This is a genomic window from Finegoldia sp. P3-F-LR (genome assembly GCF_052932165.1).
The window spans coordinates 57,672-115,342 of sequence record NZ_JBRFJE010000001.1 but is presented as its reverse complement, the minus strand read 5'-3'; the positions used below and the strand labels follow the sequence as shown (position 1 = coordinate 115,342).

Genomic DNA, 57,671 nt, shown 5'->3' with positions numbered 1-57,671 from the left:
TCTTCTGGGTAATTAGAATGGTATTCTCTTCACTTTATAATTTGGGGGAAGTTCCTTTCAAAGATGTTTACTTGACAGGATTAGTTAAAGACTCTCAAGGAAGAAAAATGTCAAAATCTTTGGGAAATGGTATTGATCCGATAGAAGTTATAGATCAATATGGAGCTGATGCTTTAAGATTTGCATTAATTACTGGTAATACTCCAGGAAATGATTCAAGATTCTACATGGAAAAAGTTGAAGCTAATAGAAATTTCTGTAATAAATTATGGAACGCATCTCGATTTGTTTTCATGAATGTAGAAGATGATGTAAAAAATATAGATGATGTTGAATTACAAATTGAAGATAAGTGGATTATATCTAGTTTAAATGATGTAATTGATGAAGTATCTACTAATTTAAATAAATACGAAATTGGTATAGCAGCTGAAAAAATATATGATTTTACTTGGAATGTATTCTGCGATTGGTACATTGAACTAGTTAAACCAAGACTTTATGGGGACGATTCTATTTTAAAAGAATCTGCAATCTCAGTTTTGATTTATACATTGACTAATGTAATAAAATTATTACATCCATTTATGCCATATATCACAGAAGAAATTTATAGCTATCTTCCAAATAAAAATGATATGTTAATTAATGAAACATGGCCAAAATATTCTGAAACAAAATCATATAAAAACGAAGAACAAATTATTGACAAGTTAGTTGAATCTGTAATTAGTATTAGAAATTCTAGACAAGAAATGAATATTGCACCTAAAAAACAATCTGATATATATATATTGACATCTGATAAGAGTTTGGAAGACGATTTTAAACAACTAGAGTCACTATTTAGATCAAGTGTTTCTATTAACGAATATAAGGTTAACGAAGATATATCAGAAGATAATAATATAGTAATTGTTAAAGATTCCTATAAGATTATCATTCCTTTGAATGATTTAATCGATTATTCTAAAGAATTAGAAAGACTAGAAAAAGAATTAAATACTGCTAAATCGGAATTAAAGAGAGCAGAATCAAAACTAAAAAATGAAGGATTCTTAAAAGGTGCTCCTGAAGCCCTTGTAGAAAAAGAAAAAGAAAAAGTCGAAAAATATTCACATTTAATCGACGATATTAATAATTCTATTAGTTCTATTAAGGAAAATATGTAATGAAATTCGAAATCATATTTGATTTTGTTTTGATTATGGTGTTGGTCAGCGTACAATATACTTTAAATAAAATTTTATTATCATTAAAGAAGATTGAAAAAAAGATAGATGAGAATATAATTAATACAAATACAGGGGTGAATAATGAAAGAAGAAATATTATTAAGTGAACAACAAATTAAAGAAAAAGTTAAAGAATTAGGTGCTCAAATTACCAAAGATTACAAAGATAAAAATTTATGTGTAGTATCTCTTCTTAGAGGAAGTTTTATGTTCATGTCTGATTTGGTTAGACAGATAGATATGCCAATTTGTATTGATTTTATGACTACATCTTCTTATGAAGACGCTGAAAAATCAACAGGTAAAGTAAAAATTCTTACTGATGTAAGAGAAAATTTAGAAAACTATGATGTGTTAATAGTTGATGACATTATTGATTCTGGAAATACAATCGTAAATACTTTGGAATATATTAAACAAAAAAATCCAAAAAGTGTTAAAACATGTGTATTGCTCGATAAACCAAGCAGAAGACAAGTTGAGTATAACGCTGATTACGTTGGTTTTGAAATTGATGATGTTTTTATAGTTGGTTATGGTTTGAACTATAAATCATCATATCGAAATATACCTTACATTTTCATTTGGAATCAAGATGTATAAAGAATTTGCGTATATTTATGATAAATTAACTTTTGATATTGATTATGAAGAGTATTCTGAAGTTATCAAAAAAGAATTAAAAAAATTAGACATAAAACCAAAATCTATTCTTGAGTTAGGAATCGGTAGTGGAAATATGACAAAATACTTCTATAACGCCTCAATTAATTATACTGGAGTGGATCTTAGTAAAGAAATGTTGAAAATTTGTGCAGATAAATTTCCTAATATCAGTATTATTAATGAGGATTTATGTCAATTAGAATTAACAAAAAATTATGATTTTATTTTTTCTACTTTAGATACAATAAACTATATACTAGACTCAGAAAAACTACAGAATTTGTTCTCAAATATTAATGTAAATTGTACAGGAGTGTTTATGTTTGATGTAAACACTCCTTATAAGCTAATAGAAGTAATGGGTAACAATCACTTTGTGTATGAATATGATGATATTTTTTATACTTGGGTTAATCAATATTATGAAGAAGATAATTTGATAGATTTTTATATTGACTTTTTTTTGAAAAATCAGGATAATTCTTATCAAAGGATTAGAGAAACTCAAACAGAAAAAGTTTATAGTTTGGATGCACTAAGATTTATGTTGTACAATAGTGGATTTAATACTGTTAAAATAATAGATTTTGATACAGGTAAAACTCTTAATAATTGTACCCAACGTGCATTATTTATATGTTATTAAGTAACGATAATTATTTCGTTGTATATTTTTATTGTGTATGTTATATTAGTATAGTAAATGAAAACTACGTTAAATATTGGAGGAAATATGACAAAAGGAACTGTAAAATGGTTTAATGCTACAAAAGGATTCGGATTTATCTCAACAGAAGATCATGGAGATATATTTGTGCATTATACTGCATTGGAAGATAACGGAGAATATAGAAAACTAGAAGAAAATCAAGAAGTTGAATTCGATATCGCCGATGGACCTAGAGGTCTTCAAGCTTGTAATGTAAAAAAATTATAATAAAATATTATTAATATGCCCCTTTTTAGGGGGTTTTTTATTTGGAGGTTATATGATAAATAAATTATATATTGCTACCGATTCTACAGAATCATTTAGATTTATAATTGTAGATTCTACGGAGTTAGTACAATCAGTAAAAAATATTCATAATACATCAGCAACAGCATCCGCTGCGTTGGGAAGATTAAGTACAATGGCTTCAATTATGAGTCACGAATTAAAAAATGACAAACACAATATTACATTAAATTTACAAGGAAACGGACCAGGTGGAATGTTAATTTCTACAGTTAACGGTAGAGGAGAGGTAAAGAGTTATGTAAGTCATCCAGAAGTTGATTTGCCATCAAAATCTAATAAAAAATTGGATGTTGGTAATTTTGTAGGAAATGATGGTCTACTTACTGTTATAAAAGATTTTAAATTAAAGGAACCTTATATAGGTCAAACTAGTTTAGTTAGTGGTGAAATAGCTGAAGATTTAAGTAATTACTTCTATCAATCTGATCAAAGACCAACAGTTGTGGCTTTAGGTGTCTTGGTAGATACTGATTTATCGATAAAAAGCGCTGGAGGATTATTTATTCAAGCATTGCCAGGATATGATGAATCATTAATTGATAAATTGGAAAAAGATATTAATAATTTCCCACCAATTTCTTCTCTATTTGTAAATCATGAAAATCCTTTTGACGTTTTAAATCAATTTTTTGCAGACTTTGATTTAAAATTATTGGGTGAAAAAGAAGTAAAATATTTATGTGATTGCAATAGAGATAGAGTTGAAAAATCTTTGATTTCATTGGGAAAGGAAACGTTAAATGAATTGATTGAAGAGGATGGAAAGGCTGAATTAGTATGTGATTTTTGCCATGAAAAATACAATTTTACTAAAGAAGACTTGATAAAATTAAGGGATAATATATAAAGGATGGTGTTAATTGAAAACTAGAAATCTTACTGAAGGTAATATTTATAAGGAATTAATAAGCTTATCATTACCGATTATGGCAACATCTTTTATACAGATGAGTTATAATCTGATGGACTTATTTTGGTTGGGAAGATTGTCTATAGAAGCAGTAGCTGCGGCTGGAACTGTAGGGTTTTTTGGATGGTTGAGTTATGCGATATGTATGATGCTAAGCGTAGGTGTACAAATATCTGTAGCAGATTGCATTGGTAAAAAGGATATGGATTCTGTACAAAAATACATATCTAATGCGATAAAATTTGCCTTAATAGTTGGATTTGTATTTATTTTATTAATGGTTTTATTTAAAGTACAAATAATACATTTCTTTAATCTGGATGAATCGGTCACAAAACTAGCTTTTGAATATTACGGATTCTTTGTAGCTTCAATATTTTTCAACTTTATAAATCCAGTTCTAACTGGAATTTTAAATGGACAAGGTGAAAGTAAAATTCCTTTTATAATAAACACAATTGCTTTGGGAATTAATATAGTGTTAGACCCTGTTTTGATATTTGGATTTGGATTTATAAAACCAATGGGAATAAAAGGGGCTGCTCTTGCAACTTTCATAGCTCAAATGTCCGCATGTATCATGTTTATGATAGTTAGATTTGAATATTTTAAATATTTGAAGGAAAAAATGCATTTAATTTATGCAAAGAGACTTTTTGATTTAGGATTTCCTATAGCCCTCCAAGAATGCCTTTTTGCGACGTTTTCTATAATAATGGCTGCTATTATAGCTCATTGGGGAAAAGAAGCTATAGCTGCACAAAAAATAGGCAATCAAATAGAATCTATTACATGGTTAACTGTAGGTGGATTCAGTGTTGCATTATCTACCTTTATTGCTCAAAATAATGGAGCGAAAAACTATTCCAGAGTAATGGAAGGTTATAAAAAAGGAATGAAAATATGTGTAGGTATAGGAATATTCACAACTATATTCTTATTCACTTTTGCTCCTCAATTATTTAAGCTATTTATTCCAGATGATCCTGATACTTTAAATATAGGGGTAGTGTATTTAAGAATATTATCAATTTCTGAAATATTTATGTGTGTAGAAATAGCTACTACTGGATTTTTGAATGGAATTTCATTAACTAAGTATCCTTCTATAAACGGAATTATATTTAATTTCATCAGAATTCCATTGTCCCTTTTGGTTATGTATAATAACTTGAGAATTGAATGGATATGGGTAATTATATCTTCACTTGTTATATGTAAGGGAATTAGCTTGTTTATTGTATTTTACAGAAAAGTGTACAAAAATAAATTAAAATATCTATTGGATTAAAAAAACTAGGATTGATTATTATATCAATCCTAGTTTTATATTATCTGTGATTTAAAGCGAACTCAAATAATTTATTGATAAATTTATTAAATACTATGTCAAACTCTCCAATTGTAGCTAGCATTTCGGTGCCAAATCTTTTCTTAAATTCATATAGTCCGGCTTCATGGTCTACTACATTATCTTCTGGAGTATAACCTGATACTCCTCCGAAATCATACGATGTGCATCCTTTTTCTATAGCTCTTTTCATCATAGTCCATTGCATTAAATAATTTGGACTTAAATCTCTAAAATCATTTGAAGATGCTCCGTAAAGATAGTATGATTTTTTGCCACAAAAAGTTAGTAATGCTCCTGATAATACAATTTCATCAACACCATTTTCGATGTATCCATTCATTTGCTCGATTAAATCTTTACATCTTTTTCTTCTATTATCTAATACATCTAGTTCCTTTAAAAAATTATTCTTTTTCTCTTCTGTTATATCCTTTTCTAATTTATTTTTAGTTTTGAGTTCTTGTTTATCTATTTGATCCAATTCATCTTCATTGGATTTCTTTACACTTGAAGGTATAAGTTTAGTTAGATACAGTTCACAATCATTATCTGGAGCTAAAACATCATATAAATTCTCGAAATATTCATGACTTCTGTGATTGAATTCATCTCTTTTAGCTGTAATTTCCATTAATTTTGAAAACTTAAATAATTCATTCTTGTCGCATCTTTTACATACAAGTCCATTTTTTAAAGATTTTTTTACAACACTTTTAGTTCTAGATTGAAAAGAATTCATAACTTCTTTTTCAGATTTATCTATATCAGTTATCATATAATATCTAGGTTGATTATATTCTAACCCTTTTTTTAAACCATGATGATAACATCCAAGTTCTTTTAAGTAGTCAATTAATCCATCAATTTCCACAGAAACTTGAGGGTCAAATTTCAAAGAAAAAACATTGTTTTGTTTGCAAAAATCCTTTAAAATTTGGATTGTTGATTTTAAATCATCTTTATTTTCATAGTCAATCACAGGTCCTTTTGGAGCATAAGCAAAATAATAGGGAAGAACCGGGAGTCTTCTCAATAAAATTAAACAGGCACCAACAAGTTTGCCATCTTTTTTTATTCCAATATTTTTTCCAATCCATCCTTTTTTTACAAATTGCCATTTATATATTTGATTTAATTCTCCATATTTATGGTTTTTAACAAAATTATCATGTTCTTCACTACTAAGTGTAATCATTTCGTAAGCCATTTTATCACTTCCTTAACTTCATACATTATACCATAAATTGTTCCCATAATAAGTTATTAGAAATCAAAAAAAGATAGAGTAAACATAGTTACTCTATCTAATAAAACTAATTATTTTAATTTTTCTCTTGCTGCTGCTTGAGCTGCTGCTAATCTTGCGATTGGAACTCTGTATGGGGAACAAGATACATAATCTAATCCAATTCTGTGACAGAATTCAACACTTTCAGGATCTCCACCATGTTCACCGCAAATACCTACGTGTAAATCAGGATTTGAAGATTTACCTCTTTCAATAGCAATTTTGATTAGCTGACCAACACCTTCTTGGTCTAATCTTTCAAATGGACTTCTTGAATAGATTTTCTTTTCTTTATATTCTGATAAGAACTTACCAGCATCATCTCTTGAGAAACCGAATGACATTTGAGTTAAGTCATTTGTACCAAAACTGAAGAAGTCAGCTTCTTCGGCAATTTCATCAGCCATTAAACAAGCTCTTGGTATTTCAATCATAGTACCAATTTCATAATCTAATTTTTGATTTGTTTCTTCAAATACTTGATTGATTTCTTCAATTATTTGATCCTTAACGTATTTTAATTCTCTCTTTTCTCCAACAAGCGGAATCATAATTTGAGGAACTATTTCATGTGAAGTTTCTTCTTTAACTTTTAGAGCAGCGCTAATAATTGCTCTTGCTTGCATTCTATAAATTTCTGGATAAGTTACAGCTAGTCTACAACCTCTGTGTCCAAGCATTGGGTTTACTTCGTGAAGTTCTAAAATAATATCATTTACTTCATCATAAGTTAAATCCATTTCTTTCGCTAATTCTTCAATATCATGTTTTTCTTTTGGTAAGAATTCATGAAGTGGTGGATCTAAAAGTCTAATAGTAACTGATAAATCTCCCATTTCTTTGTAAATGTTGTAAAAGTCTTCTTCTTGGAAAGGTCTTAATTTATCAAGAGCTTTTTGTCTTCTTTCGGTAGTGTTTGAGAGAATCATTTGTCTAACGATTGGAATTCTTTCTTCGTTGAAGAACATGTGCTCAGTTCTTGTTAATCCAATTCCTTCAGCACCAAATTCTTTTGCTTGATGTGCATCTTTTGGAGTATCTGCATTAGTTTTTACACCTAATCTTTTAATTTCATCAACCCATTGCATAAATTGGGCAAAGTTACCAGTAAGTTCTGGACTTACCTTAGAAATTTCTCCTTTATAAACATATCCAGTGCTACCATCTAATGAAATCAAATCTCCTTCTTTGATTTCGATGTTTTTACCTCTGATTACTTTGTTTTCTTCGTCTACTCTTATTTCACTAGCACCTGCTACACAACATGCACCCATTCCACGTGCAACTACTGCAGCGTGAGATGTCATACCTCCTCTGGCAGTTAATATACCTTCAGCTTTAATCATACCTTCAATATCTTCAGGAGATGTTTCTTGACGAACTAATATTGATTTAATGCCTTTAGATGCAGCTGTTTTACAATCTTCAGCACTAAAATAAACGTGACCACTAGCAGCTCCAGGTGAAGCAGCTAAACCTTTTGTAATAACTTCAGCATTTTCTAATTCTTTTTGATCAAAAGTAGGGTGTAGGAGTTGATTTAAACTATTTGGTTCGATTCTTAAAATAGCTTCTTCTTTTGAAATTAAACCTTCATTTACTTGATCTACTGCGACATTTAGTGCGCTGATAGCCGTTCTTTTTCCGTTTCTAGTTTGAAGTAAATATAATTTAGAATTTTCAATTGTGAATTCCAAATCTTGCATATCTCTGTAGTGTTCTTCTAATCTTTTAGTTATAGAATGGAATTGTTCATACACTTCAGGCATAACGTCTTGTAATTGACTGATTGGTTGAGGAGTTCTTATACCAGCAACAACATCTTCACCTTGTGCATTCATTAAGAATTCACCAAATAATTTGTTTTCACCTGTTGCAGGGTTTCTTGAGAATGCAACACCTGTTCCAGATGTATTTCCCATGTTACCGAATACCATTGATTGAATGTTTACTGCAGTACCTAATTTATCATCGATGCCGTTTAATTGTCTATAAATTTTGGCTCTAGGATTATTCCAAGATCTAAAAACTGCTTCTATTGCATATCTCAATTGATCGATAGGGTCTTGTGGAAAATCTTCGCCCATTTCTTCTTTGTAGATTTGTTTGAATTTTTCAACAATTTTCTTTAAATCTTCGCTATCAAGATCTGTATCATCTGTAACGTTTTTTTCTTCTTTCACTTTATCTAATTCGTTTTCAAATAATACTTTAGGAATTTCTCTTGCAACATCTGAAAACATTTGAATAAATCTTCTATAAGAATCATAAGCAAATCTTTCGTTATTAGTTGATTTGGCTAAACCGATAACAGATTTATCATTTAAACCTAGGTTTAAGATTGTGTCCATCATACCTGGCATAGATATTACAGCGCCAGAACGAACAGAAAATAGTAGAGGATTTTCTTCATCGGAAAATTTCTTGTTTAATTCTTTTTCTGTTTCTTCAATATGAGATTTGATTTCTTCAAATAATCCATCCCATAATTTTTCATCTTCTTGATAAAATTTGTTACAAGCTTCAGTAGTAATAGTAAATCCTGTTGGAACAGGTATATCCATATTAGTCATTTCGGCTAAGTTGGCACCTTTTCCACCAAGAAGGCTTCGCATGTCTTTATTACCTTCTTTAAAACTGTAAACATATTTTTCTGTCATTTAAAAAACTCCTTTTTAATCATTCATTTTTTTTAGATGTCTGATAATAACTTCTGCCGTTTCTTCAATTGCTCTGTCAGAAACGTTTATAATAGGACATCCGATTTTCTTCATTACCTTCTCAGCATAATCTAATTCGTCAAGTATTCTACCCAAATCAGAGTATGTACTTTCAGTTGGCAATCCCATAGATTTTAGTCTTTCTTTTCTGATTTTGTTTAGCTTATCAGGAGAGTTAGTAAGACCGATGACTCTTTTTGGTTCGATTTCAAAAAGTTCCTTTGGGACTGGTGACTCTGGTACAAGTGGAATGTTGCAAACTTTGTAATGCTTATTTGCAAGATACATAGATAATGGTGTTTTCGAAGTTCTAGAAACACCAATAATTGTTATATCAGCTCTAGCGACTCCTCTTGGATCTTTTCCATCATCATATCTTACAGCAAATTCAATTGCATCAATTCTTCTAAAATAATGTTCGTCAAGTTTACGTAATGCACCTGGATTTGTTGCCGGAGATCGTTTGGTTAGCCTTTGGATGGCTACAATTGATGGAGTTAAAATATCTACCGATATGAGATTATTCATATCACAAAATTTCTTTAAACTATCAATTAAACTTTCTTCAACTAAACTATAATATATGATAATATTATCCATTTCTAAGCATTTTTGTAATGTAGAATTAAGATGCTCGATAGATCGGATATGTCCAAATAAGTGAAATTTAGCATTTTCACAAGTAATATCAAATTGAGCTAAAGCGGCTCTTGCTATTTGATCACCTGTGTCCCCGGTAGAATCGGATAAAACTACCAGATTAATATTTTCCATAATTCACCCCTTTATTTGTATCATCAATTTAATTATACATCATTTTTTACAATTTTAAAGCAAATCTTTGTTATTTTATTTAAAATTATCACAAATTTAATTAAGTATAGATTATAGAAAAAGTATAATTTAATATAAATGTTTACTAGTGTTGTGTATTTATGATATCATTCTAGGTACAGAAATAATTAATAGAAGGTGATAAATTGAAAGATGATTTACAAAAAGATGAAGACAATAAAACTAGTCAAGTAAATAATGAGTCTTCAAAAAATAATAGTATTTATAAACTGAAAGAATCACAAAAATCACACTCATGGATTTGGGTTGTATCAATTCTTTTAGGTATTTATATATTGGTTTCAATATTTTTTAGCTTCATGACTTATCCTAACGCGAAAATTAATGGTGAAAATTTAGGTGTAAGAAAAATTTCTGATGTTAAAAATATTTTTGATGAACAAACCACATCAATTATCGGAAGAGATAATAAAACTGTTGAATTGAATAATTCACAAGCTGGTTTAAAACAAGTTGCTTTGGAAAATCAAACCTATGTGCAACATGGTTTTTTGTGGCCAGTAGAACTTATAAAAGGAATAGAAACAGATGTAAAAGTTAAGAAAAGTGTAGATTCTGATAAATTAAAAGAAACCTTAAAAAATAGTGAGTTATTTAAAAATATCAAAGAACCTAAAAACGCCCAATTGATTTTTGAAAACAAAAAAGCAATAATCAAACCTGAAGAATTAGGTAATAAGCTTGATTTGGATAAAGTTTGTGAATCCGTAATAAAAGGATTTAATGAACACAAGGATGAAATCAAATTATCTTCAGAATATATTAATCCTCAAGTTACAAAAAAATCATTGGAGCCAAACAAAAAAGAACTTGAAAATATTGCAAAAGCTTCTATTACCTTAAAATTGCCAAACGGAGAATCACAAAAAATAGAAGATAATTCTATATTTTTAGATGAGAATTATAAGTTTGAAGATAAAAAGGTTAGAATTTTTGTAGATGATTTAAAAGAAAAATTTGAAGTTGTTGGAAAAGATTTTGATTTTACAACTCATAATGGTAAATCTATTAAAGTTAAAGCAAAAGTTTTTGGAAATGAAATTAACAAAAAACAAACTGTAGCTTTAATTACTGATGCTTTGAAAAATGGGAAAACTATAGATAGTGATTTAGTTTATAGTAGAAGAAGTCGTAATAATGGAGTTTTAGGAAAGAGTTATATTGAAATAAGCTTGGGATCACAACATCTGTGGTATTTTAAAGATGGTAAACTAGTATTAGACACACCTGTTGTTACAGGAGATCCATCAATTGACCACGAAACACCAACAGGATTATTTGAAATTTGGTCAAAAGAAACTGATAGATTTTTAAGAGGATTTAATCCAGACGGATCAAAATATAAAGTTCATGTAGATTATTGGATGCAAATTGACTATACTGGTGTAGGAATTCACGATACAAAGGGAAGGGCCGCCTACGGTGGACAAATCTTTAATGGTGCTGGAAGTCATGGTTGTATAAATACTCCTATAAATCATGTTCGTACAATTTTCAATTCGGCTGAAAATGGAATGCCAGTTGTAATCTATTAAAAATTAGTCGATTATTTTATAATAGTCGACTTTTTTTATTGTAAAAAAATAAATATTAATGGTATTCTATATGTAAAGAAAAGGGGTAAATTATGGATTCAGATTTATTATTATTTTTGAGTAGTTTAAACACGAATTATAATTGGATAGGTCCAATTATTGAAAACTATAATACACTAGATGATATTATCTACGATAATGCAAAAAAACTTTTAGAAGTAGATCCTAAAATTTACGAATTTATTCTAAAAAATATGAAAAATTTCGATATAAATTTGTACAAAGAAAAATTATGGAAAAATAGTATAAAATTTACTACATATGGTGATTCAAAATATCCGAAAAAATTACTTGAAATAGATGATGCACCATATACTTTGTACTATAAAGGTGATTTGACTGGAGATTTCGATAATTGTGTTTCATTTGTAGGAGCTAGAAAATGTAGTCAATATGGATCTTATGCATGTAAAAAATTTGTATCTGAAATATCACAATATAAAATACCAGTTGTTAGTGGATTGGCTCTTGGTATAGACAAAATTTCTCATCAAACTTCTCTTGAAAATAATAATAAAACAATTGGAGTTTTAGGGTGTGGAATAGATCAAGTTTATCCAAGGAGTAATTATAGAGTGTTTCAAGATATGATTTCTTCACATAACGGAGTAATTATGAGTGAATATCCTTTTGGAATAGCACCATTGCCATATAATTTTCCATTTAGAAATAGAATTATTTCTGGTTTATCACTTGCCACTGTCGTTATTGAAGCAAAAGAGAAGAGCGGTACATTAATTACATCATCTTATGCCTTGTCTCAAGGTAGAGATATATTTGCAGTTCCCGGAAATATTAATTCAGTATATTCAACTGGAACTAATCAATTAATAAAAGATGGAGCTTACATATTAACCGACGTTTTGGATATTATAACTCAAATCCCTGAATTTCAAAATAAATATATAGAAAAGCCACAATTAAGTTTTGATTTGAATGATTTAGAACGTAAAATATATAATTTATTGAAAATTGACGCCAATTCACCAGATGAAATTTCTATAAAATTAAATGAAGATATATCTGATGTATTGATGAGTTTAACAAAAATGGAATTGTTGGGAATTGTTGTGGATATTGGAAGCAAATACTCATTAAAGTAGATTAAATAATGTGATATAATAACATTGGAATTTTATAGAGGAGAATGATATGGACAAAAAACAATTAGCTATTAATACTATTAGATTATTATCTGTAGAAATGATTCAAAAAGCGAATTCAGGCCACCCTGGACTTCCTTTAGGTGCAAGCCCTATGACATTTACATTATTTAATGACATAATGCATTTTTCACCGAAACACAGCGATTGGATAAATAGGGACAGATTTATTTTATCAGCTGGACATGGGTCTGCAATGTTATATTCGCTTTTACATTTATTTGGATTTGGAATAACCGTTGATGATTTAAAAGAATTTAGACAATACAACAGCTTAACACCAGGACATCCAGAATATTTGCATACAAAAGGAATTGATGCTACGACTGGTCCTTTAGGACAAGGATTGAGCATGGCTGTTGGTATGGCAATTGCTCAAGAATATATGGCTAGCCAATTTAATACTGAAAACCACAAAATTTTTGACAACTATACTTACACAATTGTTGGTGACGGTTGTCTTCAAGAAGGAATTACTAATGAAGCTAGTTCAATAGCTGGATCATTAAAACTTTCAAAATTGATTTGTTTATATGATTCTAACAATATAACAATTGAAGGCGATACAAAAAATATTTTCTCGGAAAATGTCAGAGCTAGATATGAAGCGTTAGGCTGGGATACTTATTTTGTAGAAGATGGAAATGATATAGAAAAAATAAGAGAAACTATAGAACTTGCGAAAACAACAGATAAACCATCATTTATTGAAATAAAAACAAAAATAGGTTATGGAAGTGTTGTTGAAGGAACTGCAAAAGCGCATGGAGCTCCAATTGGTGCAGAAAACATTCCAAGTTTAAAAGAAAAATTAGGATTGGACTTTACAGAAGAATTCTATATTCCTCAAGAAGTTAAGGAACTTTTTGCGCAATCAACTTCAGAAAAGGAAAAATATTATTCTGAATGGGAAAGTATGTTTGAAGACTACAAACACACTCACAAAGACCTTTATGATAAATTAATGAAATTCTTATCTAAAGAAATTGATGAAGAATATTTAACATCTAAAGAGTTTACTAGCTTCGAAAAAGATGATGCTACAAGATCATACTCACATGTTTTATTAAATAGATTAAAAGATAAACAATTAAATATTGTTGGAGGATCTGCGGATTTAGCTCCATCTAATAAAACATTTATGGATGGTTTAGATGTATTTACGCAAACAAATAGATCCGGAAGGAACATACAATTCGGTGTTAGAGAACACGCAATGGCTGCTATCACGAATGGTATAAGTTTATATGGTGGATTAATTCCTTATTGCGCTACATTTATGATTTTTTCAGATTATTTAAAACCAGCGATGAGATTGTCATCTTTAATGAAGAGACAAGTACTATATATATTGACTCATGATTCAATTGGTGTTGGAGAAGACGGACCTACTCATGAACCAATAGAACAATTAGCAATGCTTAGAACTATTCCAAATCTTAATACTATTAGACCTGCTGATGGCTTTGAAACATCAATGGCATACAAGATAGCATTAGAAAATAAAGAAACACCAACAGCTTTAGTATTGTCTAGACAAAAATTAGTTAATTTAAAAGAAACTAACGAACAAGCCTTAAAAGGAGGATATATTCTAAAAAAACAAGAGTCTCCTGATTTAGTAATAATAGCAACAGGTTCTGAAGTTAAACTTGCATTAGATGCAAGTGAAGCTCTTGAAAAAGAAGGAGTTAAGGCTCAAGTTGTATCAATGATGTGTCAAGAAATTTTTGACAAACAAGATCAAGAATACAAAGATTCTGTTATTCCGAAAAATGTTGAAAAAAGAGTTAGCATTGAATGTTTGTCAACTTATGGATGGCAAAAATATACTGGACTTAGTGGATTAAATATCGGAATAGATGAGTTCGGAATGAGCGCTCCAGGTAGTAAAATAATGGATCACTTTGGATTTACAACAGAAAAAATAGTTGAAAAAATAAAACAATATTTATAATCGACAGACCGTCAATAATTTTGTGTTGATGGTCTTTTTGTTTTAAAATTTTAATCGTTTTTAAAATTGAAATACTATTTCTTTTATGGTATATTTTTTATGGGAATATTAAAATATAGTTAAAGAATCGTAAAGAGGTGGATATGATAAATATTGTTCTTTTAGAACCTGAGAAACCTTCTAATACAGGAAATATAGGAAGAACTTGTGTTCTAACTAATTCTAGATTACATTTAGTTAGACCTTTTAGCTTTAGACTAGATGACAAATTATTAAAGAGGTCCGGCATGGATTATTGGGATAAAGTTGATTTAGTTATTCATGATGATATGAATGAATTTTTAGAATACATTAAAGGAAATGATAGAGTTTTTTATGTTGAAACTTTTGCAACAAATTATTATCATGAGCTTGAATATCAAGATGGTGATTTTTTCGTGTTCGGAAAGGAATCTTCAGGAATAAATAAAGATTTGGTAGCTAAGCACAATGATCATTCTATAAAGATTCCAATGAATATGGAAATTGATAGATCATTAAATTTAGCAAATTCGTGCAATATAGTTTTATTTGAAGCATTGAGACAGATAGATTTTCCAGGATTAAAGTAGGAGGTATTATGGATATTATAACTCCGGTTTTAGGTGGGTTGGCACTTTTCTTGTTCGGAATGACAATAATGGGTGAAGGTCTCCAAAAATCGTCAGGTAATAAATTAAAAAGGATAGTAGGTTCTTTAACTAGGAATAAATACATAGGTGTGTTACTAGGTATAGTAGTAACGATGGTAATACAATCATCTTCTGCAGCGACAGTAATGGTTGTGGGTTTTGTTAATGCAGGTTTAATGCCTTTGAATCAAGCTGTTGGTGTGATTATAGGGGCGAACGTCGGAACTACTATCACTGCACAAATAATCGCTTTTGACATTGCCAAATATGCACCATTAATTGTAGCTTTTGGTGTGCTTTTATATATGAGTGCAAAAGATGATAGGAAAAAAAATCTAGGCGAAGTTTTTGTTGGTCTAGGTTTAATTTTCATAGGAATGAATACTATGGGAGATGGATTGAATCCACTATCAAAAGAATTGTGGTTTAAAAATGCTTTATTAAAATTAAACTCACCGATAATTGGAGTTTTTGTAGGATTTTTCTTAACTACTGCAGTACAATCATCTTCGGCCTCTATTGGTTTAATACAAGCTTTGGGAAAACAGGGATTATTAACAATCAATCAAGCAGCTCCTCTTTTATTAGGGGGTAATATTGGTACTACTACTACTGCTTTACTTTCATCAGTAGGAGCAGGGAAAAATGCTAAAAGAGCAGCAATAATACATTTATTATTTAACGCAATTGGAACGATAATTGTACTATTATTTTTAAATAAATTGATGCAAAACATAGTATCTATGTTAACTCCATTAAATGTTTCAAGACAAATAGCAAATTATCATACTTTATTCAATATAATAAACGTTGCAATTCAACTTCCGGTTTCAAACTTTTTAGTTAAAGCTGCTATGAAAATTGTTCCAGGTGAAGAACACGCAAAAGACTTACAATATTTAGATGACAGAATTTTGGAAACTCCTTCTATTGCGGTTGAACAAGCTAGACTTGAAGTTATTAGAATGAGTGACATTGTATATCAAAATTTTAAAAATGTTGATGAATACTTTATGACAGGTAACAAAAAACTAAGATCAAAAATATTAGCAGAAGAAAAAAGAATTAATAATTTGGAAAAACATATCGTTGAGTATCTTGTAAAATTATCTAATAAATCTATTTCAGATGAAGAACATACACAAATTTTTATTATGCAAGATATGCTTAATGATCTCGAGAGAATAGGAGATCATGTTGAAAATATATGTGGAATTGTAACTCTTGTTTATGACGAAGAAAAAGAATTTAGCAAAGTAGCTATCGATGAATATAAAGATTTATATTCAAATGTAGAAAATGCAATTATAGATTCAACTATGGCATTTAAAAATAATGATCAATCATTGGCTTCTAAAGTCGCAAATATTGAAAATAATGTAGACTTTTTAGAAAAAAAATATAGACATAATCATATCAAACGAATTAACAACAATGAATGTGATTCTACAGTTGGAGTTAATTTCTTAGATATTCTATCGAATTTGGAAAGAATATCTGACCATTGCACAAATATATCCAATTATACTCTTCATATTGAGGTTTAAAATTTGATTAATAAGATTATATATCGGGTATATAATAAAAGTATGTATTATGAAATATTTCAAGGAGGATTAAATGAAAGTAGCAATTAGTGGATTTGGAAGAATAGGTAGAGATGTAACAAGAATTTTAATTCAAAAAAATGACCCTGATCTTGAATTAGTGGCATTGAATATTACAAGTGACCTTAAAACAAATGCACATCTTTTAAAGTATGACTCAATTTATCGTACTTTTGAAAAAGACGTTGAAGTATTAGCGGATGACAAGATTAAAATTGGTGATAGGGAAATAACTGTTGTAAATAACAGAAATCCAGAAGAATTACCTTGGAAAGAATTAGGTGTTGATCTAGTTATCGATTCAACGGGTGCTTTTAAAGACAAAGAAGGTTTATCAAAACATATTAAAGCTGGTGCAAAGAAAGTATTATTAACTGCTCCAGGTAAATCAGATGTTAAAATGATCGTAGTTGGAGTAAATGACAAAGAATATGACCCAGAAAATGATGAGATTATTTCCAATGCATCATGTACAACTAACTGTTTAGCTCCAGTAGCTAAAGTTTTAGATGATGAATTTGGAATTGAAAAAGGGTTAATGACAACAATTCACGCTTATACTAATGATCAAAACATTCAAGACGCTCACCACAAGGATTTAAGACGTGCAAGAGCAGCTGCTTTAAGTATGATTCCTACAACTACAGGTGCTGCTAAAGCTGTTGGTAAAGTTCTACCACAATTAGAAGGTAAAATGACAGGACTTGCAGTTCGTGTACCAACACCTACTGGATCTATTACTGATTTAACAGTTCTTTTAGGTAAGGAAGTTACAAAAGAAGATATCAATAATGCTATGAAAAAAGCTAGTGAAGGCGAATTAAAAGGAATCTTAGGATATTCTGAAGATCAATTAGTATCTTCAGACATCATTGGAGATGAAAGAAGTTCAATATTTGATGCTGATATGACTTATGCTTTAGGAAATATGGTAAAAATTGCTTCTTGGTATGATAACGAATGGGGTTATAGTTCAAGAGTATTTGATTTAGCAAAGATTATAGCTACAAGATAATAAAACTATTTAGAGTCGATGGTAAAATATTTTTGCAATCGACTCTTTTCAAAGAAAGGTTAATCTATGAATAAAAAAACACTAAAAGATTTAAATGTTGAAAATAAAAGAGTATTAGTTAGAGTAGACTTTAATGTTCCAATTAAAGATGGTATTATTACTGATACGAATAGAATAGAAGCATCTATCGCAACAATAAAGTATTTAATAGATAATAATGCTAAAGTTATTTTAATGAGTCACCTAGGTAGACCAAAAGGTGAACCAAAACCTGAATTCACATTAAAGCCGGTTGCAGAAAAGCTTTCTGAAATTATTGGTCAAGAAGTAAACTTTGTTGATAATGATAAAGTTGTGGATAATTCTGTTATTGAGCAAAGTAAACAATTACAACCCAAAGAAATTATGTTAATTCAAAACACAAGATATAGAAAAGAAGAAGAAAAAAATGATGAAGAATTTTCTAAAGAATTATCACAATTAGCTGATTTATATGTAAACGATGCTTTTGGAACCAGTCATAGAGCTCACGCATCAAACGTTGGAGTGTCTAAGTTTTTACCGAGTGCTGTAGGATTTTTAGTCCAAAAAGAAATAGAAATCATGGGAAAAGCTCTTGATGATCCGCAAAGACCTTTTACAGCAATATTAGGTGGTGCAAAAGTTTCTGATAAAATTGGAGTTATAGAAAACTTATTGGATAAAGTTGATACTATACTAATAGGTGGGGCTATGGCATTTACATTCATTAAGTCACAAGGAAAAAATGTCGGTAAATCCTTAATTGAAGAAGATAAATTAGATTTAGCAAAATCATTATTAGAAAAAGCTCAAGAAAAAGGAGTTAAAATATTCTTGCCAGTTGATTTTATCGCAGCTAAAGAAATGACAGAAGAATCTGATTCAAAAGTAATTGGTATAGATGAGTTTACAGACGATATTGCAGGATTTGATATTGGAACTAAAACAATAAAGATTTTTGACGAAGAAATACAAAAATCCAAGACTATTGTATGGAATGGGCCAATGGGTGTATTTGAAATTAAACAATTTAGTAAAGGTACTTTTGAAGTTGCAAATTCTTTAGTAAAATCTGATGCTACAACTATTGTTGGTGGCGGAGATAGTGCTTCAGCAATTGCAAAATCTGGAAATAAAGACAAAGTAACACATGTTTCAACAGGCGGCGGAGCTTCTTTGGAATTTTTAGAAGGCAAAGTCTTACCTGGTATTGATTGTATTGATGAGAGATAATAATATGAGAAAACCATTAATTGCAGGAAACTGGAAAATGAATATGACAGATGGAGAGACTAAGCATTTCTTAAATGATTTAAAGAATCTGAGAGTTGCTGATAATGTCGAAGCTTGCATTATATCTCCATTCACATCACTAAAAACTCTTACAGAAGCCTTAAAACATACAAATATTTCTACTGGAGCACAAAATATGTATTTCGAAGATAGCGGTGCTTTTACAGGAGAAATTTCTCCAAATATGCTTAAAGATTTGGGAGTGGAATATGTTATAATTGGTCATTCTGAAAGAAGAACTATATTTAAAGAAGATGATGAACTATTAAATAAGAAAATAATATCAGCTTTAACTCATAAACTTAAACCAATACTTTGCTGCGGAGAAAACTTAGAACAAAGAGAATCTAACAATCATGAAAAAATTGTGGAATCACAAATAAAATCAGACTTAAAAGGAATAAGTGAAGAAGAATTAAGATCTAAACTAGTAATCGCTTACGAGCCAATATGGGCTATTGGAACCGGTAAAACAGCTTCAAGTGACGATGCACAATCAATGTGTAAATTTATAAGAAATTTATTGGAAGAAATGTATAGCAAAGATCTGGCTGATTCAATTAGAATACAATATGGCGGAAGTGTAAAACCTGAAAATGTAACTGATATTATGTCAAAAGAAGACATTGATGGAGCTTTAGTAGGGGGTGCAAGTTTAGAAGCAGAAAGTTTTTCTAAACTAATTAATTATGGGAAATAAGAAAGACAAATTAATTCTTGTAATCTTAGATGGTTGGGGATTAGGCAAAGACTATCCAGGAAATGTTATTAAATTAGCTGATACTCCAACTTTTGATAGACTAATAAGTGAATATCCAAATTCACAATTGATTGCTTCAGGAAATGAAGTAGGTCTTCCAGCAGGCCAAATGGGAAATTCCGAAGTAGGACATATGAATATTGGTTCTGGTAGAATAATTTATCAAGATTTAAGTAAAATTACTAATGACATAGAATCTGGAAAATTTTATGAAAATAAAGTTTTAAAAAATATTATCTTAAAAACTAAAGAAAAAAATAAAAAACTTCATCTACTAGGATTAGTTTCTTTTGGTGGAGTTCATTCTCATTATGACCACCTTGTAGCAATTCTTAAAATGTGCAAAAAATTAGATTTTCATGATGTAGTAATACATTGTTTTACAGATGGTAGAGATGTGTCACCAACATCTGCAATAACAGACTTAAAACAATTACAAGACGATATAAAAGAAATTGGTGTAGGTAAAATTGCATCTGTTAGTGGTCGCTATTATGCAATGGATAGAGACAAGAGATGGGACAGAGTAGAAAAAGCATATAATTGCATAACTAATGGTGAAGGAAATAAAAGTAACGATCCAATAAAATATTTACAAGATAGTTATGATAAAAATATCACTGATGAATTTATTGAACCTTGTTCAATAGTCGATGAAAATAATAACGCAATAAAAGTTGAAAATGAAGATTCTTTTGTATTCTTTAATTTCAGACCAGATAGAGCAAGACAACTTACAAGAGCTTTTGTAGACGATGATTTTGATGGTTTTGAAAGAACAAAATACAAAGGTATTTCATTTGTAACAATGACAGAATACGATAAAACTATCAAAAATGTACAAATAGCTTATCCAAAACAAGGGTATAATAATGTATTAGGACAAATTATTTCTGAATACGGATTAAAGCAATTAAGAATTGCAGAAACTGAAAAATATGCACATGTAACATTTTTCTTTAATGGAGGTATCGAAAAAGAATTCAAAAATGAAGATAGGATACTAGTTCCATCTCCAAAAGTATCAACTTACGATCTTAAGCCAGAGATGAGTGCTGTAGAAGTTAAAAATCATGTTGTTGATGTTATAAATAAAGATATATACGACTTGATAATATTAAACTTTGCGAATTCAGATATGGTTGGTCATACTGGTGTAATTTCTGCTGATAAGATAGCCGTTGAAACCGTTGATAAATGTTTAGAGGAAATATTACAAGCTATAGATAAAAACGGAAATTACCATGCTTTGATAACTGCTGATCATGGGAATAGTGAATATTTGATTGATGAAATGACAGGTGGCCCATTCACGGCACATACAACTAATCCTGTGCCTTTCATAGAATATCCTGACAAGGATATCGAGTTGAATAATGGTATTTTAGCTGATATAGCACCAACAATTTTAGAATTGATGAAAATAGATAAGCCTTCAGAAATGACAGGTAAATCTTTAATTAAAAAAGGAGAATAAATAATGAGCTCAATAATTGACATTTATGCAAGAGAAGTTTTAGATTCTAGGGGAAATCCTACAGTTGAAGTTGAAGTTTATACTGAAGCAGGAGCAATGGGATCAGCGATAGTTCCTTCAGGTGCTTCTACTGGAGTACACGAAGCAGTAGAATTAAGAGACAATGATGAAAAAAGATTTTTAGGAAAAGGTGTTGAAACTGCTGTTGATAATGTAAACTTAGAAATAGCAGATGAATTAGTAGGTTGGGATGTATTTGACCAAGTTGGAATAGATAATTATCTAATAGAATTAGATGGCACTGAAAATAAATCTAGACTTGGTGCAAATGCTATTTTAGGTGTTTCTTTAGCTGTTGCAAAAGCTGCTGCAGATGAAAATGGACAAAGATTATTTGAATATATTGGAGGCGTAAACGGTAAGACTTTACCTGTACCAATGATGAACATTCTAAATGGTGGACAACACGCTGATAATAATGTAGACATTCAAGAATTTATGATTATGCCTGTAGGTGGAGAAAACTTCAAAGAATCTTTAAGAATCGGTACTGAGGTATTTCATAATTTAAAGAATGTATTAAAGTCTAGAAAATTAAATACTGCTGTAGGAGATGAAGGTGGTTTTGCACCAAATCTCGAATCTAATGAGGAAGCATTACAAACTATAGTTGAGGCTATTAAAAAAGCTGGCTATGAACCAGGAAAAGATGTAATGATTGCTATAGATGCTGCAGCTAGTGAATTCTATGAAGATGGTAAGTACAATATGGCTGGAGACAATGCAGTTAGATCAAGTGATGAAATGATTGAGTATTATAAAAACTTAGTTGAAAAATATCCTATTATTTCTATTGAAGACGGATTAGCTGAAGATGATTGGGATGGTTGGAAAAAACTAACTAAAGAATTAGGTTCAAAAATTCAATTAGTTGGCGATGATTTATTTGTAACAAATGTTAAGAGATTACAAAAAGGTATAGAAATGGGTGTATGTAACTCCATTCTAATTAAATTAAATCAAATAGGAACTTTAACTGAAACTCTTGATGCCATAGAACTAGCTAAAAGACATGGATACACTGCCGTAATATCTCATAGATCGGGAGAAACAGAAGATACTACTATAGCCGATGTTGCCGTTGCAACTAATGCTGGACAAATTAAAACTGGCTCAACATCAAGAACTGATAGAATCTGTAAATATAATCAATTATTAAGAATTGAAGATATGCTAGAATCCACTGCAGTATACGATGGAATAAAGACTTTTTATAATTTAAGCAAATAATTAAAAATACAAGGAATCACAGCGATTATTAGCTGTGATTCCTATTAATTAGGTGAAAAATGTTAATCACTACGGTAATTTTAATACAGATAATTTTAACAACAATTTTATACATATATTTCAATCCAATATTTCTAGCAGTTGATGTAGTGATTACAGGAATATTTCTGTTTAAAGATAAAAATAAACTTATTGTATCACTGTTGGTATTATTTCTGACTATTTTTCATTTAAACCTTATTAATGATAATTACAACAATATCAAGGATAATGAATTTGTAGATATTAACGCTGTAGTAATAAATAAAAACAGATCAAATAAAAAGTATATTGTAAAGGTAACTAATCAATATAATATAAAATTTTTATTAACAACAAAAAAAGATTTAAATATTGGTGATATTGTCAATATTAGATCAAAAGTTAATAAAGCATATACAAATGGTAATCCATATATGTTCAACTATAAATTTTATTTACTAAAGAGCAATATATATGGAGATATATACTGTAGGACTGATCCTGATATAATAGGAAAGTCTAATTCACTTTTTTTAAGTATTAGAAGCAAAATTTTAAACCACATAGTTTTTAAATTAGATTCAAATTTTAATGATATTGAATCATCTGTTTTAAAGTCAGTATTTACAGGGTTTAATTTTTTGAGTGAAGATTACACTAATAATGTTAAGACATTAGGAATAAGTCATATATTTGCAATAAGTGGGCTACATATTATTATTCTATACACGATTTTTAATAAATTATTTGGTATTTTTAAGATTAACAGAAAAATTATTTCTTGGTTATCTTTGTTTTTAATTGCAATATATGGATATGCAGTAGGACTACCTTCATCAATATTAAGAGCGTTCATTATGTTAGTTATAGTGGAATTATCTAATCAAATGCAGATAGACTGGTATAATTTAAATAATTTAATTATTGCAGCTATCTTAATTTTGCTTATGAATCCATATAATCTATTTGATGTCGGATTTATTTTTTCATTTTTAGCAACATTTACTATTTTATATTTGTATCCAAAATTCAAAAAACAAAATAGCAAACTACGTAATTATTTAATGCTTTCTACTTTAGTTTATATAATATTATTACCAATACAACTGAAGTTTTTTAATGAATTTACATTTGGTTTTATCATTGGAAATACCATTATTTTACCTATTTTTACACTTATCATACAATTGTCGGCTGTTGTACTTTTGATACCTAATAGCTTTAATTATGTATTTGTTCAAATTATAAAATTTTGTTTAAAGATTATAAATTATATCTTCATTACAATTAATTCATTTAATATACAAATTCATAGTTTTATGAGCTTTTCTATATTGATGATTTTTGTTTATTATATAATAATATTTGCGATTTATAACAGACACTACATTAAAACTTTAAACGATTTTAATAAACAAACTTTAAAAAATATGTTTTTTATAAGCGTAATTATGCCGATAATTTTAAATATTTTTAATCCTATTACGCATATAAACTTTGTGGATATTGGTCAAGGTGATTGCTTACTTGTAAGACAATATTTTAAAAGTTTTATGATAGATACAGGAGGTTCATACAAATCAGAAGATAAATCTGGAACTTACCTTGTAGAATATCTACACAAAATAGGTTTAAATAATCTTGATTATGTATTCTTGACTCATTTTGATGAAGATCATAGTAAAAATTTAATTAATATTAACAAATCTTATAATCCAATAGTTTTATCTAGAACTAATGGAGAAAAAATATTAAAAAGCAAGTATAATCAAAATAACCATTACGTAAATCTACAAAATAATCAATTACTAAAAATTGGAAATGTTTATATCAAAGTCATTGATAAATCCATAAGTGATGAAGAAAACGATAAATCTATAGTTTATAAAGTATATGTTAATGATATTTCATTACTAATCACAGGAGACATTTCTGGAGAATATGAAAGAAATATTTTAAATGAAGATATAACATCTGATGTGTTGAAAATTTCCCATCACGGAAGTAAAAACAGTTCAGATTTAAATTTCTTAAAAAAGGTTAATCCCAAATTATCTATTATTTCTGTAGGTCTAAGAAATGATTATGGACACCCACATCATCAAACGCTAGATAATTTAAATAAACTAAATATTCCAATAAAAAGAACTGATAAAGATGGAAACATTGAGATTGTATCAAGCAAGATATTTAATACTATAAGATCTAATAGAGATAAATATTCGATTTTTAATTTTTTAGTGAAAGAACAAAATTCAATTATTACAACAATTTTCGTATTATATTACTTTAAGAATAGAGGAGCAAAAGATGGATTTTTCATTGGCGAAACAAAAATTAGATAATAATTTGTTGTCTAATCTAATTTTAATACACGGAGAAGAAAAATTTTATATAGAAAAATATCTGTCATTAATAAAAGAGCACTACAAGGCTCAAAGTTTTGATGAGTACGAAATATCAGATTTCGAAAAAATATATAGTTCTTCTGAAACTATTCCTATGTTTAGTGATAAAAGACTCATTTTAATCGATGATGTAGATTTAACTAAAACAGGAATTTTAAAAAACAAGGAAAGTATTGATAATTTATTACCTTATATTAGAGAGATTCCAGAGTATACTTTGATTATAATGACATCATACGGAAATGTATTTAAGTCTAAATTTTTAAAAGAAATAATAAACTATGGATCAGATATTGAATTCAATAAGTTAAACAGAAATCAATTAAAAGCTTATATAATAAATTACCTAAAAGGGAAGAAGATTAATAATAATATCGTTAACATTTTTATTGAATATTCTCTTTATCTTATAAAAAATTCTGAAAAGACTTTAATTGATGTTAATAATGAATTAGATAAGTTTATAAATTTAGAGAAAGATGAAATAACAGAACATGATTTGAATTCTCTAATAAATCAATATGATAAAAATATTTTCGATTTAACAGATTCAATAGCATCAAAAGATTTATCTAAGACGATATATTACTTAAATTTACTTATAAATGACACATCAGACACTTTTAAAGCACTTCATATGGTTATTAGATTATTTAGAAATTTATTATATATAAAAGAACTTCTACGTTTGAAAGTTTCGCAAACTGAAATCACAAAGAGAGTAAAAATATCATCATACGAATTAAATAAAGTTCAAAGTTTTGTGAAAAATTGGAGATATGACCAGTTAAGATTTGCGATTCATAAAATGTATGAAATAGAAACTACATTAAAAACAAATACGTTAAATTCTAAGTACTATATAGAAAATAGTATTTGCGAAATTTTAGCAAAAAAATAAAGGTTGAATTTACTTCAACCTTTAAATAATGTAATGGATCCTTTACATTATTTCTATGCTAATTTGTTTAATTCTTTAGCCATTCTGCTAATTTTTTTAGCTGCACTGTTTTTAGAAATTGTGTTCTTACTTGCAGCTTGGTCAATCTTTTTAGTTGCTAAATTAAATAATTTAGTAGCGTCTTCTTTATCGTTTTTTTCAACAGCTGCTTCAAATTTCTTAATGAAAGTTTTGATAGCTGATTTTTTAGATTTATTTCTAGCTGTTTCAAGTTTAGTTACATCAATTCTTTTAATTGCTGATTTAATATTTGCCATAATATCCCTCCTTTATTTTTGAACAGTGTTATTATTATACACTATAGAATTAATTATTTCAAGTAATCTAGAACATTAATTGTAAATTATGTTATAATAGGTTGGTAAAGAATGGTGATAGTATGAAGAAATTTTTAGATAGTAAGTTTTCAAATTTGCTATTTGCAATATTTATAGCTTTAGTAGTATGTTTCGTAATAAAAACTTTTATTTTAGAAACACAAATAGTAAAATCATCAAATATGAGTCCCACTTTAACTTCTGGAGATTTTGTTCTTATTAATAAATTAAATAAAATAACAGGATACATTAAAAAAACTGATATAGTTAAGTATTATGATGAGAAAAATTCAGAATCTAATATTGCAAGAGTTATTGCAATGCCTAAAGATTCAGTGGAAATTATAAATGATGATATTTTTGTTAACGGAAAAAGAATATATGAACCCTATATTTTATTGCAACAGTCAAAAAAATTAAACAATAATAAATGGGTATTAAGTAAAGATGAATATTTTGTTATAAATGATGATAGAGAACTAGATAATTATAATGACAGCAGGTACATCGGACCTATTAATAAAGATTCGATAATCGGTGTCGTTTTCTTTAGGTTATATCCTGTTGATAAGATTGGTTCGATTTAGGAGATTTAAATGAAACACGATAAAAAATACATAAGAAATTTTTCAATAATTGCGCATATAGATCATGGTAAGTCAACATTAGCTGATAGATTGATTGAAGAGACTGGTATGCTTACTCATAGGGAAATGAGTGAACAGGTTTTGGATTCTATGGATTTGGAACGCGAAAGAGGAATAACAATCAAATTAAAAGCCATTAAATTATCTTATAAGGCTAAAGATGGCAATGTATACAATCTTAATTTAATAGATACACCAGGTCATGTTGACTTTACTTATGAAGTAAGTAGGTCATTAAAAGCGTGTGAAGGTGCAGTATTAATTGTCGATGCAACGCAAGGTGTTGAGGCTCAAACATTAGGAAATGTATACTTGGCTATCGACCAAAATTTAGAAATTTTGCCTGTAATAAATAAGATAGATTTGCCAAGTGCCGACATTGATTTTGCAAAAAAGGAAATAGAAGATATTATTGGATTAGATGCTGAAAATGTTCCAGCAGTATCAGCAAAAGAAGGAATAAATATAGTAGATGTATTAGAAGACATAGTAAACAATGTTCCTGCTCCAGTTGGGGACGAAAATAAACCTTTAAAGGCATTGATATTTGATTCATATTACGATTTTTACAAAGGTGTTGTTGTTTATGTTAGAGTTTTTGATGGTTGTATAAAGCCAGGATCTGAAATTTTAATGATGTCTACTAACAAATCATTTGAAGTTACTGAATGCGGTTATACATCTTCCGGAATGATAAGCACAGATGAAATTAGCGCTGGAGATGTAGGATATGTTGTCTGCAGTATCAAAAATGTAAAAGATGCTAGAGTAGGTGACACTATAACAGATAAAAACAATCCTGTAGATAAACCTCTGGAGGGATATAAACAAGTTACACCAATGGTTTATTGTGGTATTTATCCTGCTGAAGGTGAAGATTTCAATTCTGTAAGAGATGCACTAGAAAAACTTCAAGTTAATGACGCAGCTTTGACATTTGAAAATGAAACATCAATCGCACTAGGTTTTGGATTAAGATGTGGATTTTTAGGGTTGTTGCACATGGAAATTATTCAAGAAAGATTAGACAGAGAATTTGACTTAGATATCATCGCCACTGCACCAAGTGTAATATATAAAGTTCATAAAAAAGATGGAACTGAAGTAGAAATACAAAATCCTACAAATTTCCCTAAGGAAACTGAAATTGATTATGTTGAAGAGCCTGTTGTTCATGCAGAAATCATGACTCCTACAGATTATGTCGGGGTAATTATGGAACTTTGTCAAGGAAAAAGAGGAACTTTCATAGATATGACTTACCTTGATGAAAAAAGAGTAACAATAAAATACAAATTACCATTAAATGAAGTGATTTATGATTTCTATGATGCTTTAAAATCAAAAACAAGAGGTTACGCATCTTTGGATTATGAATTAATTGGTTATGAAAAATCTGATTTAATTAAACTTGAAATAATGATTAATTCAGAAAAAGTTGACGCGTTAACATTAATTGTTCACGAAGATTTAGCTTATGAAAGAGCAAGAAAAATAGTAACGAAACTTAAAGATGAAATACCAAGACATCAATTTGTAATTCCTGTACAAGCTGCAATAGGAAATAAAATTATCGCAAGAGAAACTATAAAAGCATACAGAAAAGATGTACTTGCTAAGTGTTACGGTGGAGATATAACTAGAAAGCGTAAACTATTAGAAAAACAAAAAGAAGGTAAAAAGCGAATGAGATCTGTAGGTAGCGTAGATGTTCCTCAAGAAGCTTTCTTATCAGTCTTAAAATATGATGAAGGAAATTAAATTTGTTAAGCCAAGCGAAAGTTTGGCTTATTTTTATAGGAGGAGTTATGAAAGGAATCTATATTCACATACCTTTTTGTGCTTATAAGTGTAATTATTGTGATTTTTCAACAATGACGAAACAAAACCAAAGAATTGATGAATACTTTGATTTGTTACAAAAAGAAATAAATATGTACAAAAATCCTAATGACAGAATAGATACCATTTATTTAGGAGGAGGAACACCAAATCTTGTCGATTCTAAATATATTGAAAAAACCTATAACGTAATAGATAGCTGTTTTAATTTACAATTAAAGGAATTTACTATTGAATGCAATCCAGAATTCGTCACAAAAGAAAAAATACAAAACTATAAAAAAGTTGGTATAGATAGAATATCATTGGGCGTTCAATCTTTTTATAATGAGTACAACAAATTTTTAGGAAGACAGCATACAGTATCGGATGTTTTTAAGTCATTTGAAATAATTAAAGATTACATTGATAATATTTCAATTGATTTAATATTTGGATTTCCAAATCAAACCTTAGAGTCTCTAGATAATGATCTTTATTATATTAGAAAACTTAATCCAAACCATGTTTCTTGGTATAACATGATATTAGAACCTGGAACAAAATTTTACAAAAACTATAAAGACATAAATAGAAATGATGATATAGAATACGAAATGTATATGAAGATTTGTAATGGATTAGAAAATTACAAACACTACGAAATTTCTAATTTTGCAAAAGATAATTTTGAATCCATTCACAACAAGATTTATTGGAAAGACGAGCAGTATTACGGATTTGGTTTATCTTCATCTGGATATTTAAATCAACTGAGATATACAAATGAGTTTTTCTACCCCGATTACAAGAAAAAAATCTTGAAAAATGAAAAGCCTATTAGTTTTTCTGAGAAAATTGATTTAGAAAAAAGAGAATTTGAATTCATAATAACTAATATGAGATTAAAGGATGGATTAGATTTAAAAGAATACTTTGAAAAATTTGGCATAAATTTATACACGAATAACAAAAAATTAATCGATAACTGGATTAATAAAGGATTGTTAACTTTAAACAACAACCATATAAGCTTTACAAATCAAGGCTTTTTCGTGTCAAATAGTTTTTTCGTAGATTTTTTAGTATAACACTTGACACAGTATAAATCGTAGTGTATAATTTTATTATCACTCAAGGTAATAGGTTGCTAACAAAAAAAGAGGTGAGGTCTTGAATGAAAATTTAACACAAAGAAAATTTAATATCTTACTCGCTACCATAGACAATTATATAAAGACTGCTCAGCCGATAGGATCTCGAGTTTTATCAAAGAATTATAATATTGGTTTCAGTCCAGCAACTATCAGAAATGAAATGAGCGACTTAGGTGATTTGGGATATTTAGTTCAATCTCATATTTCATCAGGAAGAATTCCATCGCAAAAAGCTTTCAGATTGTATGTGGATTATATTCTAGACAAACTTTATAAAACTGATGATTCTAGCTCTTCGTTGATGTCTATAAGAAAACCCTATGAAAGAATTGTTGAACCTGAGAAATTGATTAAATCTTCTTCTCAGTTTATTTCTGAAATAACTCAGTATCCGGTTATTTCTATGTTAAAAAAATCAGATAGGATGCATTTATCTCACATAGAGTTACTTCCAATTAGCGAATATAATTATGTCTTATTAACGTTATATGATTCTGGTGATTTAAATCATACTGTGATTTCATCAGAACAAGTCATAGAACAAAATGAATTAATTAAGATTAATTTTCTATTGAAGAAACTTTTTTTAGGGAAAAATTTAAATGAAGTTTATGATAATTTAGATGAATTTTCTTCAAAATACAAATATAATAATCTTTTTAAAGGTGCAATTACCGATATTATTGAAAATGAAAAAGATAAGTTATCTTCAATGTATGTATCCGTTGAAGGTTTATCAAATATTTTCAAATATAGTGAATACAGCGACTTAGACAAAGTCAAAAGCATAATAGAATACCTTGAAGATAAAGACAAAATAGTGAACATTCTGAATTCTTCAGATAATTTCTTGGACATTAAAGTGGGAGAGGAAAATAAAGAACAATCACTTGTTGAAAACACAATCATCAAGAGTTCTTATTTCTTCAACAAGAATAACATCGGTGTTATAGCTATTGTTGCTCCCATGAGAATGAATTATGAACTTTCAATAGAAGCTATGTTTAAATTATCTAGAAGAATTAATGGATTAATTATTAGGGGGGATTATTATGAAAGATAACGAAGAAAAGTTGAAGCAAAATCAATCTTCAGAAGATGTAAAAAATGGAGAAAAAGACTTTGAAAAAGAAAAAATAAATAAAAATGAAACTGAAAATGAGTCAGTAAAAGGAGAAGTCGAAAGTGACAAAGATGAAGTTGTAAATTCTGAAATAGAAGATTTAAAAGATTCTTTAAAAAGATTACAAGCGGATTTTATCAACTATAAGAATAGAACAAATAGAGAAAGACAACAGTCTATTGAATTAGCCAATGAGTCTTTGATTTTGAAAATTCTACCTATAATAGATGACTTAGATAGAGCTATCAGTAGTAAACAAGAAAAAGATGAGTTCTCTAGCGGTGTTGAATTAATTAGAGACAACCTACTTTTATCTTTAAAAGATTTTGGATTGGAAGAAGTAGATTGTTCAGATAAATTTGATCCAAACTATCATCATGCAGTTATTACTGAAGATAGTGATAAGGGTTCAGATATGATAATAGAAGTATTCCAAAAAGGTTACATTTTGAATAACAAATGTATTAGACCTGCAATGGTCAAAGTTAGTAAATAAGAATTTTAAATATAGATAAAAATCTAAAAGGAGGATTTTATAATGAGTAAAGTAATAGGTATTGATTTAGGTACAACAAATTCAGCAGTAGCAGTTATGGAAGGTGGAGAATCTGTTATAGTTCCTAACTCTGAAGGTAATAGAACTACTCCATCAATCGTAGCATTTACTAAAGATGGTGAAAGATTAGTTGGTGAAACAGCAAAAAGACAAGCAATTACAAATCCAGACAGAACAATCACATCAATTAAAAGAGAAATGGGTACTGAATACAAAGTAAACATTGATGGTAAAGATTATTCTCCAGAAGAAATTTCAGCAATGATTTTGCAAAAATTAAAAGCTGACACTGAAAGTTATTTAGGAGAAGAAGTTACAGAAGCAGTAATTACTGTTCCAGCTTACTTTACAGACTCTCAAAGACAAGCAACTAAAAACGCTGGTAAGATTGCTGGTTTAAACGTAAAAAGAATAATCAACGAACCAACAGCGGCTGCATTGGCTTATGGTATTGATAAAGAAACTGATCAACACAAAGTTATGGTTTATGACTTAGGTGGTGGTACATTCGACGTTTCAATCCTTGAAGTTGGAGATGGCGTATTTGAAGTATTAGCTACACGTGGTAATAACAGACTAGGTGGAGATGATTTTGATGAAAAATTATTAAACTATCTTGCAGATGAATTCATGAAACAAAATGGTGTAGATTTAAGAAAAGATGCTACTTCTAAACAAAGACTTAAAGATGCAGCAGAAAACGCTAAGAAAGAACTATCTACAAGAGTTTCTACTAATGTTAACTTACCATTTATTTCTGCAGTAAATGGAACTCCAGTTCATTTAAATATGGATATTACAAGATCAAAATTTGATGAATTAACATCTGACTTGGTTGAAGAATCTTTAAAACCAGTAAGACAAGCACTAGAAGATGCTGGATTAAGTCACAACGATATTGAAAAAGTATTATTAGTTGGTGGTTCTACAAGAATTCCAGCTGTTCAAGAAGCTGTTAAAAAATTAATAGGAAAAAATCCACAAAAAGATATTAACCCAGATGAATGTGTTGCTATTGGTGCAGCATTACAAGGTGGAGTATTAACTGGTGAAGTAAAAGATTTATTGTTACTTGATGTTACACCTTTATCATTGGGTATCGAAACTTTAGGTGGAGTATGTACAAAATTAATCGAAAGAAACACTACAATCCCGACTAAAAAATCTCAAGTATTTACAACAGCAGCTGACGGTCAAACATCCGTGGAAATCAAAGTGCTACAAGGCGAAAGAGAAATGGCAGCTGACAATACTTTGTTAGGACAATTCAACTTAACTGAAATTCCAGCAGCCCCAAGAGGAGTACCTCAAATTGAAGTAACATTTGATATTGATGCGAATGGTATTGTAAACGTAAGTGCTAAAGATTTAGGATCGGGAAAACAACAAGCTATGACAATTACTTCTTCAACTAAAATGAGTGATGAAGAAATCAAGAGAAAAGTTGACGAAGCAAGTAAGTATGCTGAAGAAGATAAAAACAAAAAAGAAACTATTGAAACAAAGAATAACGCTGAATCTGTAATTTACCAAGTTGAAAAGACAATCAAAGACTTAGGCGACAAAGTTTCAGAATCCGAAAAATCTGATATCAATTCAAAAGTAGAAGCTTTAAAATCAATCCTAGACTCAGGAGATAACAACGATATTAAAGCTAAGACAGATGAATTAACTCAAGAAATGTACAAGTTAAGTTCTAAACTATATGAAAACACAGCTCAACAACCGGGAGCTTCACAAGAATCTAAAAAAGATGATGATGTTGTAGATGCTGATTATGAAGTTGTTGATGACGACGAAAATAAATAATAACTAAAAAATCTTAAAAAAGGGGTAAAATTCTTACCCCTTGATTTTTTTGTATCTTTTAGTAAAATAGAAAAGTCAGTAGATTAGGATGGTGAATAATGAAAAATTTGTACGAAATACTTGAGGTTAATGAAAACGCAACTCAAGAAGAAATAAAAAAATCATATAGAAAATTAGCGAAAAAATATCATCCAGATATAAACAGTGGTGATCCTGAAGCTGAAAATAAATTTAAAGAAATTAACGGAGCATATGAGGTTTTAGGTGATAAAGAAAAAAGAAAAAAATACGATATGTACGGAGATAGAATATTTGATCAAGGATCAGGTGGAGGATTTTCAGATATCGGTGATATATTTGGTGATTTTTTCGGTGATATATTTGGTGGTTTTAGTTCTAGATCATATTCTAGAAATCCAAATGCCCCTATAAAAGGCTCTAATATTCAAGTTGAACTGGAAATAGATTTTGAAGATTCAATTAACGGTACCAAAAAAGAAATTTCTTATAAGAAAAAGGTAAAATGTTATGTTTGTAATGGCGATGGAGCAAAGCCAGGAACAAAAAAAAGAAAATGCGATAAATGTAATGGTACTGGGATCATAAACGATACAAAAAGAACACCTTTTGGAATTTTTACACAACAATCTGAATGTGATAAATGTCATGGAGAAGGCTATGTAATCGATGAAAAATGTGAAAATTGTAAAGGTAAAGGATACGAAGTTCAAAGAAAAACAATAAACATTACTATACCTAAAGGAATAAATAATGGAGCCATCATGAGTGTAAAGGGAGAAGGTAATGATGGCGAAAATAATGGTAGTCCAGGCGACTTATATGTTATCATAAAGATTAGAGAACATGAATTTTTCAGAAGAATTAATAATGATATTGTTTTTGATATGCCTATCACATATGCTCAGGCTGTACTTGGTTCAAAAATTGAAGTTCCAACTTTAGATGGCATAGAAGAATTTGAACTTCCAGAAGGAACTCAACCAAATACAACATTTAAACTTAAATCAAAGGGTGTTCCATATTTAAATTCTAATACAAGAGGAGACATATTATTTACTGTTAAAATCATTGTTCCTAAAAAAATAAATAAAGATCAAAAAGAAAAATTGATTGAATTTTCAGAAAGTATGAATCAAGAATTAAATGTAAATGAAAAGAAATCAATATTTGATAAAATAAAGGATATGTTTGAATAATGGAAAAATGGCTAAGCTTTGATATTAAATGTCCAAAAGGATATGACGAAATCATAAGTTCTATACTATACGATTTAGGAATAGAAAATTTACAAATAGATGATTATCAAGATGTTTTAGATTTTAAGAAAGATCAACCTTATTGGGTGGTAATAGACGACGAAGATTTTACACCACATGATAATGTCATCATTAAAGCTTTTTACGAAGATGATAAAGTAAATTATGAAGAAATTGAAGCAAAAATTAATGAATTCTCTATCAATAACAAGATAGATGTTCAAATTAGTAAAAACAAAGAAATTGAAGATATGGACTGGGCTAATGAATGGAAAAAGTATTACGAACCATTTTATATCGGCAATATTCTTATAAAACCTAGCTGGATTGAAATAGACGAAACAGATCACACCGTGTTAGAAATTAATCCAGGAATGGCATTTGGTACAGGACTCCACGAAACAACAAACTTATGTATTGAACAACTTCAACAGCTGCAGCTTGATAATAAGAGTGTTTTAGACATTGGTTGTGGATCAGGAATACTTTCTGTAGCTTCTTCAAAATTAGGTGCTAAAGAAGTTTTTGCTACAGATATTGATCCATTAGCTGTAGAAGCAACATTAGATAATGCACAGCTGAATAAAATATCTAATATCAAAGCTGTAGAAGGCTCTCTACTAGATAGAGTTGATAAAAAATACGATGTAGTAATAGCTAATATTTTATTGAACGTATTAGACATTTTAATTCCAGATTTACCAAAAGCATTAGAAAAAGATGGTATTTTCATTTGCTCAGGATTGATCAATTCTCAAAGAGATAACATTGTAAATATTTTAGAAAAAAACAACCTTGAAATTGTAGAAATATCTGAAAAAGGTGAATGGATTAGCGTAATAAGTAGGTTCAAAAATGTATAGGACTTTTCGAAATCCCAAAGATAAGATAGATGATAAAATTATAATAAAAGATGAAGATTATAATCATATCAAAAAATCTCTAAGACTTTCAAAAGGTGATTTGATTCATCAAGTAATTGGAGATACAACTTTTGTAACTAAAATTGAAGATATTACTCCCGATGAAATAATTTGTAAAATAATAGATGAAGATAACGTTCAATATGAATCTCCTTTGAACATTACTTTGTATCAATGTATCCTTAAATCAGATAAAAATGAGTATATCATACAAAAAGCTACTGAATTGGGAGTAAATAGAATTGTATTTGTAGAAACTGAAAGAACTGTTGTCAAATTAGATGAAAAAAAGTGGATTAAAAAAAAGAATAGATTTGAAAAAATCGCACTAGAATCATCTAAACAGTCAAAGAGAACATCTATCCCTGAAATAGAAGGACTACTTAATATCCATGAAATATCAAATCAAGATAATAGTTTAAGTTTAGTATTCTATGAAAATGAAACAGAAAGCATTCAATCTTTGTTGACTAATTCAAATTATAAAGATATAAATATTTTCATTGGCCCAGAAGGCGGATTATCTGAAGAAAATTTAAATTTTTTAAAGTCAAAAGGATTTAAATCAGTTTCATTGGGAAACAGAATTTTACGCGCAGATACAGCTCCAATTTGTGCTTTGAGTATTATTCAATATGAATTAGGAGATATAAAATAATGAAAAAAGTAAAATTTTCAACATTAGGTTGCAAAGTTAATCAATACGAAACAGAAGCAATGGCTGAATTATTTGTGAAAAATGGTTATGAGATTACAGAAGATTATAATTGCGATGTTTTTGTGCTTAATACATGTACCGTTACAAATTTGTCCGATAGAAAAAGTCGACAACAAATATCTAAGATTAGATCTGAAAACAGTGATGCAATAATTGCTGTTGTAGGTTGTTACTCTCAAGTTAGTCCTGATGAAATAGAAAACATTGAAGGTGTAAATGTAATTCTCGGAACAAAATACCGAAAAGAAATCGTAGAACTATGTGAACTAGCAAAATCATCTAATAAAATTATAAACAAGGTCGAAAATATAGGTAAGAATAGAGAATTTGAAGAATTAACTATAAATACAGAGCATTCTATGACAAGAGCTTATATTAAAATACAAGAAGGTTGTAGTCAATTTTGTTCGTACTGTATAATTCCTTACGCGAGAGGACCTATACGTTCTAGAAATATTAGAGATATTGTTTTAGAAGCAAAAAGATTAGCAGATAATGGTTTCAAAGAAATTGTACTGACAGGCATCCACGTAGCGTCATACGGAAAAGACTTAGAAAATGATGATATTGGTTTAATTGATGTAATAGAAGATATCGGACAAATTGATAAAATAAAGAGAATAAGATTGAGTTCATTAGAGCCAAGAATTGTCGACAAGCAATTTTTAGATAGATTAAGTAAAGTGGAACAATTTTGTGATCATTTTCATTTATCTTTGCAAAGCGGTTCTGATTCAATACTTCAATCTATGAATAGAAAATACGATACAGATTTGTATGAAAAAACTATCAATTTAATAAGAAAATATTACCCAAATGCTGCAATTACTACAGATATAATAGTTGGTTTTCCTGGAGAAACTGATGAAGACTTTGAAAAAACATTAGACTTTGTTGATAAGATTCAATTTTCAAAAATACATGTGTTTAAATATTCAAATAGAAAAGGCACTGTAGCAAGTAAAATGAAAAATCAAGTATCCGGAGTTGTAAAAAAAGAGAGAAGTAAACTACTAATAGAAAAATCAAAATACTATACAGACAAATTTTTAGATAATATGTTAAATGAGCCAATAAAAGTATTGTTTGAATCAAAAAATGATGATGGATATATTAAAGGATATACAACAAATTATATAAGAGTAAGAAGAGAATATAATCCAAATCTTTCTAATAAAATAATAGACGTCGTATGCAATAGAAGAGAAAATGAAGAACTTGTGTGTGAATAATTGAAAAGTTAAATATTTTTTGGTATAATAACACCGGAGGCGAGTCATGGACTGTGTATTTTGTAAAATAGTTAATGGAGAAATACCTTCTAAAAAAATATATGAAGATGATTTGGTATACGCTTTTCACGACATCAATCCTGTTACTCCAGTACATTTTTTAGTTATACCTAAAGAACACATTTCTGGTGCTAATGATATTGATGAATCAAATTCACAAATTGTTGCTCATATATTTGAAGTAATTGCAAAACTAGCAAAAGAGTTCGATATTGATAAGTCTGGCTATAGAATAGTAAATAACTGTGGAGAAGATGGTGGACAAACAGTACATCACATGCATTTTCACGTGTTAGGTAAGAAAAAACTTAGCTGGCCATAAAAATATTGTTATTTTATTAGAATTGTGTTATACTATTTTGGTATAAATTCTGCTCTTTTGTGAGCATTCTTGCAATAAAGAGGGGAGGGAAACCATGTCAGAAATTAAAGTAGGAGAAAACGAATCATTAGATAATGCTATAAAAAGATTTAAAAGACAATGTGCTAGATCTGGAGTTTTATCTGAATATAGAAAAAGAGAACATTATGAAAAGCCTAGCGTAAAGAAAAAGAAAAAATCTGAAGCAGCTAAAAGAAAAAAAAGAAATTTCTAATGAAATTGATATTTAATGAAAGATTCCTTATAGGAATCTTTTTTTATTGCTTTATTTAGTGTATAATTGTGTTATAAAGATTATTTAGGAGGTGTTATCGTTTTCTATGGATATATTTTCTAATCATATTTTAAGTATGATTTTTTTAGCAGTAACATTTATTTGTATCACACTGCTTATGTTATCAAATAAGAAGATTAAATACGGTGTTCTAACTGCTGTTTTTTCTGTTCTATTTATTTTGTCTTATTATAATCACGGTGATATCAACATAGTGGGTATATTAGTATTTTTAATAGGGCTCTTATTCGTAGGATTAGAACTAATAGTTCCAGGTGGTTTTATTGCTGGAATTGTGGGTGTCTTATCAATAATTGTAGGAATAAGCATGATTATTAATAATCTGTACCTAGCATTTTTGACAGTAGTTATTGCCATAACAATTGATGTTTTGTTTATATTAGTATTTTTAAGTAAAGATTTTGACTCAAGTAAATTCAATAAATTTGTTTTAAATGAAACTAATTCAAAATCATTTACTCAGTCATCAAAAAAATACTTGAACAAAAAAGGAATTACTATAACACCTTTGAGGCCGAGCGGCAAAATCGAAATAGATGGCGATTATATTGACGCTATTACTAGGGGAGATTTTATTCCGAAAGGGTGCGAAGTTGTTGTTAGTGAAATAAAAGATTTTAAAATTATAGTAAGGAGAGTGTAAAATGCCATTTGAAATTCCATTTTTATTACCTATATTAATAGTTATATTGCTATTAGTATTCTTTTCGTTAGTTCCTGTAGGTTTATGGGTTACTGCTCAGTTTTCAGGAGTCCACGTTAAAATCTCACAATTAATTGGTATGAGATTACGTAGAGTTATTCCTAAAAACATTATAAATCCACTTATAAAAGCAACAAAAGCAGGATTAAATCTAACTACTAATCAACTTGAAGCGCATTATCTAGCAGGTGGTAATGTAAATACTTTAGTAAATGCATTAATCGCTGCACAAAGAGCAGATATTGAGTTAGAATTTGAAAGAGCAGCAGCTATTGATTTAGCTGGTAGAAATGTATTAGAAGCAGTACAAGTTTCTGTTAACCCAAAAGTAATTGAAACTCCAAACATTGCAGCAGTTGCAATGAACGGTATTGAAGTTATTGTTAAGGCCAAAGTTACTGTTAGAGCAAACATTGAAAGATTAATTGGTGGTGCAGGAGAAGAAACTATAATAGCTAGAGTTGGTGAAGGTATTGTAACTACTGTAGGTTCATCAGAATCTCATACATCTGTTCTTGAAAATCCAGATTCAATCTCAAAAACTGTATTGAACAAAGGATTGGATTCAGGAACTGCATTTGAAATACTTTCTATTGATATAGCAGATGTCGATGTAGGAAGAAATATTGGAGCGAAACTACAAACAGATCAAGCAGAGGCGGACAAACGAATTGCTCAAGCAAAAGCAGAAGAAAGAAGAGCTATGGCTGTTGCAAAAGAACAAGAAATGATAGCAGAAGTTCGTTCAATGAGAGCAAAAGTAGTTGAAAGTGAATCAAAGGTTCCACTAGCTATAGCTAAAGCTTTAGAATCTGGTAATTTGGGAGTCTTGGATTATTATAATATGAAAAATATTATAAGTGATACTGAGATGAGACAGGCTATTTCTGGAAATAGCGAAAAAATTAAAGAGGATGATAAGTAATGTTTTCTTTTCTATCTCTTGTAATTACGATAATAGTTGTAAAGTTTTTCGCTAATTATTTTATTCACATGAGTAGTTCTAGACGTTACCAAAAAAACTTTAACCGTAAGGATTATCGCAAGAAAAAGACATTAGAAGATTTAAGAAAAGATAAATCAAATACCAAATTATCTTATAATAAATCAAACAATTCTCAATACAATCAAAATAATATCAATAATTTTGAGCAAACAAATAATAGAAAAGAAAATCAAAAATTAATTGATAAAGATTTTTTCGAAGAAAAAAACGACGAATTAGAATTGATTAGAGTTGAGATTAATGATGAATTTAAACATAAAGATGAATTAAAAAAAGCTATCATTATGAAAGAAATAATTGATAAGCCTTTGTCTTTAAGAAATAGAAGATAGTTTGATTATTATGATTAATTATGATACAATTAGTTTAGAATAAATTGTGGCTAAGAGTGGGGAATCCCACTCTTATTTATTTAAATAATTTACGAAAAGGAGATATATGAATAAGAAATATCTTAGGGAACTTATGAATAATGATCTCAGCCCTTTAATTGAAGATACTGGAATCGACTTTTATGATGTAGAATATTCAAATCAAAATGGAAAAAATATTTTGACTTTTTACATTGAAAAGGATGAAGGTCTAATATCAATTGATGATTGTGAGTTAATAAATAATAGAATAACTGACAAATTAGACGAAATAGATCCTATTTCAGATCCCTATTATTTAGAAATTGCATCAGTAGATATAACTACACCATTTACTAGAGATAAAGATTTCAAAAAAAATTTAGGGAATGTTGTAATAGTAAATTTATATCAAAAATTAGATAGTAAGAAAGAGTTCAAAGGTATTTTAAAAGATTTCAATGATCAAGAAATATCTTTGGAATTAGAAAAAAATCAAATTAAAATTGAAAGGAGTAATATATCATCGATTAAGCTTTCGTTATTCGATTGATAGTAATATATGAACAATGATTTTATAAAAGCTCTTGATGAATTAGAAAAATCAAAAAAAATACCAAGAGAAGTTGTTTTCGATGCTTTAGAAAAAGCATTGATTAAAAGCTATGAGAAAAATTTTGATTATCAAGACCATGAAAACGAAGAAAGTTCTGTAGAAGTTAACATAAATAGAGACAACGGTAAGGTGAATTTATATGCAATCAAAACTGTTGTTGAAAATGTTGAAGACAAAAATACTGAAATAAGTTTAGAAGAAGCTAAGACTATTAAACGTAAATACGATTTAGGTGATAAAGTGAAAATTGAAATAACACCTAAAAACTTCGGAAGAATAGCTGCTCAAACTGCTAGAAATATTGTTATTCAAAAACTAAAAGATGCAGAACGTGATAATATTTATAACGAATTTATTGACAGAGAAAAAGAAATAATCACTGGAACAGTTCAACGTGTTGAACGTGGAATTGTCTATATAGATTTGGGTAGAGTAGAAGGTATAATACCAGTTTCAGAACAAATAAAATCTGAAGAATATACTCCTAACAAAAGATTAAAACTTTTTATTAAAGAGGTCAAGAACACTACAAAAGGAGCTCAAATAATATTATCAAGGACAGATAATTCTCTAATAAAAAGATTATTTGAATTAGAAGTTCCGGAAATAAATGATGGAACTGTTGAGATTTTTAGCGTTGCAAGGGAACCTGGCTCAAGAACTAAGATCGCGGTATTCAGTAATGATGAAAATGTTGATCCAGTTGGCTCATGTGTAGGTTTCAGTGGAACCAGAGTTAAGTCTATTGTGGATGAGTTGAATGGCGAAAAACTTGATATTGTTATTTGGTCAAAAGATATTAATACTTTCATATCTAATAGTTTAAGTCCATCTGAAGTTATAGCTACATTCATTGACGAAGCTCAAAAAATATGCCGTGTAATTGTTTCAGAAGATCAATTATCTTTAGCTATAGGAAAAGAAGGACAAAACGCTAGACTTGCAGCTAAGTTAACGAACTGGAAAATAGACATCAAAGGACTCAACCAATACTTAGAATCTTATGGTGATGGTAGCTTGTCTGTTGAATTCGATGGAGAAGTAGATTTTCTAGAATCTAATGGTATTGAAGTTAGAGATGAAGATAAAGAAAAAGTTTTTGATAAAATTAAATATCATGAATCAGATGATATAGAAGAAATTGAAGAAATTGAAGATATTGAGGATACTGAAGAAGATAATTCTTTAGAATCCGAAAACACTGAAATTGCAGAAGATTCTGAAAATTAAATGTATTTAAGTTTTGGAGTATTAAATGAAAACTAAAAAAATTCCTTTAAGAAAATGTGTTGTTTGTGGTGAAAATAAACCAAAGCAAGAACTAATGAGAGTTGTTTTTAATAAAGAAGACGGAGTTTCTGTAGATTTGACAAATAAGAAAAATGGCAGAGGGGCTTATTTATGCAAGGATTTAAAATGTATAAACAAGGCAAAGAAAAACAGAAGACTAAATCAGGTTTTAAAAACAGATGTAGACGCACTTATATATGAGGAGTTAATTAACCATGTAGAAGATTAATCAAAAGGAGGTCTTTGTATGGAAAAGATAAGAGTATATGAATTGGCAAAACAATTGAATGTTTCAACAAAAGACTTAATGAACAAATTAAAAGAAAACAAAATAGAAGTTAAAAGTCACATGTCAACATTAGATAAAGACCAAATATCAAAAGTTAAATCTTTTTATGAAAAACCAAAAAAAGTTCAAAATAATCAAAAGAACAGTAATTCAAAAAAAGAAAATAGACAAGATGTAAATAAAATTTCAAAAGAAAACGTGGAAAGTAAATCGCATACTGAAGCTAATAAACAAGATGATAATTCTAAAAAAAGATTTAAACCAAAACATCCAAGAAATAATGATGATGAATCTGTATCTCATTTCGATAAGATAAAACATAAAAACAAATCTGAAATGAATGAAAAGCATGATTCTAAAGATAAGAAAAAGAATAAGAATTTTAAAAATAACAAAAATAAAAATTCTAACAATAATAAAAATAATACAAATAACAAGAACAATAGAAATAATAAAAATTATAATAAAAATAAAAAAGAAGAGGTCATCAAGAATGAGCCAAAAGAACCTAAGAAATTTATTATTCAACCTACAATTACAGTAAAAGATTTATCTGAAAAAATAAGTGTATCTATTAGTGAATTAATAATGAAACTAATGGAATTAGGTATAATGGCAAATCAAAACCAAGAAATTGATTTTGATACTGCTAGTTTAGTAGCTGGTGAATTCAATGTTATCGTTGAACAAGATGAAGTCGAAGATTTTGATGACGATGACGTGTTTAACCTAGATTTTGAAGATAAGGATGAGGATTTAAAAGAAAGACCACCTGTCATCACTGTAATGGGACACGTTGACCATGGTAAAACATCTATACTTGACAGAATTAGAAATTCTAGAGTAGCTGGTAGAGAAGCCGGAGGAATTACACAACATATAGGTGCGTATACTATTAGAGTTAACGACAAAAAAATAGTATTTTTAGATACACCAGGTCACGAAGCTTTTACAGCAATGAGAAGTAGAGGGGCACAAGTAACAGATGTTTCAATATTGGTAGTTGCTGCAGATGATGGTGTAATGCCTCAAACTGTGGAAGCTATAAATCACTCAAAAGCTGCAGGCGTTCCAATAATTGTCGCTGTTAATAAAATAGATAAAGAAAATGCTAATATCGAAAGAGTAAAAACTGAATTAGCTGAAAATGGATTGGTACCTGAAGACTGGGGTGGAGATACAGTTTTAGTTCCAGTTTCTGCTAGAACAGGTGAAGGTATTGATGAATTACTTGAAATGATTTTAATGGTCGCAGAAATGGAAGAACTAAAAGCTAATCCAAATAGACTTGCTGTAGGTACTGTAATTGAAGCTCAGTTAGACAAGGGAAGAGGTCCAACTGCTACAATTTTGGTGCAAAAAGGTACTCTAAAACATTCAGATATGGTATTTAGTGGACAAGCAAGTGGTCGTATCAGAGCTATGTTTAATGATCAAGGAAAGCAAGTTAAAAAAGCAGGTCCTTCAACACCAGTATTGATTTTAGGTTTAAACGAAGTACCTGAAGCTGGCGATATGATATACGCTGTCAAAGATGAAAAAGAAGCTAGAAATTATGCTCAAAAAATAAAAGACCATAACCGTGAAGAACAAATCAAGTCTTCTTCAAACGTGAACTTAGACGAGTTATTTGGAAAAATTTCAGACGGAGAAACTAAAGATCTTAATATTATAATAAAAACTGATGTTAAAGGTACAATTGACGCTATTAAACAATCATTAATAAAATTAAGCAATGATGAAGTAAAAGTTAATATAATTCACGGTGCTGTCGGTGGTATTACTGAATCTGATGTTAACTTAGCATCTGCATCAAGTGCTATAATAATCGGATTTAATGTAAGACCAACTCAAGTGGCTTTGGATATGGCAAAAAATGAATCTATAGAAATCAGAACATATAGAGTTATATATGATGCCATAGAAGATGTAAAAAATGCAATCACTGGTATGTTAAAACCTCAATATCAAGAAGAAGTTTTAGGTAGAGCTACAGTTAGAGATACGTTCAAAGTACCGGGAGTGGGTACTGTTGCCGGTGTGTATGTTAATACAGGAAAAGTAACAAGAAATGCTGTCGTTCGTTTGTTGAGAGATGAAATATTAATTTTCGAAGGTCCTATTTCTTCTTTGAAGAGATATAAAGACGATGTTAAAGAATTAACTCAAGGCTACGAAGGCGGAATGGGTTTAGAAAATTATAATGACATTAAACCAGGAGATGTACTGGAAGCATATGTACTAAACGAAGTACAAAGATAGGAGAATTATGAATATTAAAAGAGTAAGAAGAATTTCATCAGAAATCAAAAAAGTTATTTCAAGTTCTATAATTAATTCACTAAAAGATCCTAGGATTGACAAACTAAATGTTTCTGTTACAGACGTAAAAGTAACAAATGATTTGAGTTTTGCTACAGTATATATAGCGGTAATAGGCGATGATGAAAAGAAAAAACAAACTCTTGAAGGATTGAATAAAGCAAAAGGATTCTTAAAAAAACAAATTGGTGAAAGTGTAGATTTAAGACATGTGCCACAACTGATTTTCAAAATTGATGAAACTAGTGAGCAAAGTATGCATATTGAAAATCTAATAAAATCAATTCACGAGGAAAATTATAATGAAGATTAATGATGAAATCTTGAAATTTAAAGAGCAATTGAAGGATGCAAATTCAATTGCTCTAATTTCTCACTTAGACCCAGATGGTGATAACTTAGGCTCACTAACTGCTTTATCAAAAAGTTTACTAAATTTAGGGAAAAAGGTATATCCTATTGAGTTTGACAAAATTCCTGAAAATTTAAAATTTCTTCCTAATTTGGATTTGCTATCAGATAATACAGATATTAATATTAATATGATAATTTGTCTAGATTGTGCTAATTATGAGAGATTAGGTAAGATTGATGAGTTATTTAACAAAGCAAAATACAGAATAAATATTGACCATCATCAAAGTAATGAGTTTTACGGTGACGTTAACATAGTAAAAAAAGGATATAGCTCAACTTGCGAATTAGTATTTGATGTAATAAACGAAGTAAATCTACCAATTGATGAAGAAATTTCGATGTCACTTTTAACAGGAATTTCAACTGATACTGGAAGATTTTTATATTCTGCTACAACTGCAGATACATTAGCTAAAGCTTCTAAATTAGTTGAAAATGGTGCTGACATGATGAAAATCAATGAATTAATTTATCAATCAAAAAAATTTGAAGCACAACTTTTAGAAAATGAAATCTTATCCAAGACTGAAATTTATAATGATTATGTTGCAATTGGTTTTGTAATGATAGATCAATTAAATAAGTACAATGTTGAAATTTCAGATATTGATAGTGTAATTAATACTTTCAGAGATACTGACAAAATCAAAATATCAGTATTAATTAAACAACAAACTGAAAATGAGTACAAGGTAAGTTTCAGAAGCAAGGGAAATATTGATGTAGGATTAATTGCCAAAAATCTTGGTGGAGGTGGTCATAAGAATGCTGCTGCTACAAGAATTACAGGGGATTTTGAGACAGTTTCAAATAAAATAAAAGAAGAAATTGATAGATATGGATTGTGTAATTAATGTTTTTAAGGAAAAGGGATATACATCTCAAGATGTTGTTTCTATATGTAAAGGAATTTTAAAAACTAAGAAGATCGGACACGCTGGTACTCTAGATCCTGACGCTACCGGAGTTTTGTTATTAGGCGTTGGAAAAGGAACTAAAATAACAGAATATCTAATGGAATATGGTAAAACATATATATTTGAAATGTGTTTTGGTACAAGTACAGATACTCTTGATTTATCTGGTAATGTCACAGGTTTTTCTGAGAAAACATACGATAAAGAAAAATTAAAACAAATTTTAGATGATTTAAATGGTAAAACCATTGAACAAGTACCTCCGATGTATTCCGCGGTTAAAGTAAATGGAAAAAAACTTTATGAATACGCAAGAGAAAACAAAGAAATTAAGAGGAAATCCAGAAAAATTACAATTTATAATATTGAACCATTACATCTTCTAGAAAATTCATGTATAATCAAAGTTAGATGTTCTAAGGGAACGTATATTAGAGTTTTGATTGAAGATATTGCCAAAAAATTAGATAGATTAGCATACATGAAATCACTTATCAGAGTAAATTCTGGAGGTTTCGACATAAAAGATTCAGTAAAAATAGAGTCGCTTAGAAAATGTAACATTGAAGATGTATCATTTTCAGTCTACGAAAGTTTGACAGAAATGAAATCTATCGAACTTGATGATAATTTATATAAAAAAATTACCAATGGTGTTAGAGTGAACATCAACCACGAAAACATTGATAATGTCAAAGTAGTTTGTAAGAATAAATTTATTGGAATCGGCAGTATTGAAGATAATATTTTAAAAATGAATAAGGTATTTGATATATGCAAATAATTGATTTAGACAAAGATAACGTAAAAATTAATATTGATGCTATCACTTTAGGAAATTTTGACGGATTACATTTAGCACATCAAAAACTTATAAATAAATGTGTTAGCTTAGGTAAATCAGGGGTTATTATATTCAAGTCACATACTTCAGAAATTTTAGAAGATGATAAGTTTAAAAACATATTAACAACGGATGATAAAATAAATATATTAAAAAGAATGAATGTAGATTACTGCTTAATCAAGTCATTTGATAAAGCTTTTTTATCCCTTAAGCCTGAAGAGTTTTTAGATTATGTAAAAGAACATACTAATTTCAAAAATTTAGTTGTGGGCAAAGATTTCAAATTCGGAATTAATGCATCTGGTAATGTATCTACTTTAGAAGATTTTCAAAAAGTTTTTAATTATAAGCTCTACACTATAGATGACCAATTTATTAAAAGTGTACCTATTAGATCGACAACAATTCGTAAATTTTTAATGAGTGGAGACGTTGAGAATGCTAATTCAATGCTCTACAGACCATTTAGTATTATGGGAATTGTCGTCGATGGTAAACATAGAGGAAGAAATTTAGGTTATCCTACTGCCAATTTGGAATGCAAAGAATATATTATACCAGCAGAAGGAGTTTATTATACTAATGTTATTTATGATAACAAAATATACAAAGGCATAACTTCTGTAGGAGAAAATCTTACCTACGATGAGCATGATGTTAAAATTGAAACTCATATTTTAGACTTTAAAGGTGATTTGTATGGAAAAATTTTGACATTAGTATTCATAAAAAAAATAAGAGATAATGTAAAATTTAATTCTGAGATTGAACTTATCAATAAATTAAAAAGCGATTATAATTTTGCAAAAAACCAAGATTTAGATTTACAATTAGAAGATTATATGATAATATAAATAAGTACTACTGTTACATTGATATTCGAAACCTCAACGATATCGCTGTAATGGTGAATATTAAAATTTATGGAGGAAATTATGTATAACAAAGAAATCAAAGAAGAAATAATCAAAGAATACCAAACAAAAGAAGGAGACACTGGCTCTCCAGAAGTTCAAGTAGCTTTATTGACTTACAGAATAAACTACTTAACTGAACATTTAAAGTCTCATAAGAATGATCATCATTCAAGAAGAGGTCTTTTCAAAATGATCGGTAAAAGAAGAAATCTTCTTAACTATCTTAGCAATAAAGACATTGAAAGATACCGTGATTTAATTAAAAGATTAAACATTAGAAGATAATTGAAAGAGCGGGTTTTTCCGCTCTTTTTATTTATAAGGAGAATATATGATAAAAAAATATGAATATGATTTATGCGGTAAAAAAATAGAAGTTACGATTGGAAAAGTTGCTGAACAAGCTAATGGAGCATGTTTAATTCAATCTGGAGAAACTGTACTTCTAGTTACTGCTGTAGGATCAAAAGAGCCACGTGAGGGAGTTGATTTCTTCCCATTAACATGCGATTTTGAAGAAAAACTTTATTCTGTAGGAAAAATCCCAGGAGGATTTATAAAGCGTGAAGGTAGACCTAGTGAAAAAGCTACATTAACTGCTAGATTAATCGATAGACCTTTAAGACCATTATTCCCTGAAGGATATCATAATGATGTACAAGTTATAGCTACTGCACTTTCTGTGGATCAAGATAATACTCCCGATATTTTAGCTATGATAGGATCATCTATCGCATTGAGCATTTCGGATATTCCTTTCTTAGGACCTACTGGTTCTGTAGCTGTAGGAATGATTGATGGTGAATTTATTATAAATCCTACGCAAGAACAAAGAGATAAGTCTGATCTTGAATTAACTGTAGCTGGTACTAAAGATGCTATCATGATGGTTGAAGCTGGATGTAATAATATTACTGAACAACAAGTGTTAAAAGCTATTCTTAGAGCACATGAAGAAATCAAGAAAATTTGTGAATTTATTGAATCAATTCAAAAAGAATGCGGAAAACCAAAACAAGAATTCGTTCAACCAGAAAAAAATGTAGAGTTAGATGAAGAAGTAAAATCATACTGTATTGAAGATTTAAAGAAAATTACAGTTAATGAAGATAAATTAGATAGAGAAGATCACATTAATACTCTTAAAAAAGATGTAGTGGATCATTTTGTTGAAAAATATGATGAAAGTATAGCTTCAAAAGTTTCTACTGTATACGATGATTTAGAAAAAGCAGAAGTAAGACGTTTAATATTAGAAGATCATATCAGACCTGATAATAGAAAACTTGATCAAATTAGAGAAATAACTTGTGATGTTGATATATTGCCTAGACCACATGGTTCAGGTTTGTTTAAAAGGGGTCAAACTCAAGTTTTATCTGTTACAACATTAGGAACTCCATCCGATGCACAAGTATTAGATGGACTAATTGAACAAGAAGATAAAAGATATATGCATCAATACAACTTCCCACCTTACTCTGTTGGGGATGCAAGACCTTTAAGAAGTCCAGGTAGACGTGAAATTGGTCACGGCGCTTTAGCTGAAAGAGCTCTATTACCTGTAATTCCATCAGAAGAAGAATTCCCATACACAATAAGAGTAGTATCTGAAGTATTAAGTTCAAACGGTTCTAGTTCTCAAGCATCTGTCTGTGGTTCAACACTTAGTTTATTAAATGCAGGTGTTCCAATAAAAGAACCTGTTGCAGGTATTGCCATGGGATTGATTAAGGAAGATGATAATGTTGTAATTCTCTCTGATATTCAAGGTTTAGAAGATCACTTAGGAGATATGGATTTTAAAGTTGCAGGTACAAAAGATGGTATAACTGCATTGCAAATGGATATTAAAATTACTGGAATTTCTGAAGAAATATTAACTGAAGCTTTAGAAAGAGCTAGAGTTGGTAGACTTCATATATTATCATTAATGAACGAATGTATAAGTGAACCAAATAAAGAAATTTCAAAGTATGCTCCTAGAATTATGGTAATTAATATTGCACCTGAAAAAGTAAGAGAAGTTATTGGACCAGGTGGAAAAGTAATAAATAAAATAATTGATGAGACTGGCGTGAAAATTGATACCGAAGATGATGGTAAAATTACAGTAGCTGGTGAAAACACTGAAAGTGCTCAAAGAGCCATAGATATGATTAAAGAAATAGTTAGAGAACCTGAAGTCGGTGAAAAATATTTAGGAAGAGTTACTAAGATTATGAATTTTGGTGCTTTTGTTGAAATATTACCTGGAAAAGAAGGTCTTCTTCACATATCTAATATAGCACATGAAAGAACTAATAAAGTTGAAGATGTTTTAAAAGAAAACGATGAAATAATGGTAAAACTTATGGATATTGATGAACAAGGTAAGATGACACTGTCCAGAAAAGCTCTTTTACCAAAACCAGAAAGAAAAGAAAAGAAGAATTTTGATAAAAAATCTGAAGATAAAAATATAGAAGATAAATAATTAATAGTTGAGTAATTTTATTACTCAACTATATTTTTGAAAGGGGACATTATGAAAGTTAAAATAATTAATAAATCTAATAACCCTCTACCAAAATATTCAACAATTGGGTCTAGTGGTATGGATTTGAGAGCTTATACTGAAAATGATATAACTTTAAAACCACTTGAAAGAACTCTTGTACCTACTGGAATATATATTGCAATTCCAGAAGGTTATGAGGTTCAAATCAGACCAAGAAGTGGTTTGAGTATTAAACATGGAATAACTCTGATAAATTGTGTTGGTACTATAGACAGTGATTACAGAGGAGAATTAAAAATTCCTGTAGTCAATTTGTCGAATGAGGAATATACAATTTCATCTGGGGATAGAATTTGTCAAATGATACTTCAAAAATACGAAAATATTCAATTTGAGGAAGTTGAAGTACTAGATGAAACAGATAGAAATGATGGCGGATTTGGCCATACAGGCTACTAATTATGGCTAGAAATACTAAATCACGAAACAAAACTCAATCAAAATCTAATAGCAAAAAAAATGCTAAATCTTCGACAAAATTAATAATTATATTAGTGTTAATTATTTCACTTATTTTTATGGCTAGTAGTAGAGTTGGTGTTTTGGGAATTATTGTAAAAAATATATACTTTAATACTTTTGGCATCTTTTCATACGTTTTTATATCATTAGGTATACTGTATACAATATCGACGATATCTGATATAAACCATGGAAATAAACTAAGAAGAATTACTTATATATTGGCTGTTTCTTCAATATTCGTAATGAGTTTAATTAATATATCAAACTATCCAAATCTTAATATTAATCAAAGGATTGATTTGAATTTAAATTTAGCAAATGACTACAGTGGTATTGGAGTAATTGGAGCTATTATAGCATCAATATTAAACATTGCTATAGGCTACATAGGTTTATATGTTGCACTCGTTTTTTGTTCTTTGTTTTTTATATCTGCAATAATGAATTTAACTTTAAAAGAGTTATTTCAAGAAATTTTTACTTTTGTTAAAAAGACATTAATAGATATAAAAACAAAAAATAAAAAGAACAAAAAAAATAAAAGTATCGAAAAATCACACGAGATTAAGCAAAATAAACCTATAAAAGAAAGAATTTCTAAAAATCCTATTAAAGAAAAGTCTGATTTAAATAAATCTACAGAATATGAACCTCCAAAACCAAAACTCAACGATTATAAATCGAATGAAAAAGAATCTGGAGAACAGCTTTCTGTTATAGATTTTGGTGAATTTTCTGGACAAAGTAATTATACTTTTCCACTATTAGAACTTTTGAAAAATGCTGAATATGCGGAAGATAATGATGATTCTGTTTTACAGAAAGCAAAAATGATTGAAGAAACTTTAAAAAACTTTTCAATAGATGCGACTGTTGTTCAAATCGATAGAGGTCCTACGGTTACTTGCTATGAATTAGAGCCTAAGGCAGGTGTGAAAGTCTCAAGAATAGTGAATCTAGCAGATGACCTATCACTTTCTTTAGCTACAAGTGGAATTAGAATACAAGCTCCAATTCCCGGTAAATCTGTAGTGGGAATTGAAGTAGAAAATGACGTTAAAAATTCTGTAATGTTAAAAGAGATTTTAATGTCTGATAATTTTGTAAAAGAAAAATCATTGATGCCAATAGCTTTAGGAAAAGATATTTCTGGGAAATGTATTGTAACTTCTGTTGATAAGATGCCACACCTACTTATAGCAGGAGCTACTGGTAGTGGTAAATCTGTTTGCATCAATACCATAATAATGAGTATTTTGTATAAGTCAAATCCAAATGATGTAAAACTTATATTGATTGATCCAAAAGTTGTCGAATTGAGTATATACAATAATATTCCACATCTTGCTATACCGGTTGTTACAGATCCAAAAAAGGCAAGTGCTGCTTTGAACTGGGCTGTAAGGGAAATGGAAAGAAGATACCAAATATTTTCAGAAAATCACGTTCGAGATATCAAAGCTTATAATAAGAAAAATAAAAATGATGAACTTGAAAAACTACCATATATTGTTATTATTATAGATGAGTTAAGTGATTTGATGATGGTCTCAGCAAATGATGTTGAAGACGCTATTTGCAGACTAGCTCAAATGGCAAGAGCGTGTGGTATCCATCTAATTATTGCAACTCAAAGACCAACAGTGGATGTAATTACTGGTACAATAAAAGCAAATGTACCGTCTAGAATTTCTTTTGCTGTTAGTAGCCAAATCGATTCTAGGACTATTTTAGATCAATCTGGTGCAGAAAAGCTTATAGGAAGAGGCGATATGTTATTTTTCCCATCATCAATGGCAAAACCTAGTAGGGTTCAAGGAGCTTTTATTTCTGATGAAGAAGTCGATAATGTAGTTAAATTTTTAATAAATAAAAATGAAACTAATTATAAGGAAGAAATCATAGAAGACATAGATAAATCAGAGAGTATTGATCTTGAAGATGACGATACAGATATTCTATTTACAGATGCTGTAGAAATTATTTTGAATGAAGATTCTGCATCAATTTCTCTATTGCAAAGAAAATTAAAAATAGGATATGCTAGAGCGGGAAGAATTATAGATCAAATGGAAGAAAAAGGTATTGTTGGTCCTAGTGAGGGAAGCAAACCTAGAAAAATTTTAATACCTAAAGATTATTTAGAAAGACGTGATTGATATGAATATTGCAAATAAGTTTACAACATTAAGAGTTATTTTAATACCATTTTTTGTGGCATCATTACTAGTATTCAAAACAGACAATTATATACCTGCGTTAATATTTATAATCTCTGCAATAACAGATTTTATTGATGGTCAACTCGCTAGAAGGAAAAATTTAGTTACTACATTTGGAAAGTTTATGGATCCATTAGCAGACAAAATGTTGAGTTGCAGTGCATTAATTGTCCTAGTACAACTAGGAAAAGTTCCTGCATGGAGCGTGGTTATAGTTGTATTAAGAGAACTTACTATTAGCGGTTTCAGAATATTAGCTGCATCTAATGGAGTTACATTAGCAGCAAGTTATTGGGGAAAATCAAAAACTATGACACAATTTGTCGCTATTGTTTTAATTTTGATTAATACTGGGGATAAATTAGGGTTTGCTTTAGATATGTACCTATATTATATATCGATTGTATTAACTGTAATCAGCTTATGTGATTATATTTTTAAGAATGTTAATGTATTAGATTTAAAAAATATATAATTATTTTTTGGTTTGTGGTATAATAAACACAAGAACTTATGTTCTGTTTAAATTTTAGGAGGTAGTCATGGATTTTTCTAATGGATCTGAAAAAGATCAAGCTTTAAGAGAAGCTTTTGCAAGCATTGAAAAACAATTTGGAAAAGGCTCTATAATGAAACTTGGAGATCATGTTCAAAAAGATATCGAAGCTATTCCTACTGGAGCTATAAATTTGGATGTTGCTTTAGGAATAGGTGGCTTACCAAGAGGTAGAGTTATTGAAATTTATGGACCTGAATCTTCTGGTAAAACAACTTTGGCACTCCATGTAGTTGCTGAAGCACAAAAGATGGGTGGTACTGCAGCTTTTATCGATGCTGAACACGCATTAGACGCAATTTATGCTAAAAACTTAGGTGTAGATACAGACAATCTTATCATTTCACAACCAGATACAGGTGAACAAGCTTTAGGAATATGTGATTCTCTTGTAAGAAGTTCTGCTGTAGATATTATTATCATTGACTCTGTTGCAGCACTAGTTCCAAGAGCTGAAATAGAAGGAAATATGGGAGACAGCCATGTTGGTCTACAAGCAAGACTAATGTCTCAAGCTTTACGTAAATTAACAGGTGTTATTTCCAAGAGCAATTGTACAGTTATTTTCATTAACCAACTTAGAGAAAAAGTTGGAATAATGTTTGGTAATCCAGAAGTTACAACGGGTGGTAGAGCTTTAAAATTCTATTCTTCAGTTAGAATTGAAATTAGAAGAGGAGAAGCTATTAGAAAAGGTGACGATATTGTTGGAAATCGTACTAAAGTTAAAATCGTCAAAAACAAAGTAGCACCTCCATTTAAACAAGTAGAATTCGACATTATGTACGGAGAAGGTATTTCTAAAATAGGTACAATATTAGACTTAGCCACTGACTGCAAAGTTGTAAAAAAAGCAGGTGCTTGGTACAGTTATGAAGATGAAAAATTAGGACAAGGTCGAGAAAACTCTAAAGTATTTTTAGAAGAAAATCCAAAAATACTAGAAGAAATTATCGATAAAACTTATGAATTTTATGGATTAAGATCAAAAGAGGATTCAGAGGCTATCAAAACAGAAAATAACGATGATATAAAAGACGAATCGAATAACGAAATAAGTGAGGATGAATTAGACTAGGGCAAGTATTACTTGCCCACTATTTCTATTATGAAGATATTATTTTTTACAGATACACATATAAAATCTAGAAATCCTAGATCTAGAATTGACGATTACGAAGATTCTATTTATAAAAAAATTGAAGAAATAAGAGAAATATCAATAAATGAAAATGTTGACATGATACTTCACGGTGGAGATTTGTTTGATAAAGCAGATGTTGGAATAAAAACAGCATCTAAATTTGGTAAATTATTTCAAACTTTTCCGAAGAAAATTCATATAATAAGTGGGAATCATGATATATATGGTTATAATCCAAACTCTATAGATAGAGCTATGATGGGACTATACAATTCATTAGATGTATTAGAACTAGTTGAAGAAGATAATCCTATTATCATAGAAAGGGATGGTTTGAGGGTTCAAATATCTGGCCAACCATATACTCATGATATTGATTCATCTGATAAATCCCATTATTATCCGAAAAGATTGGATAATATAGACTATCATATACTAATGATACACAGTTTTTTATTGTATAAGAAATTTATTGAACAAATTGAGTATACTTTAATCGATCAAATTATGGATACTGATTGTGATATTGTGTTAAGTGGACACTATCATACTGGATTTAAGACTGTAAAGGTCAATGAAAAGTATTTCGCAAATCCAGGAAGTATCGCTAGAATGACTAATACTGAATCAGAAAGAAAAAGAAGACCTAAGGTCTTGATAATCGAACTTACAAAAGATGATATCAAAATTGAAGAAATTTTTCTAAAAAGTGCTAAAAATAGCAGTGAAATTTTTTCTAATGATAAATTAAATCCGTATTCTATTAAAAACAAAAGCCTACTGGATATAAAAGAAAGACTTTCAAAGTTATCAAGCAATCCGATTATAGACATCAATAACAACTTAAAATCCATAGGAAGAGAAATGAAAATAGATGAAGAAATTATTGATGAAGCCATAAGGAGAATAGAATAATGTATATTACCGATATATATTTAACTAATTTTCAGTCATACGAACAAGGTCATTTTGAGCTTTCAGAAAAAGTAAACTTAATTACAGGTGCTTCTGATAGTGGAAAAACTGCCTTAATTAGAGCTCTATCATGGGTCTTATTCAATGATTACACAACTGATTTATTAATCAGAAATGGATACAATAATGTTGAAGTCAAAATTGTATTTAACAATGGTAATTTTATTTTAAGAGGTAGAAAAGGTAATACTAATTATTACTACATTAAAAATAATCCTGATAATGAAGAGATAAAGAAATATGAAAATTTCGGTAGAGAAATACCATCAGAAATTCAAGATGATTTTCTTTTTAAAAAAGTTAATCTCTTGAACGAGAAATACAATATTTTAATCGCTTCACAATTAGAAAATTCATTTTTGCTGTCAGAAACAGATTCTACAAAAGCAAATGCTATCGGGAAACTAGTAAATATTGATATACTAGACAATGCATCCAGAAATGTCTCAAGAGAAATAAAAAGCACAAAAGGAGAATTAAATTTTAAAAAAAGTTTTATCAACGAAAAAGAAGAATCTCTAAATAAATATGATTATTTAAATGAAGAAAAAATAAAAATTGACAACCTAAAAGTTTTATACAATAATTTAGCCAAAAATTCTGAAAAATTAAATATATTGAAAACATTATCCATTAAACTTTCTGAATTAAATGTCAGGATTAAAAATGGTTATAAATACTTAGATAACTACAAAGGACTAGATATTTGTTCAGAAACTTTGCAGAATACAGAAGATAATATGTCTTCCTTTACAAAACTTAATCAACTATATGAGTATTCTCAGGAAATAATAAAAGGTATCGAATCTAGTAATGTAAAATTGAATAATTTAAGATATACGGATTTGATATCAGAAATTATTGATAACATCGATAAAAATCTTACTTTATTGAAGTTTTTGAAACCATTATATGATAGATTAACTTACGTAAAAAGTAGTTATACCAACTATAAAACTATATTAGAGAAATTTAAACAAGTGCCTAAATCCTATAATATCTTATTAAATACTCAAAATGATATCCAAATTTTAAATCAGTTATCTAATTTAAATGAAAATTACTATAGAATTAACCAATCAATAAGCAATAATAGTCAGGTATTAACAAGTATTAATACATCTAAAGTATCTGATTTAATAAATAGAATTGATAAAAACAAAGAAAAATATATACAACTATATAAACTTAACATTTCATATCTAAAAATTAATAAAATCATTTTAGACCAATATGATAAATTAGATAAATTGAATTCTATCAATAATTTACAAATTATATTATTAAATATTAACAAAGCTTTCGAATTGTTAACCAAACTAAAAATAATAAAAAACACCTTAGATGAAAAACAAGAGATTTATCAACAGAATACTAAAGTATTAGCTGAATGTAATTTTTTAATAGATGACTTGATAAATAAATACAAAGAAAATCTTTACAAAGAAAAAATATGTCCATTTTGTCTAA

54 protein-coding genes and 1 pseudogene (2 of these 55 cut by a window edge) are annotated in these 57,671 nt (G+C 29.0%); 51 read left to right on the top strand and 4 right to left on the bottom strand.

Features of this window, described 5'->3' with window-relative positions; translation table 11 throughout:
• The 7 genes from ACU68U_RS00560 to ACU68U_RS00530 form a co-directional block, all read left to right on the top strand.
• Positions 1–1,172, top strand: partial view of a valine--tRNA ligase gene (locus ACU68U_RS00560; RefSeq protein WP_154272609.1) — the end only. The gene continues 1,447 nt to the left of window position 1, outside the view; 1,172 of the gene's 2,619 nt are visible here — the last part of the coding sequence; its start codon lies beyond the left edge, outside the window; the stop codon is at positions 1,170–1,172.
• A complete protein-coding gene (locus ACU68U_RS00555; protein ID WP_094207164.1) occupies positions 1,172–1,342 on the top strand; it encodes a cation:proton antiporter in 171 nt (56 codons plus the stop codon). The genes ACU68U_RS00560 and ACU68U_RS00555 overlap by 1 nt, the downstream gene beginning before the upstream one ends.
• Positions 1,317–1,838: a hypoxanthine phosphoribosyltransferase gene (hpt, locus tag ACU68U_RS00550; protein ID WP_002836478.1), complete on the top strand. Its 522-nt coding sequence runs from the start codon at positions 1,317–1,319 to the stop codon at positions 1,836–1,838. The genes ACU68U_RS00555 and hpt overlap by 26 nt, the downstream gene beginning before the upstream one ends.
• A complete protein-coding gene (locus ACU68U_RS00545) occupies positions 1,831–2,547 on the top strand; it encodes a class I SAM-dependent DNA methyltransferase (protein WP_094207163.1) in 717 nt (238 codons plus the stop codon). The genes hpt and ACU68U_RS00545 overlap by 8 nt, the downstream gene beginning before the upstream one ends.
• A gap of 87 nt (positions 2,548–2,634) precedes the next feature.
• Positions 2,635–2,838, top strand: coding sequence for a cold-shock protein (locus ACU68U_RS00540; RefSeq protein ID WP_094207162.1), 204 nt, complete (start codon positions 2,635–2,637; stop codon positions 2,836–2,838).
• Positions 2,839–2,890: 52 nt separating this feature from the next.
• A complete protein-coding gene (gene hslO / locus ACU68U_RS00535; protein ID WP_094207161.1) occupies positions 2,891–3,769 on the top strand; it encodes an Hsp33 family molecular chaperone HslO in 879 nt (292 codons plus the stop codon).
• Between the two features lie 13 nt (positions 3,770–3,782).
• Positions 3,783–5,123, top strand: coding sequence for an MATE family efflux transporter (locus ACU68U_RS00530; RefSeq protein WP_154271100.1), 1,341 nt, complete (start codon positions 3,783–3,785; stop codon positions 5,121–5,123).
• Between the two features lie 40 nt (positions 5,124–5,163).
• Here ACU68U_RS00530 and ACU68U_RS00525 read toward each other — a convergent pair whose 3' ends face one another.
• From ACU68U_RS00525 to ACU68U_RS00515, 3 genes are all read right to left on the bottom strand, one after another.
• Positions 5,164–6,393, bottom strand: coding sequence for a lipid II:glycine glycyltransferase FemX (locus ACU68U_RS00525; protein ID WP_446762515.1), 1,230 nt, complete (start codon positions 6,391–6,393; stop codon positions 5,164–5,166).
• Between the two features lie 110 nt (positions 6,394–6,503).
• Positions 6,504–9,134, bottom strand: coding sequence for a pyruvate, phosphate dikinase (gene ppdK / locus ACU68U_RS00520; RefSeq protein WP_094207158.1), 2,631 nt, complete (start codon positions 9,132–9,134; stop codon positions 6,504–6,506).
• Positions 9,135–9,149: 15 nt separating this feature from the next.
• Positions 9,150–9,968, bottom strand: a complete 819-nt coding sequence (locus ACU68U_RS00515) for a pyruvate, water dikinase regulatory protein (protein ID WP_094205708.1) — start codon at positions 9,966–9,968, stop codon at positions 9,150–9,152.
• A 206-nt stretch (positions 9,969–10,174) separates the two neighbouring features.
• Between ACU68U_RS00515 and ACU68U_RS00510 the strand changes: the two genes are divergently transcribed.
• From ACU68U_RS00510 to holA, 12 genes are all read left to right on the top strand, one after another.
• Positions 10,175–11,584, top strand: a complete 1,410-nt coding sequence (locus ACU68U_RS00510) for a L,D-transpeptidase family protein (protein ID WP_094207156.1) — start codon at positions 10,175–10,177, stop codon at positions 11,582–11,584.
• Positions 11,585–11,676: 92 nt separating this feature from the next.
• On the top strand, positions 11,677–12,747 hold the full coding sequence (gene dprA, locus ACU68U_RS00505; RefSeq protein WP_094207155.1) for a DNA-processing protein DprA: 1,071 nt from the start codon (positions 11,677–11,679) through the stop codon (positions 12,745–12,747).
• 49 nt (positions 12,748–12,796) lie between these two features.
• Entirely contained in the window at positions 12,797–14,764 is a 1,968-nt protein-coding gene (tkt, locus tag ACU68U_RS00500) for a transketolase (RefSeq protein WP_446762514.1), read from the top strand.
• 143 nt (positions 14,765–14,907) lie between these two features.
• Positions 14,908–15,375: a tRNA (cytidine(34)-2'-O)-methyltransferase gene (locus tag ACU68U_RS00495; protein WP_094208627.1), complete on the top strand. Its 468-nt coding sequence runs from the start codon at positions 14,908–14,910 to the stop codon at positions 15,373–15,375.
• Between the two features lie 8 nt (positions 15,376–15,383).
• Positions 15,384–16,982 carry a Na/Pi cotransporter family protein gene (locus ACU68U_RS00490; protein ID WP_446762513.1) on the top strand — a complete coding sequence of 533 codons (1,599 nt, stop codon included), beginning with the start codon at positions 15,384–15,386 and terminating at the stop codon, positions 16,980–16,982.
• A 73-nt stretch (positions 16,983–17,055) separates the two neighbouring features.
• Complete coding sequence (gene gap, locus ACU68U_RS00485; protein ID WP_094207151.1) at positions 17,056–18,057, top strand: type I glyceraldehyde-3-phosphate dehydrogenase; 1,002 nt, start codon at positions 17,056–17,058, stop codon at positions 18,055–18,057.
• A 66-nt stretch (positions 18,058–18,123) separates the two neighbouring features.
• Positions 18,124–19,311, top strand: coding sequence for a phosphoglycerate kinase (locus ACU68U_RS00480; RefSeq protein WP_154272611.1), 1,188 nt, complete (start codon positions 18,124–18,126; stop codon positions 19,309–19,311).
• A 4-nt stretch (positions 19,312–19,315) separates the two neighbouring features.
• Positions 19,316–20,071 (top strand): triose-phosphate isomerase, encoded by a 756-nt coding sequence (gene tpiA, locus ACU68U_RS00475; protein WP_154272612.1) that lies wholly within the window; start codon positions 19,316–19,318, stop codon positions 20,069–20,071.
• Positions 20,061–21,608 carry a 2,3-bisphosphoglycerate-independent phosphoglycerate mutase gene (gpmI, locus tag ACU68U_RS00470; protein ID WP_154272613.1) on the top strand — a complete coding sequence of 516 codons (1,548 nt, stop codon included), beginning with the start codon at positions 20,061–20,063 and terminating at the stop codon, positions 21,606–21,608. Before tpiA ends, gpmI begins: the two co-directional genes overlap by 11 nt.
• Before the next feature lie 3 nt (positions 21,609–21,611).
• The gene (gene eno, locus ACU68U_RS00465; protein ID WP_094205699.1) at positions 21,612–22,898 is read left to right on the top strand and encodes a phosphopyruvate hydratase; all 1,287 of its coding nucleotides are present in this window, start codon (positions 21,612–21,614) and stop codon (positions 22,896–22,898) included.
• Between the two features lie 149 nt (positions 22,899–23,047).
• Positions 23,048–25,264, top strand: coding sequence for a DNA internalization-related competence protein ComEC/Rec2 (locus ACU68U_RS00460; protein ID WP_227905249.1), 2,217 nt, complete (start codon positions 23,048–23,050; stop codon positions 25,262–25,264).
• Positions 25,230–26,228: a DNA polymerase III subunit delta gene (gene holA / locus ACU68U_RS00455; RefSeq protein ID WP_446762512.1), complete on the top strand. Its 999-nt coding sequence runs from the start codon at positions 25,230–25,232 to the stop codon at positions 26,226–26,228. Before ACU68U_RS00460 ends, holA begins: the two co-directional genes overlap by 35 nt.
• A gap of 53 nt (positions 26,229–26,281) precedes the next feature.
• Here the strand turns inward: holA and rpsT are convergent, their stop codons facing one another.
• Positions 26,282–26,545 (bottom strand): 30S ribosomal protein S20, encoded by a 264-nt coding sequence (gene rpsT / locus ACU68U_RS00450; protein ID WP_002836452.1) that lies wholly within the window; start codon positions 26,543–26,545, stop codon positions 26,282–26,284.
• A 122-nt stretch (positions 26,546–26,667) separates the two neighbouring features.
• On the opposite strand from rpsT, the gene lepB reads away from it, so the two are divergent.
• The 32 genes and pseudogenes from lepB to ACU68U_RS00290 form a co-directional block, all read left to right on the top strand.
• Positions 26,668–27,192 (top strand): signal peptidase I, encoded by a 525-nt coding sequence (lepB, locus tag ACU68U_RS00445; protein WP_002836451.1) that lies wholly within the window; start codon positions 26,668–26,670, stop codon positions 27,190–27,192.
• 9 nt (positions 27,193–27,201) lie between these two features.
• Positions 27,202–29,013, top strand: coding sequence for a translation elongation factor 4 (gene lepA / locus ACU68U_RS00440; RefSeq protein ID WP_446762511.1), 1,812 nt, complete (start codon positions 27,202–27,204; stop codon positions 29,011–29,013).
• Positions 29,014–29,060: 47 nt separating this feature from the next.
• Positions 29,061–30,164, top strand: coding sequence for a radical SAM family heme chaperone HemW (gene hemW, locus ACU68U_RS00435; protein WP_446762510.1), 1,104 nt, complete (start codon positions 29,061–29,063; stop codon positions 30,162–30,164).
• An 82-nt stretch (positions 30,165–30,246) separates the two neighbouring features.
• Positions 30,247–31,293, top strand: a complete 1,047-nt coding sequence (gene hrcA, locus ACU68U_RS00430) for a heat-inducible transcriptional repressor HrcA (RefSeq protein WP_446762509.1) — start codon at positions 30,247–30,249, stop codon at positions 31,291–31,293.
• Positions 31,283–31,849: a nucleotide exchange factor GrpE gene (locus tag ACU68U_RS00425; RefSeq protein ID WP_446762508.1), complete on the top strand. Its 567-nt coding sequence runs from the start codon at positions 31,283–31,285 to the stop codon at positions 31,847–31,849. Before hrcA ends, ACU68U_RS00425 begins: the two co-directional genes overlap by 11 nt.
• A gap of 42 nt (positions 31,850–31,891) precedes the next feature.
• On the top strand, positions 31,892–33,718 hold the full coding sequence (gene dnaK, locus ACU68U_RS00420) for a molecular chaperone DnaK (protein WP_154272619.1): 1,827 nt from the start codon (positions 31,892–31,894) through the stop codon (positions 33,716–33,718).
• A 98-nt stretch (positions 33,719–33,816) separates the two neighbouring features.
• Entirely contained in the window at positions 33,817–34,935 is a 1,119-nt protein-coding gene (dnaJ, locus tag ACU68U_RS00415; RefSeq protein ID WP_446762507.1) for a molecular chaperone DnaJ, read from the top strand.
• Positions 34,935–35,858 (top strand): 50S ribosomal protein L11 methyltransferase, encoded by a 924-nt coding sequence (prmA, locus tag ACU68U_RS00410; RefSeq protein ID WP_446762506.1) that lies wholly within the window; start codon positions 34,935–34,937, stop codon positions 35,856–35,858. The genes dnaJ and prmA overlap by 1 nt, the downstream gene beginning before the upstream one ends.
• Positions 35,851–36,576 carry an RsmE family RNA methyltransferase gene (locus ACU68U_RS00405; protein ID WP_316445222.1) on the top strand — a complete coding sequence of 242 codons (726 nt, stop codon included), beginning with the start codon at positions 35,851–35,853 and terminating at the stop codon, positions 36,574–36,576. Before prmA ends, ACU68U_RS00405 begins: the two co-directional genes overlap by 8 nt.
• Positions 36,576–37,868, top strand: coding sequence for a tRNA (N(6)-L-threonylcarbamoyladenosine(37)-C(2))-methylthiotransferase MtaB (gene mtaB / locus ACU68U_RS00400; RefSeq protein WP_446762505.1), 1,293 nt, complete (start codon positions 36,576–36,578; stop codon positions 37,866–37,868). The genes ACU68U_RS00405 and mtaB overlap by 1 nt, the downstream gene beginning before the upstream one ends.
• Before the next feature lie 46 nt (positions 37,869–37,914).
• Entirely contained in the window at positions 37,915–38,250 is a 336-nt protein-coding gene (locus ACU68U_RS00395; protein WP_094203655.1) for a histidine triad nucleotide-binding protein, read from the top strand.
• A 94-nt stretch (positions 38,251–38,344) separates the two neighbouring features.
• Positions 38,345–38,524: a 30S ribosomal protein S21 gene (gene rpsU, locus ACU68U_RS00390; protein WP_002836438.1), complete on the top strand. Its 180-nt coding sequence runs from the start codon at positions 38,345–38,347 to the stop codon at positions 38,522–38,524.
• A 106-nt stretch (positions 38,525–38,630) separates the two neighbouring features.
• Complete coding sequence (locus ACU68U_RS00385) at positions 38,631–39,248, top strand: NfeD family protein (RefSeq protein ID WP_094207137.1); 618 nt, start codon at positions 38,631–38,633, stop codon at positions 39,246–39,248.
• Position 39,249: 1 nt separating this feature from the next.
• The gene (floA, locus tag ACU68U_RS00380) at positions 39,250–40,233 is read left to right on the top strand and encodes a flotillin-like protein FloA (RefSeq protein ID WP_094207136.1); all 984 of its coding nucleotides are present in this window, start codon (positions 39,250–39,252) and stop codon (positions 40,231–40,233) included.
• Complete coding sequence (locus ACU68U_RS00375; protein ID WP_094205684.1) at positions 40,233–40,646, top strand: hypothetical protein; 414 nt, start codon at positions 40,233–40,235, stop codon at positions 40,644–40,646. Before floA ends, ACU68U_RS00375 begins: the two co-directional genes overlap by 1 nt.
• Positions 40,647–40,752: 106 nt before the next feature.
• Positions 40,753–41,217: a ribosome maturation factor RimP gene (locus ACU68U_RS00370; RefSeq protein WP_002836434.1), complete on the top strand. Its 465-nt coding sequence runs from the start codon at positions 40,753–40,755 to the stop codon at positions 41,215–41,217.
• Positions 41,218–41,226: 9 nt separating this feature from the next.
• Positions 41,227–42,510, top strand: a complete 1,284-nt coding sequence (nusA, locus tag ACU68U_RS00365) for a transcription termination factor NusA (RefSeq protein ID WP_094205683.1) — start codon at positions 41,227–41,229, stop codon at positions 42,508–42,510.
• Between the two features lie 25 nt (positions 42,511–42,535).
• A complete protein-coding gene (gene rnpM / locus ACU68U_RS00360; protein ID WP_094205682.1) occupies positions 42,536–42,799 on the top strand; it encodes an RNase P modulator RnpM in 264 nt (87 codons plus the stop codon).
• 18 nt (positions 42,800–42,817) lie between these two features.
• Positions 42,818–42,946: pseudogene (locus ACU68U_RS00355) on the top strand (translation initiation factor IF-2 N-terminal domain-containing protein); the annotation flags it as partial.
• 435 nt (positions 42,947–43,381) lie between these two features.
• Positions 43,382–45,121 (top strand): translation initiation factor IF-2, encoded by a 1,740-nt coding sequence (gene infB / locus ACU68U_RS00350; protein WP_394371397.1) that lies wholly within the window; start codon positions 43,382–43,384, stop codon positions 45,119–45,121.
• A 7-nt stretch (positions 45,122–45,128) separates the two neighbouring features.
• Complete coding sequence (gene rbfA / locus ACU68U_RS00345) at positions 45,129–45,494, top strand: 30S ribosome-binding factor RbfA (protein WP_002836426.1); 366 nt, start codon at positions 45,129–45,131, stop codon at positions 45,492–45,494.
• Positions 45,484–46,452 (top strand): DHH family phosphoesterase, encoded by a 969-nt coding sequence (locus ACU68U_RS00340; RefSeq protein ID WP_154272624.1) that lies wholly within the window; start codon positions 45,484–45,486, stop codon positions 46,450–46,452. Before rbfA ends, ACU68U_RS00340 begins: the two co-directional genes overlap by 11 nt.
• Complete coding sequence (gene truB, locus ACU68U_RS00335) at positions 46,436–47,299, top strand: tRNA pseudouridine(55) synthase TruB (protein WP_154272625.1); 864 nt, start codon at positions 46,436–46,438, stop codon at positions 47,297–47,299. The genes ACU68U_RS00340 and truB overlap by 17 nt, the downstream gene beginning before the upstream one ends.
• Positions 47,290–48,216: a bifunctional riboflavin kinase/FAD synthetase gene (locus ACU68U_RS00330; RefSeq protein ID WP_154272626.1), complete on the top strand. Its 927-nt coding sequence runs from the start codon at positions 47,290–47,292 to the stop codon at positions 48,214–48,216. Before truB ends, ACU68U_RS00330 begins: the two co-directional genes overlap by 10 nt.
• 81 nt (positions 48,217–48,297) lie before the next feature.
• Positions 48,298–48,564: a 30S ribosomal protein S15 gene (gene rpsO / locus ACU68U_RS00325; protein WP_002838220.1), complete on the top strand. Its 267-nt coding sequence runs from the start codon at positions 48,298–48,300 to the stop codon at positions 48,562–48,564.
• Positions 48,565–48,610: 46 nt separating this feature from the next.
• Positions 48,611–50,755, top strand: a complete 2,145-nt coding sequence (locus tag ACU68U_RS00320) for a polyribonucleotide nucleotidyltransferase (RefSeq protein WP_446762504.1) — start codon at positions 48,611–48,613, stop codon at positions 50,753–50,755.
• A gap of 51 nt (positions 50,756–50,806) precedes the next feature.
• The gene (gene dut / locus ACU68U_RS00315; RefSeq protein WP_094223464.1) at positions 50,807–51,238 is read left to right on the top strand and encodes a dUTP diphosphatase; all 432 of its coding nucleotides are present in this window, start codon (positions 50,807–50,809) and stop codon (positions 51,236–51,238) included.
• A 2-nt stretch (positions 51,239–51,240) separates the two neighbouring features.
• Entirely contained in the window at positions 51,241–53,463 is a 2,223-nt protein-coding gene (locus tag ACU68U_RS00310; RefSeq protein WP_446762503.1) for a DNA translocase FtsK, read from the top strand.
• Position 53,464: 1 nt separating this feature from the next.
• Positions 53,465–54,001: a CDP-diacylglycerol--glycerol-3-phosphate 3-phosphatidyltransferase gene (gene pgsA / locus ACU68U_RS00305; protein ID WP_154271119.1), complete on the top strand. Its 537-nt coding sequence runs from the start codon at positions 53,465–53,467 to the stop codon at positions 53,999–54,001.
• Between the two features lie 67 nt (positions 54,002–54,068).
• On the top strand, positions 54,069–55,160 hold the full coding sequence (gene recA, locus ACU68U_RS00300; RefSeq protein WP_154254210.1) for a recombinase RecA: 1,092 nt from the start codon (positions 54,069–54,071) through the stop codon (positions 55,158–55,160).
• Positions 55,161–55,190: 30 nt separating this feature from the next.
• Positions 55,191–56,141, top strand: coding sequence for a metallophosphoesterase family protein (locus ACU68U_RS00295; protein WP_094207184.1), 951 nt, complete (start codon positions 55,191–55,193; stop codon positions 56,139–56,141).
• On the top strand, positions 56,141–57,671 hold the 5' portion of the coding sequence (locus tag ACU68U_RS00290; protein WP_154271120.1) for an AAA family ATPase. The gene runs 53 nt beyond the window's last position; only the first 1,531 of its 1,584 coding nucleotides appear in the window; it begins with the start codon at positions 56,141–56,143; the stop codon falls past the right edge of the window. The genes ACU68U_RS00295 and ACU68U_RS00290 overlap by 1 nt, the downstream gene beginning before the upstream one ends.

Excerpts from the sequence above, each read along its gene's own strand:
- rbfA (WP_002836426.1), top strand. The coding sequence starts at position 45,129 with ATGAATATTAAAAGAGTAAGAAGAATTTCATCAGAAATCAAAAAAGTT.
- ACU68U_RS00405 (WP_316445222.1), top strand. The coding sequence starts at position 35,851 with ATGTATAGGACTTTTCGAAATCCCAAAGATAAGATAGATGATAAAATT.
- ACU68U_RS00495 (WP_094208627.1), top strand. The coding sequence starts at position 14,908 with ATGATAAATATTGTTCTTTTAGAACCTGAGAAACCTTCTAATACAGGA.
- ACU68U_RS00515 (WP_094205708.1), bottom strand. The coding sequence starts at position 9,968 with ATGGAAAATATTAATCTGGTAGTTTTATCCGATTCTACCGGGGACACA.
- ACU68U_RS00385 (WP_094207137.1), top strand. The coding sequence starts at position 38,631 with ATGGATATATTTTCTAATCATATTTTAAGTATGATTTTTTTAGCAGTA.
- rpsO (WP_002838220.1), top strand. The coding sequence starts at position 48,298 with ATGTATAACAAAGAAATCAAAGAAGAAATAATCAAAGAATACCAAACA.
- ACU68U_RS00320 (WP_446762504.1), top strand. The coding sequence starts at position 48,611 with ATGATAAAAAAATATGAATATGATTTATGCGGTAAAAAAATAGAAGTT.
- pgsA (WP_154271119.1), top strand. The coding sequence starts at position 53,465 with ATGAATATTGCAAATAAGTTTACAACATTAAGAGTTATTTTAATACCA.
- tkt (WP_446762514.1), top strand. The coding sequence starts at position 12,797 with ATGGACAAAAAACAATTAGCTATTAATACTATTAGATTATTATCTGTA.
- ppdK (WP_094207158.1), bottom strand. The coding sequence starts at position 9,134 with ATGACAGAAAAATATGTTTACAGTTTTAAAGAAGGTAATAAAGACATG.
- dprA (WP_094207155.1), top strand. The coding sequence starts at position 11,677 with ATGGATTCAGATTTATTATTATTTTTGAGTAGTTTAAACACGAATTAT.
- ACU68U_RS00395 (WP_094203655.1), top strand. The coding sequence starts at position 37,915 with ATGGACTGTGTATTTTGTAAAATAGTTAATGGAGAAATACCTTCTAAA.
- recA (WP_154254210.1), top strand. The coding sequence starts at position 54,069 with ATGGATTTTTCTAATGGATCTGAAAAAGATCAAGCTTTAAGAGAAGCT.
- holA (WP_446762512.1), top strand. The coding sequence starts at position 25,230 with ATGGATTTTTCATTGGCGAAACAAAAATTAGATAATAATTTGTTGTCT.
- dnaK (WP_154272619.1), top strand. The coding sequence starts at position 31,892 with ATGAGTAAAGTAATAGGTATTGATTTAGGTACAACAAATTCAGCAGTA.
- truB (WP_154272625.1), top strand. The coding sequence starts at position 46,436 with ATGGATTGTGTAATTAATGTTTTTAAGGAAAAGGGATATACATCTCAA.
- ACU68U_RS00310 (WP_446762503.1), top strand. The coding sequence starts at position 51,241 with ATGGCTAGAAATACTAAATCACGAAACAAAACTCAATCAAAATCTAAT.
- ACU68U_RS00375 (WP_094205684.1), top strand. The coding sequence starts at position 40,233 with ATGTTTTCTTTTCTATCTCTTGTAATTACGATAATAGTTGTAAAGTTT.
- ACU68U_RS00545 (WP_094207163.1), top strand. The coding sequence starts at position 1,831 with ATGTATAAAGAATTTGCGTATATTTATGATAAATTAACTTTTGATATT.
- lepA (WP_446762511.1), top strand. The coding sequence starts at position 27,202 with ATGAAACACGATAAAAAATACATAAGAAATTTTTCAATAATTGCGCAT.
- eno (WP_094205699.1), top strand. The coding sequence starts at position 21,612 with ATGAGCTCAATAATTGACATTTATGCAAGAGAAGTTTTAGATTCTAGG.
- ACU68U_RS00490 (WP_446762513.1), top strand. The coding sequence starts at position 15,384 with ATGGATATTATAACTCCGGTTTTAGGTGGGTTGGCACTTTTCTTGTTC.
- hemW (WP_446762510.1), top strand. The coding sequence starts at position 29,061 with ATGAAAGGAATCTATATTCACATACCTTTTTGTGCTTATAAGTGTAAT.
- gap (WP_094207151.1), top strand. The coding sequence starts at position 17,056 with ATGAAAGTAGCAATTAGTGGATTTGGAAGAATAGGTAGAGATGTAACA.
- ACU68U_RS00330 (WP_154272626.1), top strand. The coding sequence starts at position 47,290 with ATGCAAATAATTGATTTAGACAAAGATAACGTAAAAATTAATATTGAT.
- rnpM (WP_094205682.1), top strand. The coding sequence starts at position 42,536 with ATGAAAACTAAAAAAATTCCTTTAAGAAAATGTGTTGTTTGTGGTGAA.
- hpt (WP_002836478.1), top strand. The coding sequence starts at position 1,317 with ATGAAAGAAGAAATATTATTAAGTGAACAACAAATTAAAGAAAAAGTT.
- ACU68U_RS00425 (WP_446762508.1), top strand. The coding sequence starts at position 31,283 with ATGAAAGATAACGAAGAAAAGTTGAAGCAAAATCAATCTTCAGAAGAT.
- ACU68U_RS00555 (WP_094207164.1), top strand. The coding sequence starts at position 1,172 with ATGAAATTCGAAATCATATTTGATTTTGTTTTGATTATGGTGTTGGTC.
- prmA (WP_446762506.1), top strand. The coding sequence starts at position 34,935 with ATGGAAAAATGGCTAAGCTTTGATATTAAATGTCCAAAAGGATATGAC.
- ACU68U_RS00525 (WP_446762515.1), bottom strand. The coding sequence starts at position 6,393 with ATGGCTTACGAAATGATTACACTTAGTAGTGAAGAACATGATAATTTT.
- rpsT (WP_002836452.1), bottom strand. The coding sequence starts at position 26,545 with ATGGCAAATATTAAATCAGCAATTAAAAGAATTGATGTAACTAAACTT.
- lepB (WP_002836451.1), top strand. The coding sequence starts at position 26,668 with ATGAAGAAATTTTTAGATAGTAAGTTTTCAAATTTGCTATTTGCAATA.
- dnaJ (WP_446762507.1), top strand. The coding sequence starts at position 33,817 with ATGAAAAATTTGTACGAAATACTTGAGGTTAATGAAAACGCAACTCAA.
- ACU68U_RS00480 (WP_154272611.1), top strand. The coding sequence starts at position 18,124 with ATGAATAAAAAAACACTAAAAGATTTAAATGTTGAAAATAAAAGAGTA.
- ACU68U_RS00370 (WP_002836434.1), top strand. The coding sequence starts at position 40,753 with ATGAATAAGAAATATCTTAGGGAACTTATGAATAATGATCTCAGCCCT.
- dut (WP_094223464.1), top strand. The coding sequence starts at position 50,807 with ATGAAAGTTAAAATAATTAATAAATCTAATAACCCTCTACCAAAATAT.
- tpiA (WP_154272612.1), top strand. The coding sequence starts at position 19,316 with ATGAGAAAACCATTAATTGCAGGAAACTGGAAAATGAATATGACAGAT.
- floA (WP_094207136.1), top strand. The coding sequence starts at position 39,250 with ATGCCATTTGAAATTCCATTTTTATTACCTATATTAATAGTTATATTG.
- nusA (WP_094205683.1), top strand. The coding sequence starts at position 41,227 with ATGAACAATGATTTTATAAAAGCTCTTGATGAATTAGAAAAATCAAAA.
- ACU68U_RS00540 (WP_094207162.1), top strand. The coding sequence starts at position 2,635 with ATGACAAAAGGAACTGTAAAATGGTTTAATGCTACAAAAGGATTCGGA.
- rpsU (WP_002836438.1), top strand. The coding sequence starts at position 38,345 with ATGTCAGAAATTAAAGTAGGAGAAAACGAATCATTAGATAATGCTATA.
- hslO (WP_094207161.1), top strand. The coding sequence starts at position 2,891 with ATGATAAATAAATTATATATTGCTACCGATTCTACAGAATCATTTAGA.
- mtaB (WP_446762505.1), top strand. The coding sequence starts at position 36,576 with ATGAAAAAAGTAAAATTTTCAACATTAGGTTGCAAAGTTAATCAATAC.
- ACU68U_RS00340 (WP_154272624.1), top strand. The coding sequence starts at position 45,484 with ATGAAGATTAATGATGAAATCTTGAAATTTAAAGAGCAATTGAAGGAT.
- ACU68U_RS00295 (WP_094207184.1), top strand. The coding sequence starts at position 55,191 with ATGAAGATATTATTTTTTACAGATACACATATAAAATCTAGAAATCCT.
- gpmI (WP_154272613.1), top strand. The coding sequence starts at position 20,061 with ATGGGAAATAAGAAAGACAAATTAATTCTTGTAATCTTAGATGGTTGG.